Origin of the sequence: Bailinhaonella thermotolerans, from assembly GCF_003594875.1 — a bacterium.
Classification (GTDB): Bacteria; Actinomycetota; Actinomycetes; order Streptosporangiales; family Streptosporangiaceae; genus Bailinhaonella; species Bailinhaonella thermotolerans.
The window spans coordinates 227407-285077 of record NZ_QZEY01000009.1 but is presented as its reverse complement, the minus strand read 5'-3'; the positions used below and the strand labels follow the sequence as shown (position 1 = coordinate 285077).

Genomic DNA, 57671 nt, shown 5'->3' with positions numbered 1-57671 from the left:
GGCGTATCGATTAACGATAAGGAGGACGGCCATGGCCGAGCGCTCGTGGTGGTCGCGACTGGGCAACGGGCTCGTCGAGAACCTCGTCTACCTGTTCTTCTGCCTCTTCGCGATCGGTGTCCTGCTCCACCTCGCGGCGATGGTCCTGAGCAACGGGAGCTCGGGGACCAGCGAGGGCATCGCCCTGGCCGGCGGCCACGACCCCATGCCGTGGCTGGACCGGGGCGACTCCGCGGAGTGGGGTCTCCAGCGGATCGGCCCGCTGGTCGTCGAGCTCGGCCCGCAGGCGCGCCTGTCGATCCCGGACCCCGGCTTCGGGCAGCGGGTGCTGCTCTTCGGCCCGCCCCTGCTCGGGCACCTGATCATGGTCGTCGTGATGTTCCTGCTGTGGCGGATCGCCGCGACCCAGCGCCGGGGCGACCCGTTCATCCCCGCCAACGGGCGCAGGCTCGGGCTCATGGCCGCGCTGATCGGCGTGTACGGCCTGGCCGCCGACCCGGTCAAGGACCTCGCCGACCGCGCGCTGGTGGCGGGCACCGCGGCCGCCCGGCTGGTCCGTTTCGACTACCTGCCCGACCTGCGGATCATCGGCTTCGCCCTGCTCCTGGGCGCCCTCTCGGCGATCTTCCGGCGCGGCGCGGTGCTCCGGCGGGACGTCGAGGGACTGGTCTAGATGCCCGCTGACGAGGAACATCACATCGTCGTCCACCTCGACAGGCTCCTGGACGAACGCGGCATGACCCTGACGGAGCTGGCCGAGAAGGTGGGCGTCACCCTGGCCAACCTCTCCATCCTCAAGAACGGCCGGGCCAGGGCCATCCGCTTCTCCACCCTCAGCGCCATCTGCACCGCCCTCGACTGCCAGCCCGGCGACATCCTGTCGAACGCCCCCTGACCGTACGGCGGGCCGCCCGGCCGCGCGCGGTGACCGGCCCCGCGCGGGCGAGACGCGGGCGGCCCGCCGTACCGGAACGGGGCCGGGGGCGCGGGGCTCACGCGCGGCCGCGGGCCTTCTGGATCGCGAGGGCGACGAGGCCGGTGACGCCGCCCCAGAGGGCGTTCGTCGCGAGGACGCTGACGATCGCGAAGGGGTTCAGGAGGGCGAGGCCGCCGCCCTCGCCGCTGATCGTCCCGGCGGTAAGGCCGAGCACCAGGGCGAGGGCGCCGTACACGAGACCGGCCGCGACCAGGGTGAGCAGGGGCCGCGCCACGTCGAACGCGACCACGGCGGCCAGCCAGGCCAGCGAGATGAGCGCGGTGACCACGAGGACCGACCAGGGTTTGCCGAGGGCCTCCAGGACGCCGAGGGCGCTGAGGAGCGGGCGTATGAGCGCGAGCGCGCCGAGGCCGATGACGAGCGGCCAGCGGAGATTCTTGACGTCGACCATGCAACGACGCTAGGCGCCGGTCTCCGGGCCGTTATACGCGTCCGGGCGCGTCCGTATACGTCGTTTGTCGACGACCGCCTCCTCCCCGGGGACGAGCCCGGGGCCTTCTAGACTTGGCGGCGTGATTGCGCGGCCCGAGGGGCAGGACCCCGCCGTGACCGTCGGCGGCGGTACGGCGGCGCCCGCGCGCCGTGGCCGCGGCCCCGCAGCCCGAGCCGTCCCCCCGGGGACGCGATGATCAGGGTGGTCCTCGCCGACGACCAGGAGCTCGTCCGCTCCGGCCTGCGCGCCCTCCTCGAACGCGACCCCGCCATCGAGGTCGTCGCCGAGGCCGCCGACGGCCGCGAGGCCCTGCGCCGCGTCGCCGACCACCTGCCAGACGTGGTCCTGATGGACATCCGCATGCCCGGGCTGGACGGCCTGGAGGCCACCCGGCGCGTGGCGGCGGACCCGTCCCTGCGCGGCGTCCACGTGGTCGTCCTGACCACCTTCGACGAGGACGAGAACGTCATCGAGGCCATCCGCCGCGGTGCCGCGGGCTTCCTCCTCAAGGACATCACCCCCGACGAGCTCCGCCGCGCCGTCCACGCGGCCGCCACCGGCGAGGCCCTCCTCTCCCCGTCGATCACCCGCCGCGTCATGACCTGGGCCACGTCCCGCCCCGCGACCCGCCCCGAGCTCCTGTCCCCCCTCACCGACCGCGAACGCGAGGTCCTCCACCACATCGGCCTCGGCGAGTCCAACGACGAACTGGCCCGCGCCCTCCACATCAGCCCCGCCACCGCCCGGACCTACGTGAGCCGCCTCCTGACCAAACTCCGCGCCCGGGACCGCTCCCAACTGGTGGTCCTCGCCTACGAAAGCGGCCTCATAACCCCCGGCGCCTGACCCCCGACCCGCAAGGGCACCCCCAAAACCTCCCCCAGCCGGTGCGCCAGGCGAGCCCGCAGGTCCGCCCCGAAGACGCAGAGAGTGCGCTCCCAGGGATGGCCGAACGTGCCCAGCCGCAGGTCCCCCGTGACGTGGATGTAGTAGTCCCCGTCGGGATAGACCTCACCCGGCCACGGCGGACGGCCGGTGCCGCCCACCCGGTGAGGGTCGAAGCGGACCGCCACATGCCGCCAGTCGAGCCAGTACACCTCCTCGCCGGGTCGCAGGCACTCCCGGAGGGCGTGCTCGACGGCGGCCTGGAGCGCGTCGTGGCGTGAGGGGTCGAGCCTGCTCAGGTCCCAGGTGGCCGAGTCGGCGGGCTCGTCGATCCCGGGGAAGACTCGCGTGCTCGGCCGGAAACCGAACCTGGACGTGAAGCGCTCCCAGATGGAGTCGTACTCCTCGTCCGCCAGCAGCAACTTGACCGGCCGGCTCGCCGCCGGCGTCCCGGGCGGCGTCCAGCGCCAGGACGTGACCGTGCTGATCGGCCGAACCCGGCGCTCAGAAGCCCGTTTCTGAGGGCGCCGGAGGCCTCGACCACGACGTATCGGGCGTCGGGCCGCCGGAGCCAGCGCCCGGGACCGTCCCGCCGCCAGTCCCAGTGCCGCAGGTACGGCGTGAGCCGGAGCCCGGGGTCCACCAGCCCCCCGACGATCGCGAACCGGTTCCCGCGCTCGATCGTGCCCCAGGCCACCGCCTCGATGGTCCCGCCGGCCTCCGCTACCAGCACCTCGCCGTCCATGCTCAGGCCCGACCCGTCCGCCAGGAAGTCCGCGAAGCCCCGGCGCTGCGGCCGCCCGCCCGCGATCCGCGCCACGTGCTCGTGTTCCTCCCACGACGCGGCGCGCACCCCGGGCGGGAGCACACCGGGGGCGAGGGGCGCCACGAGCACGTCCCGCTCCGACTCCGCCACGAAACCGGCGCGCGCCAGCCGTACCGGAAGATCGGGGAAGGGGTCGTGCGCGTACGTCCGCCACTCGGCGGGTTCGTCGCGGGCGGTGAAGGCGTCGCGTTGACGGGCGATCGCCTCGTCGAGGTCCCCTGGTGGGAGGCGCAGGTGCTCGACGGTCCCGTGGGTTCCGTAAGGCGTTCGCAGGAACGGGCCGTCCCGCTCCACGACGCCGCCCACGGGCGCCTCTTCCCGGAGGCGGTCGCGGGTTTCGGTGTCGTAGAGCGGCAGCAGGGGCTCGGGCGGCATGCTTCGGCTTCTCGGGGGCGGCGGGGGGTCAGGGGGTGGCCGGGGGGCGGGGTCTGGCGGTGGACCTGCGGTAGAGGTGGACGCACAGCGTCAGGGAGGTGAGGCCCAGCAGGATCATGGCGATGACGGTGGGCCATTGCCAGGGGTCCGGGAGGTGGAGGGCCAGGAACCAGACGCGGGCTATCTCGCCGCTGAGCTTCATGACCAGGGGGACGAGGCCCTGGGGGAACAGGGCGATCACGCCGACGAAGAACAGGGTCCACAGGATGGCCTGGCGCGCCGCGGGGATGGGGGCGGCGGCCTGCTCGGTCTCCTCCTCGGGAGGGGTGACGGGCTTGCCCGAGCGCATCAGGTACAGCAGCTCCGGGCCGCGCTCGCGGAGGCGGCGGGCGGCGCGCGCGCCGAAGGCCCAGGCGCAGACCGCGCCGAGCCCGACGCCGGCCGCGACGCCGGTCCAGCGGAGGGCCGGGGAGTCCATCGCCTCGCCCGCGGCCACCACGGCCAGGGCGGGCGACGCCGCCGTGATCGCCAGGAACAGCATGACGAACGACAGGCCGGTCACGTCGCCGTGGTCGAGCGGGGAGTCGCGGTTCCGGTGCGGGTCGGGGCCGGGCACGAGCTGGTCCACCGCCAGCAGCGGCACCAGGCCCGCGCCCGCGCCCAGCGCCGCGGTCACCGAGGCGAGCGCCCACGGCCACGCGTCCGGGTCCCCGTGCCACAGCCCGCCGACCACGGTCAGCCCCAGCGACAGCGGCCCGAAGACCGTGAGCCAGCCGAGCTGCCGCCCGCGCACGTCCGCCCGCTCGGTGCCCGGCCGCAGCAGGGTCAGCCACAGCGCCGTGCCGTCCTGGCCGTACAGGTTCGCGCTGCCCACCGCGCCCAGCAGCGCCGCCAGCACCCCGGCGTACGGCAGGAAGGCGGTCGAGCCGAACGCCAGCGGCACGAGCCCGGTGAGCACGGCGAACACCGGCGCGACCACGAGCCCCTGCACGCGCAGCGGGTCACGCCGCCAGGTCCGCAGCTCCTTGAGGTAGACGGCCGTCACCGGGCGCGAGGGGATCCGGCGCGACCGGTCCGACCCGCGCACGACGGACCGCGCGAGCCGCCCCGGCCCGAGCAGGCGCCCCCACAGCAGGGTCAGCAGCACCAGCCCCACGGCGAGGCCCAGCAGCGCCGCCGCGACCACGGCCCAGTCGGAGCGGGCGGCGGCCTCGACGGCGACCAGGCCCCAGCTCGACGGGAGCGCCCGCAGGACGGCCGAGACGCCGGGGGAGAAGCCGGTGGCCAGCACCGCCTCCACCGCGATGAACACGATCCACCCGGCCTGCGAGGCCACCAGCAGGACGGCGGTCAGCACGCCGGTGATCGCCGCCCCGGTGCGCGAGCGGGACAGCGCCCCGAACAGCCGGGCGGCCAGCCGCGACAGCAGCACGACCAGCGCGAGCTGGAGCACCAGCGCGGGCACCGCCACCAGTGCCGGGACGATCCCGAGCCGCGCCCCGAACACGATCAGCGCGCCGAAGCCCACGACCGTGACCCCCGCGCCGATCCCGACGAGCGAGGCGGCCAGCAGCCCGGCGGCCAGCCGTACCCGGGGAACGGGGTGGTGCGCGAAGTGCTCGGCCCGCAGCGGCGCCTGCCCGCCCCAGACGGGCGCCGCGATCCAGCCGAACGCCCACATGGCGAACACCGCCGCGAGCAGGTCCATCAGCGCGGCGGGCCGGCTGATGTCGTAGGTCGCGAACCAGATGGTCAGCCCCGCCGCGACGAGCCCGGCCGTCGCGCCGCTGGTCATCCAGATCTGGCGTTCGTCGGTCGAGGAGTGCCGCATGACGGCGAGCTTCATCCGGATCAGGACCCCAACCACGACAGCCCCTCCCCGCCGCTGACGTCGGCCCCGACCAGCTCGACGAACGCCTCTTCCAGCGTGCGCCCGCCGCGCACCTCGTCGAGCGGCCCCTCGGCGGCCACGACGCCCCCGGCCATCACCGCCACCGTGTCGCAGAGCTGCTCGACCAGCGCCATCACGTGGCTGGACAGGAGTACGGCGCCGCCGCCCGCCACGAAGCGCCGCAGGATGTTCTTCAGCGTCGCGGCCGAGACCGGGTCCACCGCCTCGAACGGCTCGTCGAGCACCAGCAGCCTCGGCCCGTGCAGCAGCGCGCTCGCGAGCCCGATCTTCTTCCGCATGCCGGTCGAGTAGTCGATCACGAGCGTGCGCTCGGCGGAGCCGCTCAGCTCCATCACGTCCAGCAGCTCCGAGGCGCGCCGCTCCACCGTCGCGGGGTCGAGGCCGCTGAGGGTGCCCAGGTAGGTGAGCAGTTCGCGGCCGGTCAGCCGCTCGGGGAGGGCGAGCCCGTCCGGCAGCACGCCCATCAGGCGCTTGGCGGCCAGCGGGTCCCGCCAGACGTCCACGCCGAAGACGAGCGACCGCCCGGCGTCCGGACGCTGCAGCCCCACCGCCATCGAGAGCGTGGTGGTCTTCCCCGCGCCGTTGGGCCCGACGAGACCGTAGAACGAGCCCGGCTGGACGGTGAGGCTGACGCGGTTCGCGGCGACGTGCTCGCCGAACGCCTTGTGCAGCCCGTCCACCCGGAGCGCGGGGGCGGCCCCGGCATCACTCATCGTCGTTTCTCCAGAAATGTCGGGGGTACGGCGAGACGCCACGCTATCCGGCGACATAGGCGATCATGCCAGCTCAGACCGCACGATGCCCACATCGGCCACCCCCGGCCACCCTCCGACCGCCCTCCGGCCACCCTCCGGCCGCCCCCGGCCGCCCTCGACCACCTTCCGGACGCCCCCGGGCGTCCCGGTCCCGGGGCGCCGGGGTCAGCGGCAGATGTTCTGGGTGGCCGTGCGCGGGGTCTCGCCGGCGCCGCTCTCGACCGGGCCCGCGGCGACCTTGACCGCCTTCGTGCCCTTGTAGTCGCGCCCGACGACCACCTCGATCCGGTTCCCCAGGTCCGGGATCTCGACGAGCTGGGCCCCGGGGATCGCCGCGGCGACCGTGCGGGCCGAGTCGGCGCGCGGCGTGCCGTACCGCACGAGGGTCCGCTCGTGGTTCCGCTCGGGCGTGTCCCCGGCGCGCTCGGGCACCAGGAAGCCGACGCGCTGCAGGTCGCCGCGGGCCTTGGCGCCCCGGCCGGTCAAGCCGGTGCCGTTGAGGACGCGTACGGCGATGCGCCCGGGCGCGACGGTGAGCGGGTTCTTCCCGGCGGTCGGGGTGGCGGACGGCTTGAGCAGGGGAGTGTCGTTCTTGAGGCGGCCGAACAGGTCGCGCGCCGCCGCCTGGTCCCAGAGCACCGCCGACTCGCCCTGGGGGGTGCGGAAGTTGGCGTCGGAGACGGGGACGGTCGCGAACGTGACGTCGTCGGTGCTCAGGTCCTGCATCTGCCCGGCGAGGCCGCGGATCGTGCCCGCGTCGAGGTTCTCGTCCACGGTCACGGCCGCCAGGGCGGCGTCGAGGAAGCCCGTGAGCTTGGCGGGGTTGGTCAGCGTGCCGGCGCTCAGCGCCTTGTGCAGCAGCGCCGCCATGAACTGCTGCTGCCGATCGATCCGGTCGAAGTCGGACCGCGCGGTGGCCCGGGTGCGGGCGAAGGCGAGCGCGGTGACGCCGTCCACCGTGTGCTTGCCGGCCTTCATGCGCAGGCCGCTCTTGACGTCGTTGATGTCCTGGTTGAGGCAGACCTGCACCCCGCCCAGGGTGTCCACGACCTTGATGAAGCCGAGCACGTTGACCTCGACGTAGTGGTTGATCACCAGGCCGGTGGCCTCCTGCACGGTCTTGACCGTCAGGTTGGGCCCGCCGAGCTGGTACGCCGAGTTGATCTTGTGCTGGCCGCGCCCGGGCACGGTCACCCACGAGTCGCGCGGGATGCTGACGACGGTGAGGCGGCGGTGGTCGGCGGACAGCCGGATCAGCATCATCGTGTCCGTGCGGGAGCCGGGGTCGCGCCCGAGCGCGAGCCGCTTCTGCTGCTCACGGGTGAGCCCCTGCCGCTTGTCCACGCCCACCAGCAGGATGTTGAGCGGCCCGCTCGGCACCGAACCGACCACGCCCACGGGCACCCGCCCGACGCCGGCCTCGATGACCTGCGGCAGGGCCCAGAGGAACCCCGAGATCAGCAGCACGACGCCGGACAGCGCGGCACTGGTCAGCAGCCCCCGGCGGCGTGAGCGCGCCGCGGGGTCGGGGACGCGCGGCCTCGGCCCGCCCGGCTTCGTCCCGCCGGGCCCGATGCTGACCGAGCCGTACCCGTCGCTCCCGACGCTGACCCCGGCCGCCTGCCGCGCCCCGGACGGCGTACGGCGTGAGCCCCCCTCGGGCCGGGCGCCCCCCTCGGGCCGGGCGCCCCCCTCGGGGCGTGCCCCCGGCTCCGGCCGAGACGAGGCGCGGCGCGAGCCCGCCGCGGGACGGCGCGGGGGCCGCCCCCCGGAGCCACGCCTGGCGTCCCCGTCTTCCCCGCTCATCGCGTCGCCCCCCTCCGAAAGGCCCCCTCTTTCGACGCCAGACTATGCCTTTCGGTTGTCGTGGCGGCCCACCCGTGCAGTAGCGTGTGCGCAGCCATGAAGCCCTTCCCCGAATCGCCGTTCGCCGCGCGGGCCGACTCCGATGCCGCGTGGCCGCCGGTCTCCGTCGTCATCCCCGTCCTGAACGAGGAGCGTCACCTGCGTGAGGCAGTTCACCAGGTGCTCTCCCAGGAGTACCCGGGGGAGGTGGAGGTCGTGCTCGCGCTGGGCCCGTCCACGGACCGCACGGACGAGGTCGCGCGGGAGATCGCCGAGGCCGATCCGCGGGTCACGCTGGTCGCCAATCCCACGGGCCGCACGCCGAGCGCGCTCAACGCCGCCATCGGCGCGGCCCGCCACAAGATCATCGCCCGGGTGGACGGGCACGCCATGCTGCCCCGCGACTACCTGCGCGTCGCCGTGGAGACCCTGCACGAGTCCGGCGCGGACAACGTGGGCGGGATCATGGCCGCGGAGGGCGTCACGCCGTTCGAGAAGGCCGTGGCGGTGGCGATGACGTCCCCGGTGGGGGTGGGCGGCGCCCGCTTCCACACGGGCGGCGAGGCGGGCCCGGCCGACACCGTCTACCTCGGCGTGTTCCGCCGCGAGGCGCTGGACCGCGTCGGCGGGTACGACGAGAAGTTCCTGCGCGCCCAGGACTGGGAGATGAACCACCGCATCCGGCAGACCGGCGGCCTGGTGTGGTTCCAGCCCCGCATGCGCGTGACCTACCGCCCCCGGCCGAACCTGCGCGCCCTGGCCAAGCAGTACTACCACTACGGCCGCTGGCGGCGCGTCGTCTCCCGCACCCACGCGGGCACGATCAACCTGCGCTACCTCGCCCCGCCGACGGCCCTGCTCGCGATCGTGGCGGGCCTGGCGCTGTCGCCGTTCTGGTGGCCGGCCCTGATCGTCCCCGGCGGATACGTCGCGGCGATCCTGGCCGCCTCGGTGGCCACCGGCCGCGGCCTGCCGCCGTCGTCCCTGGCGCGCCTGCCCCTCGTCTACGCCACGATGCACATGAGCTGGGGCTACGGCTTCCTCACCAGTCCCCGGGACCTGGGCCGCGGCGGCGCCGTCCGCCTCTGACCCGGCGTCCTCCCGCCCTGTCCGCCGCAGCGCCCCGCGAGCCGTACGGCCCCGATCCACGCCGTACGGCTCGCGCGGGCGCTTCCGTGTGTCGCGGCCCGGGCGCCCGCACGCGTCGCGGCGGCGGGCCGTACGACGGGAAAGCCCCGGTCGCCGGGACCGGGGCGGGGCCTTCGCGGGGCGTCAGACGATCGGGGGGCGGCCCAGCTTGAGCATGCGCCAGGCGGTGCGCCAGGCCATGGGGCGGCGTTCGCCGGCGGACTCGCGGACGCCCTCGCGGAAGCCGCGGAACCAGGCCGACAGGGCCGCGCCCGAGCGCTCGCGCAGGATCGTGAGGACGATCCAGTTGCCCAGGTAGAGGGCGGCCAGGGGCCAGGGGAGGTTGCGGCGGGCCAGCCAGACGCGGTTGCGCGCGTTGAGGCGGTAGAAGTCGGCGTGGCGGGTCGGGGGGACCTGCGGGTGGTACATGACCGCGCGGGCGTCGTACTCGATGCGGTAGCCCGCCCCGAGGAGACGCCAGGCCAGGTCGGTCTCCTCGTGCGCGTAGAAGAAGCGCTCGGGCTGCCCGCCCACCTGGAGGTACGCCGACCGGCGGATCGCGCACGCGCCGCCGAGGAACGTGGTGACGGGGGAGGAGCGCTCGGGGTCGCCGGCCCGCAGGCGGGGCACGTGACGCCGCTGGCCGGGGCCGCCGTCGGGGTCCACGACGCGGAAGGAGATCACCGCGAGGTCGGGCTCGGCGGCGAAGCGCTCGCGCACGTGGGCGGCGACCTCGGGCGAGGCGTACCAGCCGTCGTCGTCGAGGAACATCACGATGTCGCCGGAGCAGGCGTCCACGCCGCGGTTGCGGCCGCCGGGGATGCCCTCGTTGGTCTCCAGCCGGATCGTCTGGACCGTCGAGGCGGAGCCCTCGGGCGGGCTCGCCGTCAGCTCGGGGACGTCGGCCCCGTTGCCCACGATCACGACCTCGACGTCGGCGTCGGCCTGGTCGAGCGCGGACATGACCGCCCGATCGAGCTCGGCGACCCGGTTTCCCATCGTCAGGATGACGCACGAGATCTTCACTGTGTCATCGCCTCGGCGCGAAGGGCACACGTGTGCGTCATAGTTGCATGATCACCGGGTATCGGGCGGCGGGCAAGGGCGGACGCCCGCCCACGAGCGGATTGACGGGCACTTAAGGTTATCGGAACAGCCAGCAAATCCCCGCCTCGCGGTAAGACGTCTTGGGTATAGGACGTCCGGGACCGCTCCACGGTTCCTTGCTGCGGGACAGGAGTTGAAGTCAACGCCCCGGCAGCGTTCACCGGAGCCTCCGCGAGGCCAGGATGCTGACCAGGTGCAGGACGAGCTGGACCCCGGCGACCAGCGCGCACGCCACCACGAGGATCCGGGTCGCGGCCAGCCCGCCGCTCAGGGCGTCGATCACGGCGGTGACCAGCGCGATCAGCGACAGCTCCACGGCCTGGATGAGCCGGTGGAACCGCAGCGCGGCGGCCGCCCGGCGCGCCATGCCGAGCCCGCGCGAGCGCAGCTCCGCCGCGGCCTCCGGGGCCGCGACCAGCCCGGAGCGGGCGCGCGCCACGTCCACCAGGTCCGTCTCGGCCTTGATCAGGATCGCGCCCAGCGCCGCCGCGAACCCCAGCACGGTGTACCACCCGGGGGTCCAGTCGCCGGAGGCGCGGAAGCCCAGCCCGATCAGCAGGGCGGCCTCGGAGAAGTAGTGACCCACCCGGTCCAGGTAGACCCCGGCGATGGAGGTGCGCTTGGTCCAGCGCGCCACCTCGCCGTCGGAGCAGTCGAGCAGCAGGTAGAGCTGGATCAGCAGGGCCGCCCCGATCGCCGCCCAGAGCCCGGGCAGGGCCAGCACGGCCCCGGCCGCGATCCCGGCCACGATCATCAGGCCGGTGATCTGGTTCGGCGAGAGCGGGGTGCGCACGAGCAGCCAGGTGCCGTAGATGGACAGCCTGCGCATGTAGAGCAGGCCGGCCCAGTGCTCGCCGCTGCGCCGGTCCATGGTGGAGGCCGGCTGCGCGACCTCCCGAAGCTCAGCGACCGACGGCCCCGACATACGCTTCCACCCGCTCCCGAACCTCGGACTCATCCAGCGACAGGTGCTCCAGGATCGTGTAGCGCCCCGGCCGGGTCTCCGGCGCCGCCAGGACGGCCGCCGTGAACTGCTCCGCGGTCAGCCCCAGGTCGTCCGGGGTCACCGGCAGCCCGTGGCGGCGCAGGCACGCCACGACCGGGTCGAGCCGCGGGTCCGACCGGAGGTGGAAGCAGAACGCCGCCCCGACCCCGGCGAGCTCGCCATGGCCCGCCGTACCGGGGAACAACTGGTTCACCGCGTGCATGATCTCATGATCGCCGCCACTCGCGGGACGCGAGGAGCCCGCGACGACCATGGACATCCCCGACATGATCAGCGCTTCGGCCAGCACCGCGAGGAACTCGTCGGACTCCACCGAGTCGGTCCGGTGCAGCAGGGCCTCGGCGGCGGTGCGCGCGAGGGCCACCGCGAGCCCGTCCACCTGCTCGCCGACCTCGCGCGAGGCCAGCCACCAGTCCTCGACGGCCGACAGGTTGCTGATCGCGTCGCCCACGCCCGCCCGCACGAGGTGCTGCGGGGCCGTACGGACCAGGTCCAGGTCCACGACCATGGCCAGCGGCATGGGCACGCCCAGCGAGGCGAACCCGCCCTCGTGCTCCAGGGTCGAGACGGGGGAGCAGATGCCGTCGTGGGACAGCGCGGTCGCCACGGCCACCATGGGGATGCCGGCCAGCGAGGCGGCGTACTTGGTGGCGTCGATGGTCTTGCCCCCGCCGACCGCCACGACGGCCTCGTAGGCCCCCTTGCGCAGGTCGGCCCCGAGGGCGACCGCGTCGTCCATGCGCCCGCCGGGCAGCCGGAACACCTCGGCGTCGCCCAGCGTCGGCTTGATCAGGGCGACGATGTGGTCGCCCTGGCCCGGGCCGACCACCACCGCGACCCGGCCCGAGGTGGCGACCCGCCCGTCGGCGAGCAGTTCGCCCAGGCGCGCGACGGCGCCCCGCCGTACCTCGACCATCAGCGGGGCGGTCAGCATGCGGGCTAGTAGCGGCATGCGATCTCCCGGGCCCGGGTGAGGTCGTCGTGGTTGTCGACCTCGACCCATTCGACCTCGCCGATCGGCGCGACGGCGATCTTCTCGCCCCGGGCGACCAGCTCGGCGTAGCCGTCCTCGTAGTACAGGTTCGGGTCGCGCCGCCAGGTGGCCTCCAGCGCGTCGGCGAGGCGCGCGGCGGCGGCGGGCTCGATCAGGGTGGCCCCGATGTACTCGCCCGCGGCCTCGGCGGGTTCCATCAGCTTGGTGATGGTGGCCAGGTGCCCCGCGGGATCGAGGGTGATCTTCATCTCCTCGTCGCCCAGCGTCTTCACGGTGTCCACCGCAAGGAGGATGTCAGATCCCCGGTTCGAGAGCAGCGTTTCCTCGACACTCACCGGGTGCACGGTGTCGCCGTTCACCAGCAGCGCGCCCTCGCCGAAGTGGTCCCTGGCGCACCACAGGGAGTAGGCGTTGTTCCACTCCTCGGCCTTGTCGTTGTGCACGAGCGTCAGCCGCACGCCGTGCCGCTTCTCCAGCTCGTCCCTGCGGGCGTGCACGGCGTCCGCCGCGTAGCCGACGATGACGACGACGTCGCGGAGGTCCACGGCGGCGAAGTTGCGCAGGGCGATGTCCAGGATCGTCGTGTCGCCGTCCACCGGCACGAGCGCCTTGGGCAGGGTGTCGGTGTAGGGACGCAGGCGACGCCCGGCCCCCGCGGCCAGGACCATTCCGAGCACGAGTGTCTCGCCTTCCTTCGGGGTCGTTCTTTCGGTGTACCTAGTCGTCGCGCGGCGTACGGCGGGCGCGGCGCGGCCCGCCGGCCGTCCGCTAGTCGTCCGCGCCGAGGTCCTCGGACTCGGCCGAACGCGGGGCCGCGAGCCAGCTCGTCACGCTCTCCCAGGCGAACAGGCCCCACAGCCACACGGCCAGCAGGACGTATCCGGCCTGCACGAGCCCGGCGTACGCGGCCAGCGCGGCGAACAGCATCCGCCCGTCCCAGCCGAGCCCGGCCAGGCCCAGCCACGACGGCGGGTAGATGCGCTGCCGTACCCGATAGACGACGTCGTAGTGGTGGAACGCGAGCGCCCCGAGCAGCGCGTAGATCACCACCGGCGAGGCGCCGGCCGCGAACCCCACAGCCGCGAGGAACCCGTACTCCGTGACTCGAAGGATAGGCGGCACGAGCCAGTCCAGGCGTCCGGAGTGCGGGCTTGAGCTGCCCGGACCCGCCAGCAGCAGCACCACGGCGGGCGCGAACACGGCCGGGTCGCCCTCCCTGGCCACGCCCAGGAACAGCAGCACGCCGGTCATGACCAGGCCCACGATCGCGGGCAGCAGCGGCGGGATCTGGCCCTTGGCCAGGTGGCCGAGGCCGCGCGCGACGGGGCCGTCGTCGCGGTAGGCGACCACGGCGTTGCGCGGCACGGGGGTCATGTGGACGGAGATGGTCACTTGGCCACCGACCTCAGCACTCGTCCGGCAAGGGTGTAGCAGGCGGCGAGACCGCCCCAGACGAGCAGGGCGAGGAACGTCCAGCGCGCGTCGCCCAGCGCGGCGGTGAGCGAGATCAAGGCCATGCGCTCGCCGATCGGCAGCACGATGATCTTCTTGAACCAGCGCAGCGCGCTCGTGCGGTCGAACCGCCGGGACAGCGCCGCCGCCCCGGACTCCGCCCCCGCCGCGCCCGAGCCGCGCTCCTTCTGGGCGGGGTCGTCGGGCGTCTCGAACCCGCGCGGCGGCAGCGCCTGCACGGCGTCTGCCTGCGCGCCCGCGTAGGAGAAGTCGATCATGTGGCGGGTGGTCTGGAGCATCAGGGCGCCGACGGCCATGGGCCAGATCCAGTCCGCGCCCGGGTGGGCGACGGTGAAGCCGACGGCGAGCCCGACGTAGGCGACGTACTCCTTGACCCGGTCGAACGTCGCGTCCAGCCAGGCGCCCATCGGCGAGAACCGCCGGGTGTAGCGGGCGAGCTGGCCGTCCACGCAGTCGAGCACGAACGACAGGTAGACCAGCACCGCCCCGGCGATCAGCCCCGCCCGGGTCCCCGCGCCGAACCACACGGCCGCGAGCACCGCCAGGCCGACCGAGATCCCGGTCACGGCGTTCGGCGTCAGGCCCAGCCGGGCCGCCAGCAGGACGACGTACTTGGACCAGGAGCTGACGAAGTAGGTGGTGAACCAGCCGTCGTCGCCCTTGACCGCGGAGTCGAGCCGGACCGCCTTCTCGTCCACCTCGGAGAGCCGGGCGATCGCGTCGTCGGCGTCGCGCTGGTCCGTGACCCGGTCGCAGTGCAGGGCGCGCACGTCGGCGGCGCGCACCCGGACGCCGGAGCGCACCAGCCCGAGCAGGAGCAGCGCCGGCACGTCGGAGGCCGCGGGCTCCCCGAACGCGCCCGCCTCGACCAGCTCGGCCAGCCGGAGCGCGGCGTCGGACAGCGTCTCCAGGTCACCCTGGCCCACGAGCAGCACCCCGCGGAACGAGGCGTTCGGCTCGGCGACCCGGTGGAACCCGGTGCCCGCGGCGGCCACCAGCCCGCGTTCCACGCGCACGGGCGGGTGCACGGCTCCGGGCTCGGCCGCCGCCGCCACGAGCGCGCCGGTGCTGCGGGCGGGGTGGCCCAGCAGCAGCGCGAGCGACTCGTCGTGCGCCACCACGTCGCCGGGGACCACGGCCAGCGGCCCCCCGGCCTCGCGGGCCAGGTCGGCGACGGCGCGCAGGTCGTCGGCGACGCTCCCGCTGGGGGTGACCTCGGCGCGCCCGGGCGCGATGGCCGGCGCGTAGACGGACCGGGCCACCGCCCGCGTCCGCCCCACCCCGGCCCTGCCGAGCTGCTCGATCAGCCGGTCGAACAGGCTGCCCGCCCCGGCGCTGAGCCCGGCGGCGGGCGAGGTCGCGAGGACCACGGCCACCGCCGTGCGCGCGGCGGGCGGAGACGCTCGATCGATCAAGTCCCGCAGGCTCCTAGCTAGGAGGGGTCCGACCGCCCTCCGGGCACGGGGAATCCGGGCCGCGGATCGGGTCAGGCTGAAAGCCCCCAGCCTACCGGCCTTACCACCCCATCCAGCGACACGCGACCCGCCCCCGGCGACCCGCCGATCCCACCCCGCGCACCTCCGGGCCGAACGGCACCCGGCCCCCGCCGCCGATGCCGTCCGAAGCCCGCGAGGGCCTGTCCCACCAGCAGGGGTTCGCCTCGGCGCGCCGGTGATCAGGGAAGATCGTTTTCGGAGGGTGGGGAACGAGCCCTCCGCGAACGATCTGGCATGATCACCGGACTCGCGGCGCCGAGGTCGCCGAGCGAAACGAGCGAACAAACACGGTAAAGTCACGGAGCGTACGACGCCTGGCCTCAGGACGGCGCGGCACGCCCGCCGCGGCCCCTTGCCGCCCGCTCGCCTAGTCGATGACGCCTGGACACAGAGCCCGACAAGGGCCGACAAGAGCCGCAACAGTGCCGAGTGACAGAATGGATCTCCGTATGGCCGAGACCACCCAGCAGCGCCGCACGGTCGGGGTCGTCCTCGCGGGAGGGGTCGGGCAGCGGGTCGGGCTGGAGATCCCCAAGCAGCTCCTCAAGATCGCCGGCAAGCCGATCATCGAGCACACCCTCGCGGTGTTCGACGCCGCGCCGGAGATCGACGAGATCCTCGTGCTGATGACCCCCGGCTACACCGGCGAGATCGAGAAGATCGTGGCCAAGGGCGGCTACCGCAAGGTCACGCGGGTGCTGGAGGGCGGCGCCAGCCGCACCGAGACCACCTGGCGGGCGATCCAGGCGCTCAGCGAGGCCGGCGACGACTGCGACGTGCTGCTGCATGACGCGGTGCGGCCGCTGCTGGAGCCGCGCATCATCGCCGACTGCGTCGCGGCCCTGGGCAGGCACCGCGCGGTGGACGTCGCGATCCCGTCCTCCGACACGATCATCGTGACGGCTCGGGGCCGGAACGGCGAGTTCATCCGCGACATCCCGGAACGCTCCAGGCTGCGGCGGGGCCAGACCCCCCAGTGCTTCCGGCTGTCCACGATCCGCGAGGCGTACGAGCTGGCGCTGGCCGACCCCGAGTTCGAGAACTCGCCGCCGACCGACGACTGCGGCGTGGTGCTGCGCTACCTGCCCGAGGTGCCGATCTTCGTGGTGGACGGCAGCGAGCACAACATGAAGGTCACCCACCCGGTGGACGTCTTCATCGCCGACAAGCTGTTCCAGCTCGGCAGCCGCGCGCCGGTCCAGCCGTCGGCCGAGGCGTACACCCGGGCGCTGAGCGGCAAGACCATGGTCGTCTTCGGCGGGTCGTACGGCATCGGCGGCGACATCGTGGAGCTGGCGCGGGGCTTCGGCGCCAACGTCTACTCCTTCTCCCGCTCCCAGAACGACGTGCGGGTGGAGGACGCGGCGGCGGTCGCGGCGGCGCTGGAGAAGGCGCACAGCGAGACCGGCCGCGTGGACTACGTGGTGAACACGGCGGGCGTGCTGCACACCGGCAAGCTCGGCGAGACCTCCGACGAGACCCTGAACGAGACCGTCGCGGTCAACTACCTCGGGCCCGTCTACGTGGCGCGCGCCGCGATCCGCTACCTCCGCGAGACGGGCGGCCACCTGCTGCTCTACACCTCCAGCTCGTACACCCGGGGCCGCGCCGACTACAGCCTCTACTCCTCGACCAAGGCCGCGGTGGTCAACCTGACCCAGGCGCTGGCCGACGAGTGGGCCGAGTACGGCGTCCGCGTCAACTGCATCAACCCCGAGCGGACCCAGACCCCGATGCGGGTCCGCGCGTTCGGCGAAGAGCCCCCCGACACCCTGCTGTCGTCCAAGGTCGTGGCGCTGACCTCCGTCGACGTGCTCGTCTCCGACACGACGGGCCAGGTCTTCGACGTACGCCGCCTCGACCCGGAGGGACTGACCCCGGGTGACCCGGACGCGATCGCCGGCGTCCTGCCCACATCGGAGAACCCCCCCTCATCCCACCAGGGCTAATCAACGTGAAACGACTGATCAAGCGGCTGACCCGTGACGCACCCGCGGCGGCCGCCGTCGCCGCGCTGCTGGCGTCCTACCCGCTGCTGCTGCTCGCCGGGCTCCTCCCCAGCCCGTGGCTGTTCGCCGTCCTCGCCGTCGCGAGCTACGCCGGCGAGCTGTACGCCGACCGGGTGGCCCGCCCGCTGCTCGGCCTGCTGAGCCAGCTCCACCTGGGCGTCACCGTCCGGTTCCTGATGCGCGAGTTCGCCGCGCTGCTGCTGGCCGGGCGCACCCTCGGCGTCGAGTCGCCGGAGTTCGCCGCGCTCGCCGCCGGGCTGTTCCTGCTGCACGGCGCGCGGGCGGCGTACACGGGCCTGGCGGTGTTCACCAACAAGCGCCGCTCGCTGCCGGTGGTCACCCGCAACATCGACCTGTCCGCGCTGAAGATCCCCGACGCGCCGCCGGCCAGGCTGGCCACCGGGCACGTCACGACCTTCCTGTACCTGGACGCGCTGCCGGTCGCCGGCGCGGTGCTGAGCGCCCTCGTCCTGACCCCGGTCTACGGGATCCTCGGGGCGGTCGCGGGGCTCGCGCTGGCCGCCGCGGGAGTGCTCTACCTGCTCCCGCACGCGAGGCGCAACGCCCGCCTCGGCGACAAGCAGCGGGTGCTGAAGGCCGTGGAGAAGCAGGTCCAGGCGTACCGGCCCGAGGTCATCATGTACTTCTCGGGCTCCTCCGACTCGGCCTACCAGGTCAACATGTGGCTCTCGACCCTGGAGCGGCTGGACAAGCGCGTCGTCGTCGTCATGCGCGAGCGCGGCCTGGTCAACCAGCTCGCCCGGACGAAGCTGCCGGTGCTGTGCTTCCCCGGCGCGGTGGACCTGATGAACTTCGACCTGTCGCACGTCAAGGTCGCCCTGTTCGCCGCCAACGTCGGCAAGAACATCCACATGCTGCGCACCCCCGGCATCAAGCACGTGTTCATCGGCCACGGCGACAGCGACAAGGAGGCCTCGTTCAACCCCTTCACCAAGGTGTACGACGAGGTCTGGGTCGCCGGCCGGGCCGGTCGCGACCGGTACGCCCGGGCCCAGGTGGGCGTGCGCGACGAGGACATCGTCGAGGTGGGCCGCCCGCAGCTCGCCGAGATCGCCACGGGCTCGCCCGACGGGCAGGTCCGCACGATCCTGTACGCCCCGACCTGGGAGGGGTGGACCGACGACCTGTTCCACAGCTCCCTGGCCGACATGGGGCCGGCGCTGATCAAGCGGCTGCTCGAGCACGACCCGGGCGTGCGGATCCTCTACAAGCCGCACCCGCTGACCGGCACCCGCGACCCCCGCGCGCGGCAGGCGCACGAGAAGATCGCGGCCCTGCTCGCCGCCGCCAACCGCGACCTGGCCGCCTCCGGCGCGCTCGGCGGGGACGCCTCGGCCGCCGCCAGGCTGCCCGCGCTCGACGCCCGCATCGCCGAGCTGGGCCGCGGCCCGGCCGGGGGCGACGACGCGCAGCGCGCCCGCGACTCGGGCCGGCCGCACGCGGCGCTCGACGCGGAGTACGAGGCCGCGCTGGAGCAGTGGCGGCAGGCGTACTGGGCCGCCGAGGGGCCGCGCGCCCACCGGGTCATCACCGGCCCGCGCCCGCACCTGTACGACTGCTTCAACCAGGCCGACCTGCTGATCAGCGACATCTCCTCGGTCGTCGCCGACTTCATCGCCAGCGGCAAGCCGTACGTCGTCACGAACGCCGCCGGGCTGCCGGACGACCGCTTCCGCGACAAATACCCCACCTCCTCGGCCGCCTACCTGCTGGGCAAGGACCTGGCGGAGCTGGACGACATCCTGCGGGAGATGGAGAAGGACGGCGGCGACAGCATGGCCGCCGAGCGGCGCACGCTGAAGACGTACCTGCTCGGCCCGGACGAGCCGGACGCGATGACGCGCTTCAACGCGGCGGTCAACGCGCTCGCCGCCGCCACGCCCGCCGTACGGCGTGAGCCCTCGCCCGAGGACGCCGAGAGCCTGGCCGCCGAGGCGATCGCCGAGGGCACGCCCGCCGAGGCGCCGGACGACGACGTCTGATGGTCTTCTCCGAGCGGCCCGTGATCATCGGCCACCGCGGCCTCGGCCGCGGGGTCGTCGCGGGCCGCGAGGAGAACACCGTCGCCTCCTTCCAGGCCGCCGCCGAGACCGGCGCCTGGGTCGAGATCGACGTGCGGCGGACCGCCGACGACCGCCTGGTGGTCCGCCACGACGCCACCCTGCCCGACGGACGGGCCGTCGTACGCCTGCCGGCGGCCGAGACCGGGCTGCCGGGGCTGGAGGAGGCGCTGGCCGCGCTTCCTCCGGGGACCGGCGTGAACCTCGACGTCAAGACCGAGTACGAGGACGCGGTCGCCCCGCGCACGGTCGAGCTGCTGGCCCCGGTCCTGCGGGCCCAGACCCGGCCGCTGTTCGTGTCCTCCTTCGACGCGGGCGCGCTGGCGCTGCTCCGCGAGGCCGCCCCCGGCGTGCCGCTGGGCCTGATCGGCTGGCTTCGGTTCCCGCCCGCGATGGCCATCTCCGCCGCCGCCCACCTGGGCTTCCAGGCCGTCTGCCTGCACACCGAGTCCTTCGCCCGCCGCGACGAGCGCACCCCGGAGGACGTCATCGCCGCCGCCCACGCCGCCGGCGTCGAGGTGCTCGTCTGGTGCCCCGGGGCCGAGGAGGCCGTACGGCTGGCGCGCGCCGGCGCCGACGCGTTCTGCGTGAACGACCTCCCGGACTTCCTCGCCTCCTTCACCCGCTGAGTTCCCTCCCGGGCGGCCGGGCGGGATATTCGGGGCGTCCCGGATTCAACGCTCGGGGGCTCTCGCCCGTCCCGGGTGTGACGGACCTTCCGGAGAGGCGCCTTCCTTGCATGACGACCCCCGCTTCGACGCCTTCGTGGCCGAGCGCGCCGACGCCCTGCTGCGGTACGGCTACGTCCTCACGGGCAACCCGCACGACGCGGCCGACCTGACGCAGGAGGCGCTGGTCCGGTTGCACCGGGCGTGGCCCCGGGTGGAGCGCAAGCAGGATCCGGAGAGCTACACCCGGATGATCATGTCGCGGCTGCACATCAGCATCTGGCGCAAGCGCCGCAGGGAGTCGCTGGCCTGGGACCCGCCGGACCTGGCGTACGAGGACGCGCTCCCCACCGGCGTCGAGCGGGACCTGTGGGAGGCCCTGCGGGGCCTGCCGCGCAAGCAGCGGGCCGTGCTCGTGCTGCGTTACTACGAGGACCTGAGCGACGCGGAGATCGCCGCGCTCCTCGGCGTCTCCCAGGGGACCGTCCGCAGCCACGCCTTCCACGGGCTCTCCAAGCTCCGCGCCGCCGTCCAGACCGACTCCGCGTCCTCCTGGAGCACCCGATGAACGACATGGAAGAAGACCTCCGCCGCGTCCTCGGCCGGGCCGCCGAGCGGGCGCCCCGCGCCCCCGGGAAGCTGGTGTCGCACGTCACCGCCACGTCGGTCCGGCGGCGCGCCCGCAGGCGGATCGCGGTCACCGGGCTCGCGGTCGCCGTGATCGCCGGGGGAGTGGCGATCGCGGTGAGCGACCTCCGGCCCGGCGGCGAGGGCCACGCCGCCGCGGTCGCCGCAAGCGCGACGGCCGGCCCGGAAGCGGCGCAGGACGAGGCGGGCGTGCGGGCCCGGCTGCGGGAGCAGGCCGGCGAGGGCGCGTTCCGCGGGGAGGAGCCGATGCGGGACGACCCGCCCCCGTCTCCCCCGCTCAAGCCGGTCGAGCAGGTGTGGCCCGAGGCGGTCAGGAAGGTGCCCGCCGCGCCTGGCGGCAAGGACGTGCACCCGCGCGCGTTCATCGACGACCGCACGCTGCTCGTGGACACGTGGGTGAGCCTGGAGAAGCCCGACGCGATCTACGCGTACGACCTGGAAACGGCCTCGCTGCGCGAGATCGCCAAGGTGCCCGCGCCCGAGGGCACGGTGCTGTTCGCCTCGGACTACGCGGTCGGCTCGGGACGGGTCGCGTGGTGGTCGGCCCGGCGGGCCGGCGGCGGGAAGACGATCGACCTGTGGACCGCCCCCCTCTCCGGCGGGGCGGCCGAGCCGCTGCTCTCCTTCCCCGGCCGGGACCTGGACCACCTGGCCGTGGCCGGGGACCGCCTGGTGTTCTCGCGCGAGGACGGCGGCGTCTACACGGTCCCCCTCGCCGGGGGCGGCCTCCAGCCGGTGCGGGGGGCGGCGGGACGCCATCTCCTGCGGTGGCCGTGGGCCGGCGCGGGCGGCCGGGCGCCGGAGGGCGAGGAGCCCACGTTCACCGAGCTGTGGAACGCCGAGACCGGGGAGAAGCGCACGGCGCTGGTCAAGGCGGGGGAGAGGGCCGTCCGCTGCGGGCTGGCCACCTGCTACGGCGAGAAGCCCGGAGGCGGCTACTTCTACCGCATGCGTGACGGCTCCGGGGAGAAGGCGCTGCCGCACGGGACGTTCCCCATCACCGGGGAGTTCGCCCGCGACCGCTACTACACCGCCCCGTTCCCCGCCGAACGCGGGCTTGGGGGCGCGGCGCTGTACGACGCGGCCACCGGGAGGGCCGCGGACCTCGGCGTCGCGCCCGAGGACGGCGGCGAGAGCGTCGAGACGCCCGGGTTCAGCCCCGACGGCCGCCTCCTCGCGTACCCGAAGGGCGGGGAACTCCACGTCATCGACGCCGACAAACTCGGCTGACGCGACATCGCGCGACGCCGCCGGCCCACGGGGGACCGGCGGCGTCGCACGTCGTCTTGAGGAGTCCCGAGGAGTCCCGAGGAGTCCCGAAAAGCCCTGCGCAGTCCTGCGCAGTCCTGCGCAGGGCTGGGGAGTGCGTCGGATTCCTGGGCGTCAGGGGGTGGAGGCGGGGCGGGGCGGGGTGACCGGCTCGGCGTCGGAGAAGGTCATGCGCAGGTGCTCGACCGTCGTGCTCATCAGGGGCCGCTTCGGCAGGCCCAGTTCGCTGAGCTCCTTGGCGATCGGGTGGTTGCCGAGACGGAGGAGGGCCCCGCCGGGCCGGCCGCGCACGCCGTACGGCCGCATCAGCCAGGGGGTGCGGCGGGTGACGCCGTCGCGGTGCGAGAACGCGTCGAACGAGGTGCGCGCGGCGCCCGCGGGCATCGGCACGCCGGGGCGGAACAGCATGTCCACAACCACCCGGCCGTCCTTGCGGAGCGTGCAGCGTTTGTACGGCGAGGCCCAGCGCAGCTCGATGTCGGACATCTCCTTGGGGAAGCCCCAGATGGAGCGGCCCGCGTCCAGGGTGAAGCCCTGGTTCACCGGCAGCCAGTGGATGAACGCCCCGACGCCGCTGCGGGCGAGGTCGGCCAGCCCGCCCAGCCCCCGGTCGGGGGGCGGCCCGGCGTCGGGGGGCCGTACGAGGAACGCCACCGCGAACTCGTGGTAGGGCCCGAGGTCCCCGTCCACGTAGCGCACGAACGCCAGCGAGCACACCGCCCGGCCCGGCAACGGCTCGGCCACGTCAAGGCCGGAGTAGGCCACGATGGCGCGCGCCGCGTCCGCCCTGACCAGGTACATGGCGGAACAGGCCGCCGCCTCCCGGATCTCCACCGGCATGGTGACGCGCTGCCCCTGCACGAGATGGCTGCTCATCCTCCCAGTGAACCAAGCCCTTGCTCCAGAGTCACGCCTGATAGGTTTCCGATCACTTTCGCCTAGGAGACCCATGAGACATCCCGCCCACGTCATCGTGTCCCCGACCCGCGAGGCGCGGATCGTCGTCGGCTGCTGGTTCGCCGGAGCGCCCCTGGTGCCGGGCGGAGACCCCGTCAAGCTGGCCGTCGGCCTGGCCGCCCTGGCGCTCGCCGTGTGGGGGTGCGAGAGCCGTACGGCCGCCTGGGCCTGGGGGATCGCCGTCCTGACGCCCGTGCGCCGGACGTCGGTGCGCTGGGCCGACGTGGCCGGGATCGAGGTCGCGGGGGAGTCGCGGCGGCACCACCTGAGGCTGCGCCTGACGGACGGCCGGACGGTGGACCTGGCGGGGAGCCGCAGGTTCGGCGCCGCGGAGCCGGGATGGCACCGCGCGCGGCTGCTGGCCCTCCGGGAGGAGGCCGTGGCCGCGGGCACGCCCGCGCCGGGCGGTTCCCCGTGGCCGAGGACGGTCTGCGCGCTGCTCCTGCTGCCGGTGGCCGGGTTCGGCGGGGACCACCTCCTCGGCGAGCTGAAGCGTGCCGCCGCGCCGCTCGCGCTCGGGGGCGTCCTGGAGTTCGCGGTGCTCGCCGTGCCGGTCGTCGTCGCGGTGCTGGTGGCCAGGCGACGGTCGGACGGCGGCCTGCTGTGGGGGTTCTCGGTGTTCGTCGGCGGTCTCACCGCGCTCGGGCTGTGTCTCCTGTACGCCGGACGGGTGCCGTACCCGCGACGGCGGCGGGCTCCGGAGCCCGCGCCCAGGATTCCAGGCGCTTGACGAACTCCGGTGCGTGGTCCGGCCAGTGGTAGCGGGCCCGGGCCCGCTCGTGGCCGCGCCCGCCCATCGCCGCCCGCAGCCCGGGGTCGTCCCGCAGGTCCAGCACCGCCCGTGCGACGGCCTGGGCGTCGCCGTACCCGACGACCACCCCGCAGCCGGCGTCGCGGACGATGCCGGCGGGCAGCGGGAGCGGCGTGGTGACGACCGGGAGGCCGCGCGCCATGTACTCGATCACCTTCGTGGGCAGCGAGTGCCGGTGGTTGGGCACGTCGTGCAGGAGGGACAGGCCGGCGATCGCGCCCTCGGCCATGCGCAGCGCCCGCTCGTTCGGCACGTAGCCGTACCAGTCCAGCAGTCCCTCGCGCTGGGCCTGCCGGAGCATCTCCCGCACCTCGGCGTCGGCCGCCCCGATCAGCTCCAGCCGCACGCCCCGGGGGGCGAGCAGCCGGGCGACCTCGACCAGGTCCGCCGCGCCGCGCGCGAGGGAGAGCTGCCCGACGTACACCACCCGGTCGCGGCCGGTCGCGGCGGAGGGCCGGTCGGGCACGTAGGCGGTGTTGAGCACCACCGGGTGCTCCCGCGTGAACCGCTCGGCGTAGGCGTCCTCGGCCAGCAGCAGGTGGACGCGCTCCTCGGCGCGCCGTTCGAGCCGCCGGACCAGCCCCGCCAGCGGCCGCCTGAGCCGGTCGGGCACCCACTCCTTCGTGGCGAGCGCGCCGGCCGTGTCCTCGTGCACGTCCCACACGGTTGGCGGCCTCCTGCGCGGCAGCGCGAACAGCAGCTCCGGGTCGTGCACCACCAGCAGGTCCGCGTCCCTGGCCGCCTTCCGCAGCGCCTTGCGCGCGGCCCGCAGCGCGTGCAGCCGCCGCCAGCCCACGGCCCGCGGCACGTCCACCGCCGTGACCTGCCGCCGGGGCGTCACGTTGCAATGGCTGAACGGCGCGATGTAGACGACCTCGTGCCCGGCCTCCAGCAACGCCGAGATCTGCCGCCGCATGATCCGGGCGTCCTCGGGGTGATGCACCACAGTGCAAACGCAAACGCGCATGCCCTCACGCTCTCCGCCCCCCGAAACCCCAGCGAATGCCGCGAATGAACAGCCGGCCAACCGCCCCTGAACTTCTCCCGCCCGGACCTTCCGGAACGTTCCAGGAATGGCGGGCAAGGAAATCCCCCGGCGCCACGCTCTGAGTGATCACGCGGTTTCGGGCGCGGTGCGGCGATGACCGCATGATCACGGCGAGGAGCGGGCGCCGGGGGAAGGGGAGCGGGTTCAGAGGAGCTCGGCGGAGGCTCTCGGCAGGACGCCGCGGGTGTCGAAGAGGAGGCGGGCGCCGGTGGCGAGGGCCGCCGCGTCGTAGGCGCGGTGGGCCGTGACCAGGATGGTCAGGTCGGCCTCCGCGGTGGCCTCGGCCAGGTCCGCCGCGCGCGGGATCGGGACGCCGTCCACCGTCCAGGAGTCCACGTACGGGTCGTGGTAGGACACCTGCGCGCCCCGGCGGAGGAGGCGCGTGGCGACCGCGTGGGCGGGGGACTCCCGCTGGTCGGCGATGTCGGGCTTGTACGTCACGCCCAGGAGGAGGACTCGGGCGCCCCGCATCGCGCGGGCGTGCCGGTTGAGCAGCTCGGTCGCCCGTTCCACGACGTACGCGGGCATACGGGCGTTGATCTCCTGGGCCAGTTCCACGAAGCGGAAGGGGTATCCCAGCGTCCGCACCTTGTACGACAGGTAGTTGGGGTCGATGGGGACGCAGTGGCCGCCGACGCCGGGCCCCGGGTGGAACGCCGCGAAGCCGAAGGGCTTGGTGGACGCGCACCGGATCGCGTCCCACAGGTCCACGCCGAGCTCGTGGCAGAAGACCGCCATCTCGTTGACCAGGGCGATGTTGACGTGCCGGTAGGTGTTCTCCAGGAGCTTGGCCATCTCGGCCTCGCGTGTGCCCCGGGCCGGGACCACCGTGTCCACGAACTTGCCGTAGAACGCCGCCGCCCGCTCGCCGCACTCCGGCGTGTGCCCGCCCACGATCTTGGGCGTGTTGCGCACGCCGTACACCTCGTTGCCGGGGTCGATGCGCTCGGGCGAGAACGCCAGCGCGAAGTCCCGTCCCGCGCGCAGGCCGCCCGCCTCCAGCAGCGGGCGCAGCACCTCGTCGGTCGTGCCGGGGTACGTCGTGGACTCCAGCACGACCAGGGCGCCGGGCCGCAGCCGCGCGCCGATCGCCGCGCCGGCCGCCCGCACCGCCGTCAGGTCCGGCCCGCCGTCGCCGGTCAGCGGGGTCGGCACGCAGATCACGATCGTGGCGGCGGAACCCAGGACGTCCTCGCTCGCCGTCGGCTCGAAGCCCGCCGCCAGCATCGCCGCCACGTCCTCGTCCGGCACGTCGTCCACGTGCGACCGGCCGCCGGCCAGGCCGCGCACCACCGCGCCGTCCCGGTCCAGGCCCGCCACGGCCAGCCCGGCCCGGCACGCCTCCCGCGCCAGCGGCAGCCCGACGTATCCCAGCCCGACGACGACAAGATCGAAATCGCGCACCGAATTACCTCCAGGAATGACCACGACCGGCAACATAACGGCGAATTCCGGACGGGCCGCCGCCGTACCGGGGATTTCCCGGGTTGTTAACTCGGCGGCCATTCGAGGTTCCGGGAATTCGCCGGGGGACTGCATTTCACTGGCCCGGTGAGCGTGAAACCCGATCCCGAGCTGGTACGGCTGCGCCGGGCGCTGCGGGAGCGCGACGGCCGCATCCAGGAACTCGCGGCGCGGCTGGCGGCGGTCGAGGGCTCGGTGACGCTGCGCGTCGGCCAGACCCTCGTCGGCGCGGCCCGCCGTCCCGGCCGCCGGATGGTGCGGCTGCCGCGCGACCTGTACCGGCTGTGGCGGACGAGCGCCCGGACGGACGTGCGCGAGACGAGCGAGCGGCCCGCCCCCGCGCCGTCCCAGACCGAGGCCCCGGGGACCGTGCCCAGCCCCTTCCTCGGCCTCACCGAAGAGGAACGCCTGCTGGTCGCGCCCCGGGACCGGCTCGTGATCGCCGGCGTGCTCACGCCGGAGGCCGTCGCCGCGCTGGAGCCGTACGCGCACGTCGTGCCGCTCACCCCGCACGCCGCCGAGCTGGTGGGCGACCTGCGCGACCCCGACCTCGTGCTCATCCAGGCCGCCGCCTGCACCGGGCACGGCCCCTGGGCGCACCTGGGCGACCCCGCCGCCACCGACCGCGAGCGCCGCATCCGCGAGGTCATCGCCTCCAGCCAGATCCGGGGCCGGCCGGTCGTGCTCTGGCGGGACGCCCCCGCCGCGCCCGGCCTGCGCCGCCTGCCGGTGGACGAGGTGGTCGAGGGCGACCTCGGCGTGCCGCTCCACCTGTACAACCCGATCGCGCTGGACCCCGCCCGGTCGCGCGTCCCCCTCGTCCACACCGCCGGACCCCGCCCGCCCGAGGTCCCCGGGCCGGTGGCTCACGCCGTACGGCACGAGCCGGCGCGCTTCCGGGAGCACGCGGTCGCGGTGGTGGACACGGAGGCGGCGGCGCTGCGGGCGCTGGCGTGCGGGGCGCGCGTGGTGAGCACGGTCCCGGTCCCCGGCGCGGCCCACGCGCCGGACGCGGCATCCCTCGCGGCGGAGACGGCCGCGGCGGTCGGGGCCGGGCCGCGCACGGAGGAGGAGCAGCGCGAGGTCACGCGCCGCCTGTTCGCCGAGCACGCCCTGCCCGTGCGGCTCGCCGCGCTGCTGTCGCGCCTCGGCCTGGACGCCGGCCCGCTCGCGAGCCGCCGCGTGTCCGTGCTGGTCACCCCGGCCGCCGGGGACCCGCGCACGCTCGCGGCCGAACTGCGCGCCCAGACGCTCGCCCCGGCCGAGATCGTGCTCCCCGCCGAGCTCGGCGCGACCGCCTCCGAGCTGCCCGGGGTCCCGGTACGGCTCGCGCCCGGCGGCGGCTGGGAGGGACTGGTGGCCGCCGCGCGGGAGCCGTACGTCGTGCGGTGGACCCCGGGCCGGGGCCCGCACGCCCTCGCCGACCTGCTGTGCGCCCTGGAGTGCTCGGGCGCCGACGCGATCGGGATCCGGCCGCCGGAAGCGGCCGGGAACGGCGGGACCGCGAACGGCGCGCTCGCCGGGGAAGGGCTCGCGGCCGCGGGGATCAGGGCCGCGGGGCTCGGGGACGCGGGGGCCCGGGGCGGGACCCGGGGGCCCGCGGCGGGCTGGGCGTTCGGCGCGGAGGCCGGGCTGGAGCCGGTGCTGATGCGGCGCGACCTGGCCGCCGTGCTGGATCCGGCCGCGTGGGCGCGGGGCGGGGCCCGGCTGCTCGCGATTCCCGGGGGATGAGCCCGCGCCGCACGCGCGAGCCGTACAGAAGCCGAAACATCGGGGAAGGACAACCCTTGTCGCTCTTGACGCACATGCCGCTCTCGCCGGAGTCGCCCGCGCGGCCGGTCCGCGCGCTCGTCTACGGGGACGTGGACCTCAACCTGATCGACGGGTCCGCGATCTGGGCGGTCTCGGTGGTGCGCGCGCTGCGCGAGGCGGGCTGCGAGGTCACGTTCGTGCTCAAGTCGCCCGTGCGCACCGACAGGCTGACCGCGCCGCTGGCCGCCCTCCCCGGGGTCACGCTGCGCAGGCCCCGGGAGGAGGGGCTGACGCCGAGGACGCGCAGGTCCAGGCGGGGCATGCCGCCGCACGTGGCGGCGGCGGTGCTGGCCGGGATCGACGAGGAGGCTCCGCACGACCTGCTCGTCGTGCGCGGGCGGCGGGTGTCGGCCCAGCTCGCCCTGGCCGGGCGCTTCGCCGGGCGCATGTGGACCTACCTGACCGACGTGCCGCAATCCCTCGGCGACCTGACCGACGGCCTGCGGCGCGAGCTCGACATGATCGCGCGGGCCTCGCGGTACCTGCTGTGCCAGACCGAGGAACTGCGCTGCTTCCTGGAGCAGATCGTGCCCGCGACCTGCGGGAAGAGCGTGCTGTTGCCGCCGATCGTGCCGCCCCCGCCACCGGTGGTGCGCACCGGGCACCCCGTCGTCCGCCTCGTCTACACCGGCAAGTTCGCCCCGGCCTGGAAGACGCTGGAGATGACCGGCCTGCCGGCCCGGCTGGAGGCCGCCGGGGTCGCCGCCGAACTGCACATGATCGGCGACAAGGTCCACGAGCACCCGCCCGGGTACGCCAGGGAGATGCGGGCGGCGCTGAGCGGCACCCCCGGCGTGATCTGGCACGGCGGCCAGTCCCGCGAGGACACGATGCGGCTGGCCGGCGGCTGCGACTTCGGCCTGTCCTGGCGCGACGAGTCCCTGGACGCGAGCCTGGAGCTGTCCACCAAGGTCCTGGAGTACGGCGCGCTCGGCCTGCCCGTGATCCTCAACCGCACCCCCATGCACGAGGCGCTGCTCGGCTCCGACTACCCGCTCTACGCCGCGTCCGAGCAGGACGTCGCCGAGGCCGTACGGCGGGCCACCGCCGACCCGTCCGTACGGCGGCTCGCGGCGGACCGGTGCGAGAGCGCGGCAAGGCGGTTCAGCCTCGACGAGGCGGCCCGGCGGCTCCGGTCGTACCTGGCCAGGGCGTTCCCGGCCCCGGTGCGGGCCACGCCGCGCGCCACGACGGCGCAGGCGGGGCAGACGGCGCGGGCGGGGCAGGTAGGGCAGACGGCGCAGGCGGGGCAGACGGTGCAGGCGGGGCAGACGGCGCGGGCGGCGCAGGTGCGGGCGGTGCCGGAGGTGCCCGCGGCCCCGCTGAAGGTGGCCGTGGCCGGGCACGACCTGAAGTTCCTCACCGGGGTGCTCGAACACCTGCGGGCGGTGCCCGGGCTGGAACTGCGCCTGGACCGCTGGCACGCCCTCAACCGCCACGACGAGGCCGCCAGCCGTGAGGTCCGGGACTGGGCGGACGTCGTGCTCTGCGAGTGGGCCGGGCCCGTCGCCGTCTGGTACTCCCGCCACAAGCGCCCCGGCCAGCGGCTCCTGGTCCGGCTGCACCGCTTCGAGCTGTACCGCCGCTGGCCGTACCAGATCGACATCGGCGCGGTGGACGCGGTGATCTGCGTCAGCCCGCACTACGCCCGCCTCACGCGCGAGCGCACCGGCTGGCCCCGGGAGAAGGTCGTCACCGTGCCCAACTGGGTGGACGTGGACCAGCTCGACCGGCCCAAGCTGCCCGGCTCGCAGTACCGGCTCGGCATGATCGGCATCGCGCCCATGCGCAAGCGGCTCGACCTCGCGCTGGACGTGCTCGCCGCGCTCCGCCGCCGCGACCCCCGTTACACGCTCGCGGTCAAGAGCAAGCTGCCCTGGGAGTACCCGTGGATCTGGCAGCGGCCCGAGGAGCGGGAGGGCTTCACCGCGTGCTTCGAGCGGCTGCGCCGGGACCCGCTGCTGGACCAGGCGGTCGTCTTCGACCCGTTCGGCCCGGACGTCGCGGCCTGGCTGCGCCGCGTCGGCTGGGTGCTGTCCACCAGCGACGACGAGAGCTTCCACCTGGCCCCGGCGGAGGGCATGGCGGCGGGGGCGGTGCCCGCGCTGCTGCCCTGGCCCGGCGTGGACACGATCTACGACCCGCGCTGGGTCCACGAGGACCCCGAGGCCATGGCGGCGGCGATCGCCGGGATCGTCGAGGGCGGCGCGTGGGAGCGGGAGTCCGCGGAGGCCCGCCGCCAGGTCCGCGACGCCTACGCCCTGGACACGGTGAACGCGCTGGTCCTGGACCTGCTCACCGGAAGAGCGCCCGCGCCGGAGGCTCCACGATCCAGCGCGCGGCCGACCGTACCGGCGGCGAGCTGAGCGTCACGGCCACGGCCAGGCTCGACACGGCGATCACCGCGACCCCCTCGGGCCCGCGCATCCAGGGCAGGTCCAGCCAGCCCAGCTCGCGCGCGGCCAGCACCACGAACCCGTGGAGCAGGTAGACGTACAGCGTCCGCGAGCCCAGGGAGCTGAACCAGGTCCGCCGCCGGGGGATGAGCGCCAGCACGGCCAGCGCCAGCACGGCCCCGATCACGAGCGTCGCCAGCCGCATGCCGGTTCCGGTGAGGACGTCCAGCCCGAGCGTGTCGTACTCGTACCGGAAGTACACCCACCGCCGCTTCACCAGCGGCGCCAGCAGCACGGCCGCCGCCGCGGCCGCCGCGAGCACGCACGCGGCCGCGGCGCGGACCGCCCGCCGGTGCAGGAAGGCCAGGTGGCGGGGCCGTACGAACAGCCCGGCCACGAAGAACGGGAGGAGCCCGAAGAAGCGGTCCACGCTGAACTCGGCGGGCAGGCTCACGGCCCCGGCGGCCAGGCAGATCAGCACGGACGCGGTCACCGGGGCGCGCAGCCGCTGGAACACCGGCGTGGACAGCCGCCACAGCAGCAGCGCCAGCAGGTACCAGTTCAGCCAGGCCGGTTCGGTGACGCTCAGCGTGAACGGCTGCCCGAGCAGCTTGCGGAAGACCGCGTAGGCCACCTCGAAGACGAGGTACGGCACGAGCAGCGTCTCGAACAGCCGCAGCCCCCGCTGCGTGCCCCGCCGCCAGAAGTTCCGCGACAGGTATCCGCTGAGCAGCACGAACAGCGGCATGTGGAACGCGTAGACGAACACGTACGCGGCCCGCCCCGGCCGGTCGCCGGACAGCGACCACACCGCGTGCCCGAACACGACGAGCGTGATCGCCACGAACTTCACGTTGTCCAGGTACGGCTCGCGCCCCGCCCGCCGTCGCACGCCCCCCTCGGCGTACGCCTCCGGCCCCGGGCCCTGAGCCTGAGCGGGGACCGCCACGTCCGCGCGGTGCCGTCCGCCGTGGTGTGTGAACACAAGCGCCCTCTCGCATGCGGCAACCCCGTTGAGACAGGGAGTGACACGACGCTACCGAGCGTGTTCACGAGGGCGAGGAAGACCCGCCGACCTGGTACGACTTTTGCTCATACACCCCCAGGGCGTCACCCCGGGGCCTCCGCGTTCCGGCGGTTCCCGCTCCGCCGGCGCCTGTTCCGGGCGGCGCCTGTGTCGCGCGGAATCTGCTCCAGGGGGCACCTGTTCCGGGCGGCGACTGTGCCGGGCGGCACCTCCTGGCGGCACCTGCTCCGGCGGTGCCCGGCGGGGGCGGCAGGCGGTGCGGGCGGTTCCTACTCCAGGCGGCAGGGGTTGGTGTTGCCGTTGAAGGCGCCCACGTTGGCGGGGAGCTTCACGTTGGCCTTGACGCCGCGCCAGTCGTCGCCGATGACGAGCTGGATGATCGGCCCCCCGGCGTCGGCCTGGGCGCCGGCCGCGGGCGCGCCGGAGTTCGGGTCGAGGCGCTGCGGCTTGACCTTGGCCTTCTCCGGGGTGACCGGGCTGAGGAGGCGCCCGGCGACGGGCTTGGCGTAGTCCTCGCCGCCGGCCTTGGAGAACAGCACCATGGTCTTGGGCCGGGCGGTGCCGTCGGCGCGCGGCGCGTTGCCGGTGCCGGCGATCTTGAAGCCGTGGCCCTTGAGCAGTTCGGCGGCCTCCTTGGCCAGGCCCGGCTTGAGCGTGCCGTTGAGCACCTGGACCCGCACCTGGCCCGGCTTGACCACCACGGCGGGCTTCGCGCCGGCCGAGGCCGACGGGGCGGCCTCGGGCACCTCGACGTCGCTGGCGATCGCGCGGAACAGCTCCGAGGCGGCCGGCTCCCGCCAGGCCACCCGGTTCGGGTCCTGCGGCCAGGCGCCGCTGGGCACCGTCACGAACTGCATCTTGCCCGCCGACATGCCCCGGGCGCTCTGCGCGATCTCGGTGAGCGTCTGGACGTCGAGGTCCTGGTCCGTGGTGATCGAGCCCATCGTCGCGGACAGGAACTTGGTGAGCCGCCCGGGGTTCGTCAGCAGGTCGCCGCTGGTGGCCTTCTTGACGACCTGGGCCAGGAAGATCTGCTGCCGCTTGATCCGGCTGAGGTCGTCCTTGGCCACGCCGATGTCGCGGACCCGCACGTAGCCCAGGGCCTGCTCGCCGGTGAGGTTGTGACGGCCCGCGGCCAGCTTGATCTTGGCCTTCTTGCTGTCGATGGGCTTGGGGAGGCAGACCTCGACGCCGCCCAGGGCGTCCACGATGCGCTTGAAGCCGGTGAAGTCGACCTTCACGAAGTGGTCGATGCGGATCTTGGTGAGCTGCTCCAGCGTCTTGGTCAGGCACTTGATGCCGCCGACGTTGAAGGCCTCGTTGAGCATGGCCAGCCGGGGCGGGATCTTGCCGCCGTTCGGCGCGTCGCACTCGGGCATCTGCACCATCGAGTCGCGCGGGAAGCTCACCAGCAGCGCCTTGTCCCGCTTGGGGGAGATGTGCATCAGCATCATCGTGTCGGTGCGCTCGCCCTCGAAGCGGCCGTACTTCGCGTTGGCGCCGTTGCGCTGGTCGGAGCCGACCATGAGCACGTTGAGCGCGCCGGTGACCAGCTTGGGCGGGCGGTTGCCGAGCCCCTGGGTGAAGTCCTCGGTCTTGCGCGCGCTCGCGATCTGCCGGTAGGTCAGGTAGAGACCGAGGGAGGCGATGACCATCACGCAGGCCATCGCGATCGAGATCCACGCGAGCACGTGCGTCTTGCCCTTGCGGCGCGGCCTCCGCGGCGCGTCGAAGGGTTCGGCTTCGTGGTCGCCGCGGCGTTCTCTCAGGGCGACGTTGCGGTGCTCGCTCACTGGACCCAGATGCTAGATCACGCCTGGCCCGGAAGGGGGCACGATCGACTGATTCGTCCCTTGATCACGCATTACCCCCTCGAACGGCCGACTGGCGGCTCAGCATACCCAGAGCATTCCTCGGGCGGGAATCCGCCAGGTGAAACCTTGACGAGAAGGCCCGCCGTCATCGCCGAGGACAGAAGCGCCAGAGGCACCGCGGGCAGGACGTAGCGATAGTCGAACTCGGCGACCGCGACGGGCATCGCGAGAAGCGCGGCCGAGAACAGCCAGGGGAGCGCCACGCCGGCCCCCGGCGCCCGCCGGGCCCGCGCGGACAGCCGCGCGGCGAGGGGGAGGAGCAGCGCGAGGAGCAGGGCCAGGCCGGGGAACCACACCTTCTCCTGGTAACCGCGGACGAGGTCGGCCCAGGGGCGTTCGACGCGCGTCTCGACGGGGCCGCGTTCGTAGCGCCGCGCGAACATCGCGCCCTTGGTGGTCGTCGGGTCCGTCGCGAGGGGCGACGCCGAGGCGGGGAACTCGTAGGCGTCGTAGACGGCCCGGCTCGGGAAGACCTCCCGGGTCCAGGTGAACGACCTGGCCAGGTCCCGCAGCACCACCGCCGCGTAGTCCAGCGGCTGCGCCCGGATCGCGCTCATCGCGAACTCCATGGCCAGCGCGTTGTTCTCCGGCCTGAACTGCACTCCGGGCAGCCGCCGCAGCGGCGAGGAGTGGTCCCAGATGTAGTACTGCGTCCCGGGCCGCCGCCCCGGCGGCCGGTCGTCGCACAGCACGCGCAGCCGTTCCGGCGGGTCCATCCGCGCGCAGTCCGCGAACACCATCGTCCGCCCGTACAGGATCACCCCGTCCGCGGTCGAGGTCGCGAGCACCCCGTGCGCCGCCTGGAACCACAGCGCGTACGCCGCCACCGGCGCCACCCCCGCGACCAGCGCGACCACGGCCGGGACCGCCCGGCGCCACCCCCGCCACGCCCGCGCCCGCACCGCCAGCCACCCGGCCAGCAGCACCAGCAGCGGCAGCCCGACGGTCCGCGTCACCGCCGCGACCCCGAGCAGGGCGCCGCAGGCCAGCCCCGCCCGCCACCCGAAACCGTCCCCGCCGGCCACCCGGGCCGTGTGGCCTCCGCCGGCCACCTGGGTCGTGTCGCCTCCGCCGGCCACCCGGGCCGTGTGGCCTCCGCCGGTCGCCTGGGCCGTGTGGCCTCCGCCGGCCACCTGGGCCGTGTCGCCTCCGCCGGTCGCCTGGGCCGTGTGGCCTCCGCCGGCCACCTGGGTCGTGTCGCCTCCGCCGGTCGCCTGGGCCGCCTCGGCCGTACCGGCCGTCTGGGTCGCCTGGGCCGCGTCGGCCGTACGGCGGGCGGGGCGCGGCCAGAGGGCGACGGCGACGGCCGCGACCACGCAGAACGTGAACAGCGTGTCCGACAGGAGAAGGTGTTCGAGCTGGACCTGGTAGGGGTCGAGCAGCACGGGGAGCGCCGCGAGCACGCCCGCCCAGCGCGGCGCGCCCCGCCGTACGGCCACCGCGTAGACCAGGGTCGCGATCCCCAGCCCGAGCAGGTGCTGGACGGCGGCCACCAGCCCCAGCGAGTGGAACGGCTCCAGCGCGCGGAGGAAGAACGCGTACCCCGGCGGGCGGATCAGGTCGGGGCGCGGCCGCATCGCCGTGACCATGTAGGAGAAGGAGTCGGGGAACCACAGCGCCGGGCGGTAGCCGAGCATCGCCACCAGCCGCAACGCCGCGCCAGCGGCCAGCGCCGCGCCGAACCAGGCGTGCCGCCTCACCGGCCGTTCCCCTCCGATACGCTCACAAGATTAATGAGGATGTCGGCGTACGCTACCTGGTCACACGCGCTCGCGCGCGGAACCGCTGCCCCGGCCCTGGCGTTCGCCGGCTGGCTGGTGGCCGTGCTCCCGCTGCTGCTCGCGGGGATCTTCCGCCCGCTGCCCGCGCTGCTCATCGGCGTGCCCGTCGCGGCCCTGGTGACCTGGTGGGGCGTGCGCCGGGTGCCGGCGATCCCCGGGCTGGGCTGGGGCGTGCTCGCCGTCGCCGGGGGCTTCCTGCTGTTCAACGGCGTCATGCACGGCGAGCAGCTCATCCTGCGGCGCGACCCGGCCTCCTACGCGCAGTACGCCATCTGGCTGGCCGGGCACGGCTCGCTGCCGATCCCCGCGGATCCGGCGGCGTTCGGCGGGCCGGACCCGTCGCTGGTGTTCGAGAGCATGGCCTTCTACCGGGCGGACGGGGGGGTGTCCCCGCAGTTCATGCCCGGGTACCCGCTGGTGCTGGCGGTGGGCTCCTGGCTGGGCGGAGTGCGCGGCCTGCTGCTGATGCCGCCGCTGATCGGGGCGCTGGCCGTGCTGGTGTTCGGCGGCGTCGTGGCCCGGCTCGTCGGCCCGCGCTGGGCGGTGCTCGGCGCGGGGGCGCTCGCGGTCTCCCTGCCCCTCATCTACACCGGGCGGACCACGCTCAGTGAGCCGCTGGTTCTCGTGCTGCTGTTCGGCGGCATCGCGCTCGTGCTCGACGCCGTCGCGACCGGCTCCCGCGTGCTCGGCCTGCTCGGCGGGCTCACGCTGGGCCTGTCGCTGCTGGTCCGCATCGACGGGCTGCGCGACGTCCTGCCCGCCGTGGCGTACGCCGGCCTGCTGATCGCGCTGCCCCGGCGCCGCCGCGTCGGCGTCCCGCTGGCGGCCGGCCTGTTCCTCGGGGCCGGGGTCGGCTTCCTCGGCGGGTACCTGCTGGCCGGGACCTACCTGAAGCACCTGCGGGACTCCCTCAACCCGCTCCTGCTGCTCAGCGCCGCCGTGGTGGCCCTCACCTCCGCCGCCGTGCTGCTCTGCTGGGACGGCCGGTTCCTCGGCGACTCCCGCGCCCGCCGCGTGGCCGGGGCCGTGGCCGCCGCGCTGGCGCCGCTGCTGGTGCTGGCGCTCACCGTGCGGCCGTGGGTCCAGCAGGTGCGGCGGGTGTCCACGCATCCGGAGGACAAGCTCACCGAGAGCTTCATCGGCCACGCCCAGCGCGCCAACGGTCTCGCGCACGACCCCACCCGCCTCTACACGGAGTACTCCATGTGGTGGGTGATCTGGTACGTCGGCCTGCCGCTGGTCGTGCTGGGCGCGGCCGGGGCCGCCGTGCTCCTGCGGCGGCTGTCGCGGGGCCGGGAAGCGCGCTGGCTGCTGCCGCTCGCGGTGGTCGCCTGGACCACGGTCGCCACGCTGCTGCGGCCCGCGATCACGCCCGACCACCCGTGGGCCACCCGGCGCCTGGTGCCCGTGGTGATCCCCGGGATGATCCTGCTCGGCGTCTGGGGCCTGAGATGGCTGCTCGACCGGTACGGCATGCCGCGGCGGCTCGTCGTGATCGGCGTGGTCACCGCGCTCCTCCCGATCGTGTTCGTGTCCGCCAGGACCGCGTTCGTGCGGGTCAACGCCGGGGAGGTCGCCGCGATGGACCGGCTGTGCCGGCTGATCCCGCCGAACGCCTCCGTGCTGATCGTCGAGCGCGTCACCGCCGACCGGTTCACCCAGGTCGTGCGGGGCATGTGCGGCGTCCCCACCGCGCGCCTGGGCAAGGGGATCCCCGAGAGCCGGGTGACGGCGGGCACGCGCGTCGTGGAGGCCATCCGCCGCGCGGGCCGCGTCCCGGTGGTGCTCGGGGCCGAGGAGACCAACGTCACGCCGTACGGCCGCCCGGTCCACGCGATCAGCCTCCGAACCAGGCAAGATGAACGTTCCCTGGTCACGCCGCCGGACGGCACCTACAACCTCAGGTTGGACGTATGGCTCACACGGCCGTGACAGGGGAGTATTCTCGCCGCACGTGAGCATGTCCCCGGTTCCGCCCCTCGAAGACGACGCCCCCGCGCCCTACGTCACGATCGTGCTGCCCTGCTACAACGAGCAGGACCACGTGATCGACGAGGTCGCACGCATCTCGCGCGCCATGGACGAGAGCGGGTACAGCTATGAGCTGCTCGCGATCGACGACTTCTCCACCGACGAGACCCTCGCCAGGCTGGAGAAGGCCGCGCCGGAGTACCCCAACATGCGGGTCGTCGCCTTCCATCGCAACGGCGGCTCCGGGACCGTCCGCCGGATCGGCACCCAGCAGGCGCGCGGCGAGATCGTCGTGTGGACCGACGCGGACATGACCTACCCCAACGAGCGGATCCCCGACCTGGTGCGGCTGCTGGAGACCGACAAGAGCATCGACCAGGTGGTCGGCGCGCGCACGTCGGAGCAGGGCTCGCACAAGTTCCTGCGCGTCCCGGCCAAGTGGTTCATCCGCAAGGTCGCCGAGCGCCTGGCGGGCACCCAGATCCCCGACCTGAACTCCGGGCTGCGGGCGTTCCGCAAGTCGGTCTCGCTGCCGTACCTGCGGCTGCTGCCCCCCGGGTTCTCCTGCGTCACCACGATCACGCTGGCGTTCCTGTCGAACCAGCACGACATCAAGTACGTCCCGATCGAGTACAACAAGCGGGCCGGGCGGTCGAAGTTCCACTTCGTCTCCGACGCCTACCGGTACATCCTCCAGGTGCTCCGCATGGTGATGTACTTCAACCCGCTCAAGGTCCTCATGCCGCCCGCGCTGTGGCTGATCGTGATCGCGCTGGTCAAGGGCGTGATCGACGTGATCCGCCGGCAGGACTTCTACCTGCCGAGCAACACGGTGATGCTGTTCCTGTCCGGCCTCATCATCGGCTCGATGGCGCTGCTGGCCGACCTCATCGTCCGCTCCCGCGACGGCTAGGAGCCGCATGAAGATCGCCCTGGTCGGGCCCGCCCACCCCTACAAGGGCGGCGGCGCGCAGCACACGACCGAGCTGGCCTGCCGGCTGGCCGAGGCCGGGCACGAGGTCGTCATCGAGTCGTGGAAGGCGCAGTACCCGGGCTTCCTTTACCCGGGGCAGCAGACGATCGACTCGCCGGAGGGCCGCCCGTTCTCCCCGGTCCGCCGCCGCCTGTCCTGGCGCTCCCCGGCGGGCTGGGCGCTGGCCGGGCGCCGCCTGCGGGCGTACGACCTGGTGGTGCTGGCCGTGCTGAGCCCCGTCCAGGTCCCGCCGTACCTGGGCATCCTCGCCGGGCTGCGCGGGCCCCGCCGGCCGCGCGTGATCGCCCTGTGCCACAACGTCCTGCCGCACGAGGCCCGCCGGTACGACGAGCGCCTGATGCGCGCGCTGCTGGGCCGCGTGGACGGCGTCCTCACGCATTCCCCCGAGCAGGCCGGGCTGGCGCGCGGGCTGACCGGCGCCCCGGTCTCGGTCGCGGCCCTCCCTCCGCACCTGCCCGCCGCGGGGAACGGGGCGGGCGAGGCGCGCGAGCCGTACCGGAACCTGCTGTTCTTCGGCCTCGTCCGCCCGTACAAGGGGCTGGACCTGCTGCTCCGCGCCCTCCCGCCCGGGGTCTCGCTCACGGTCGCCGGGGAGTTCTGGGGCGGGCTCGACGACACGAAGGCCCTGATCGCGGAGCTGGGCATCGGGGACCGGGTGACCCTGCGGCCCGGATACGTCGCCGCCGAGGACGTCCCGGGGCTGTTCGCGTCGGCCGACGCCCTGGTGCTGCCGTACCGCTCGGCCACCGCCAGCCAGAACGTCTGGCTGGCCCACGAGCACGGCCTCCCGGTCATCGCCACTCGCGTGGGCGCGCTGGCCGACCACGTGCGCGACGGCGAGGACGGCCTCCTGGTCCCCCCGGACGACGTGCCCGCCCTCCGCGACGCGATCACCCGCTTCTACGAGCCCGGCGAGCCCGAACGCCTCCGGGCGGGGGTGAAGCCGGTCGATCCCGCGCCCTTCTGGCAGGACTACCTGCACACCCTGCTCGCGCTCTGACCCCTGTACGGCTCGCGCCGCCCCGGCCTTGATCCGGAGCGGGTGAAGCACGCGGGGCGGCGCCTCAGCTCCGGCCGTTCCGGCCTCGGGGCTCCACCTCGGCATCGGAGGTCGCCGCCTCCGCCGCCGAGGTCGCCGGCTCCGCCGTACGGCGGCGGGTCCTGAGCTTCTGGCGGTTGCCGCAGCGGTCCATGGAGCACCAGCGGCGGGTCCCGGGGCGGGACGTGTCGAGGAAGAGCAGCAGGCAGTTGTCCCCGCCGCAGCGGTGGACGCGCCGGACGCGGTCCGGGCTGGAGAAGAGGGCGATGGCGTCCCTGGCGACCTCGGAGAGGTACTGGGAACAGGTGGCCGGCGATGCCCAGACCGACTCGAAGGTCCCGGTCAGGGCGGGTACCAGGGACGGCCGGGCGGCGAACTCGTTGAGCACCGGCTCGTAGGAGAGGGGAAGCCCCCCGGCCGCGCTGTCGGCCAGGCGCTGCACGCCGGCCCGCAGGCGCTTCGCGTCCTCCAGGTCGCCGGGCTCCTCCAGGACCGGCGCGGGCAGGCCCAGGCCCGACCGCTCGATCCAGCGCGCCAGGTCCCCGGGCGCGTGCAGTTGCTCCCACTGGGCGAGCACGCCCTCTTCCCCGCCCGTGAGCAGGAACTCCATGCACAGCGCCCCGGGATCGAACCGGAACCGCTGCCCGTCCCGGCCCTGGAGCACGACCGCCTTTGCCGTACGCATGGGATCAGTGTAGCGTGGGTACACCGGTTAAACCGGTGTAGCCGACGAAGGAGATGAGCGATGGGCGCCGAGGCCGAGTTGATCGAACTGATGGAGAGGGCGTGGGAGGCCAACCGCGACGGAGACGCCGCCTTCTATGACCGCTTCCTGGCGGACGAGGTGCTGAGCGTGTCCCAGTGGGGCGTCGTGGACGACCGCGACGCGATCCTCAAGGGGTTCGCCGAGAACCGGAACCCCTACACCCGCACCGACCAGTCCGACCACCGCGTGGTCTGGCTCGACGAGAACAACGCGGTGCATTCGAGCAGGGTCGAGATCGACGTCCTCATCGGCGGCACGGACGAGCAGACGATGCGCGTCTACGCCACCAGCGCCCTGACCAGGCGCGACGGCGAGTGGAAGTGCGCCGTCTTCCAGATCACCCCGGCCCCCTGACGCCGGCCTCATGACGCCTGCCCCCTGAAATCGCCCCCTGAAATCGCCCCCTGACGCCGGCCCCGGCCGGACGGGCCCGGAGCCGGGGCGCACGTGAACGGCCCCGCCCGGATCCCGGGCGGGGCCGTTCGCTTCGCGGGGCTGCCGCGCTCAGTGGGACGCGGCGGCGACGGGCTCGCCGGCGGCCGGGGCGGCGGAGCCGGGCCCGCGGTCCCGGATGAGGACGAAGGAGAGGACGGCCGCCGCGAGGACCCCGGCGGCCCCGGCGGCGAAGCTCAGGGTCATCGCGCCGGTGAAGGCCTCGTGCGCGGTGGCGATCAGCCCCCGGTCGCCGCTCGCGAGCGCCCCGGCGATGGACCGGCGGGCCGCCTCGGGGGCGTCCGCCGGCATGGCGTCGGTGTATCCGCCGGCCAGGAGACTGCCGAGGATCGCGACGCCGAGCGCGGCGCCGGCCTGCTGCACGGTGTCGTTGAGGGCGGAGCCGACGCCGGCGTGCTCCTGCGGGACCGCGCCCATCAGGGCGGCGGTGGCGGCGGGCTGGGCCATGCCGCCGCCGATGCCGAACAGCACCAGCGCGGCGGCCACCATGCCGAACCCGTCGCCCGGCTCCAGCGTGGCCAGCAGCCCGAAGCCCCCGGCCAGGACGGCCAGCCCGGCGGCGGTCAGCGGCCGGTTGCCGACCTTCTGGCCCAGGCCCGCCGCGACGCCGTTGACCAGGATCACCGCCGCCGCCATCGGGATGAGCGCCAGGCCCGCCTGGGTCGGGGTGTAGCCCAGCACGAACTGCAGGTACTGGGTGATGCCGAGGATCAGGCCGCCGTTGCCGATCTGGACCAGCACGAGCGAGAGGCTGCCGCCGCTGAAGTTGCGGTTCCTGAACAGCCCCAGCGGGACCATCGGGTACGGCGTGCGCAGCTCCCAGACCACGAACGCGGCCAGGCCGAGCACGGCGACGGCGGCCGAGACCAGGGTGCCGGGGTGGGTGAGGCCGTGCTGCGGGAGGGCGATGATCGTCCAGACGAGCGCTGTGAGGCCGGCGGTGGACAGGATCGCGCCGAGCGGGTCGGGCTTGCGCCACGGGCCCCGCGACTCCGGCATCCAGACGAACGCGGCGATCACGGCCACCACCACGACCGGTACGTTGATCAGGAACACCGAGCCCCACCAGAACTCCGCGATCAGCGCGCCGCCGACGACGGGGCCGCCGATGAGGCCCACCATGAGCACCGAACTCCAGATCCCCATCGCCTTGCGGCGCTCCTGCTCGTCGAACACGGTGATGAGGATGGACAGCGTGCTCGGCATGACGAGCGCCCCGCCGATGCCCATGAGCACGCGCCCGGCGATGAGCTGCCCGGGCGTCCCGGCGTAGGCGGCGAGCGCCGACGCGATCCCGAACGCGATCAGACCGATGATCATTATCCGGCGGCGCCCGTAGCGGTCGGACAGGCTTCCGGCGGTGAGCAGCAGCCCGGCGAAGACCAGGATGTAAGCGTCGATGATCCACTGCATGTCCTGGGTGGTGGCCCCCAGGTCCTGGGTCAGCGACGGGATCGCGACGGTGAGCACACCGTTGTCCACCACCAGCACGAGCGTGCTGAGGCAGAGCACGATCAGGATCAGCCACCGGCGTGGATGACGTTCCACGACAACTCCCTTCGAACGGTGTGCGGCGATTCCGAACACTGTGCGGTATGTCGAACACTGTACGGTCGTCCGCACACTGTTCGCAAACTCGCACACCGTTCGAGAGTCCGCACGCCGTACGGCGGTCCGCACGCTGTGCGGCGGGAGGGCTATGCTGGGGCGCCGGATGAGAGGAGAAGCAGGTGGAGGACCAGCCGTTCCCCTCGGTGTGGACCCGGCCGCGCCGGAGCGGGCGCGCCCAGCCCGCGCTGAGCAGGGAGCAGATCGTCGCCGAGGCCCTCCGCCTCCTGGACTCCGAGGGCATCGAGGCGCTGAGCATGCGCCGCCTCGGCGCCGCGCTGAACGCGGGCGCCACCTCGATCTACTCGCACGTCTCCAACAAGGACGAGCTGATCGAGCTGGTGATCGACGAGGTCTACGGGGAGGTCGAGGTCCCCGAGATCACCGATCCGTCCGCCTGGCGCGAGGCGGCCGGCGCGCTGGCCCGCGAGCTCCGCGCGACCATCCTCCGCCACCCGTGGATCATCTCGGTCCTGGACGAGCTCGGCCTGTCCTACATGGGACCCAAGCTCATGAACCTGTCCGAGGGCATGCTGAACCTCTTCGAGGCGGCCGGCTTCGGGCTCGTGGAGGCGGACCAGGCCGGCAAGTTCCTCCTGGGCTACGTCCTCGGCACCGCCTCCACCGAGGCCGCCGTGCTCACCCGGCTGGCCCGCACGGGCTGGGACGAGCGCGCCTGGTCCGAGAGCGTCCGCGCGGCGGCGACGGCCCTCGTGCGGACCCACCCCCGGATGAGCGCCCTCTACGCCGCGCAGGAGCACCGGGAGCCGGACGAGTTCCGCGAGTCCAGCTTCACCTACGGCCTGGAGCGGGCCCTGGACGGCCTGGAAATCAGGCTCCGCGCCCTCCGCTCCTGACCGCGCCGTCTCAGGAGGCGGTGGGCACCGGGCTCTCGGAGTCCGCGGGACTCTCCGGCGCGGCGCGGCGGGCGCGGCCGAGGACGAAGCCGAGCCCGGCCCAGGCGACGTCGGCCAGGGTGAAGGCGACCCGGGAGACGATGGCGATCGCCAGCGCCCGGCCGGGATCCAGGACGGGGGTCAGGGCCAGGACCATGGCCCCCTCGCGGACGCCGATGCCCGCGGGGATCACGACCGTGAGGATGCCGGTGGACCAGGCCAGGCCGTACGCCCCGGCGGCGACGAGGTAGAGCCCCCAGCCGCCGTCGCGGACGTCGGCCAGGAGGAGCCACAGGTGCACGCCGTACAGCAGCCAGCCGAGCATGGTCCAGGCGGCGGCGCGGGCCATCGTCCGGACGGTCGGCAGAGGGAGGGGCTCCCGGCGGAGGATCCGGAACAGCAGGTTGAGGAAGAATCCGACGATCCTCGGGTGCAGGCAGACCAGGACGACCGGGGCCAGCGCCATCATCCAGGCGTAGTCCGCGGCGGCGGCCCCGGAGACGAGCGGGAGGGTCGCGGCGGCCAGCGCCAGGGCGCAGGCCAGGGACGTCGCCAGGCCGAGGACGGTGGCGGCGAAGATCCCCCGGGCGGTGGCCTTGTGATCGCGGCCCAGCTCGGCCATCGCGGCGAAGGACCAGACCGAGCCGGGGATGTACTTCGCGAGCTGCCCGACGAACAGCACGCGGGAGGCGACGCGGAGGGGGAGCGGGGAGCCGAGCCCGGCCAGGATGTCGCGCCAGGCGACCAGCATGCAGCCGAGGCCGGCCATCAGCGCCGCGAACGTCCCGGCCACCGACCACCAGGAGAGCTGGGCCAGCGCGGCGCGCGTCGAGTCCCACTGGGTGGCCAGGCCGTACCCGCAGAAGGCCAGGGCGATGACGGCGAGGAGAACCCGGAGTAGGCGACTTGCCCGGAGTCGGCTTAGCACCGCCCCAGGCTAGCCGCAAGCGGCCACCGCCAGGTCAGGTCCCCGATAAGGTGGCGCCATGGCACGGCAACGCGGCTCACAGCTCGCATACTCGGAGTTGCAGGCCGCGATGCTCGACGAGGGCAAGCGGCGCACCAAGGCGGCCAAGCTCATCGCGGTCCTCACCCACTTCCTCGGCCGCGCGGACCTGTCCGGCCTCACCGTCGCCGACGTGGGCTGCTCGGCCGGGTTCATCGCCGACGAGCTGGCCGGGGCCGGGGCGGCCCGCACCCTCGGGATCGACATCGACGTGCCGGGCCTGCGCAGGGCGCACGACAGGTTCGGCGAGCGGGTCGGGTTCGTGTGCGCCGACGGAGAGCGGCTGCCGTTCCCCGACGGGTCGATCGACGTGATCGTGTTCAACCACATCTACGAGCACGTCGTGGACCCCGACGCGGTGCTGGCCGACATCCGCCGCGTGCTGTCCGACGACGGCGTGCTCTACCTGGGCCTGGGCAACCGGCTCGGGGTGATGGAGCCGCACTACAAGCTGCCGTTCCTGTCCTACCTCCCGCCGTCGCTGGCCGACCGCTACGTCCGCGCGTCCGGCCGCGCCGACCACTACCACGAGCGGTTCCGCACCCGGCCGGGCCTGCGGCGCATGCTGCGCGACTTCCACGTGTGGGACTACTCCCTGCCCGTGCTGGTCGAGCCTGAGCGGTTCGCCGGCGGCGACGTCGTGCCGGGCGCGGTGTCCAAGCTGCCGCCCGCCGTCCTGCGCGGGCTGCTGCCGATCGTGCCGACCTACCTGTGGGTCGCGACCAAGACGCCCCGCCGCCCGGCCGGGCCCGCGCTGCGCCACGCCCCGCAATACGTCCGCACCCGATGATCGGGAAGCGCGGGCTGAAGCGCCTGCTGCGGGCCGCGTTCCTGCTGGCCGCGGTGGCGCTCGGCGCGTACGCGCTGGCCGACCAGTGGCCCTCGGTGCGCGGCGGGCTGGCCAGGCTCACGCCGGGCGTGATCGCCGGGTCCCTCGCCGCCGTGCTCGCCGCGCTGGCCGCGAGCATGATGACCTGGCGGGCGCTGCTGGCCGACCTCGGCTCGCCGCTCCCGGTGCGGCCCGCCGCCCGCGTCTTCTTCGTCAGCCAGCTCGGGAAGTACATCCCCGGCTCGCTGTGGCCGGTCCTGGCGCAGATGGAGATGGGCCGCGACCTCGGCGTCCCGCGCGCCCGCAGCGCCACCGCGTTCTTCCTCAGCCTGCCGGTCTACGTCGCCACCGGGCTCGTGCTCGCCCTGGTCACGGTCCCCGGCGAGCAGGTGTACGGCTACGCGTGGCTGCTGCTGCCGCTGCTCGTGCTCCTCCACCCGCGCATCGTCAACGGGGTCCTGGGCCTCGGCCTGCGGCTGCTCCGCCGCGAGCCCCTCGAACGCCCCCTCACCTTCGGCGGGATCGGCCGCGCCTTCCTGTGGGCCTTCGCCGCCTGGCTGCTGTACGGCGCGCACCTGGGGATCCTGGTCGCCGGGCTCGGCGGGGCGGGGCCGCGGGCGTACGTCCTGTCGGCGGGGGCGTTCGCGCTGGCGTTCTGCCTCGGCATCGTCGTGATCGTGGCCCCGGCGGGCGCCGGTGTCCGCGAGGCGGCGATGGTGGCGGCGCTCGCGCCGGTGCTCGGGGCCGGGGCGGCGCTCACCGCCGCGCTGTGCTCCCGCCTGATCGTCACCGCCGGAGACCTGGCCTCCGCCGGGATCGCCGCCCTCGTGGCCCGCCGCCGCGTGCGCGCGGCGGCCCTGCCGGAGCCCGGATCCGGCGACGCGCCCGGCGGACGCCCGGACTCCGCTCCCGGCGATCAGGCCGTTCACCCGCACTGATACGCGGCGGGCGCGGACGCCCCCTGAACACACCAGAAATAGGCCGGTATTGCGCGGGGTCCCGCAATAGAGTGGGCTGGTAGTGGCAGAACCAACTGGGTACTCGAAGAGCTGGTTGCCGAAGAGACCGGTCCGGCCGGTGAGCGGCCGGCCGGGAGAGCCATGGAGGGGAGCGATCCGCAAGTGGGGCCTCGCGTGCTCGTCGACGCCGCCGCCGTGCCGGCCGACCGCGGCGCGCTGATCAGATATGTCGACGGCCTCGTCGCCGCGCTCGGACAGGCCGACGCCGACCTCGCCGTCGTCTGCCAGCGCTCGGACGCCGAGCGCTACGGCCGGCTCGCCCCGAACGCGCGCATCCTGCCGGGCCCGCCCTCGATCACGCACCGGACCGCCCGGCTGGCGTGGGAGCAGACGGGCGTGCCGGTGCTCGCCCAGCAGGTCGGCGCGCAGGTCATCCACGCGCCCTACTACTCGATCCCGCTGCGCTCGGGCCTGCCCACCGTGGTGACCGTGCACGACGTCACCTGGTTCACCGAGCCGGAGCAGCACAGCGCGGTCAAGGCCAGCTTCTTCCGCTCGGCCACGCGCACCGCCGTACGCCGCGCCGCGCGCGTCATCGTGCCGTCCAAGGCCACCCGTGACGAACTGGTCCGGGTGCTGGCGGCCGACCCGACCCGGATCGACGTCGCCTACCACGGCGTGGACCACACGCTCTTCCAGCGGCCCGGCGAGGCCGAGGTCAAGCGGGTCGCGCACCGGCTCGGGCTGCACGGCGAGCCGTACGTCGCGTTCCTCGGGGCCATGGAGCCGCGCAAGAACCTGCCCAACCTGATCCGCGGGTTCGCCTCGGCGGTCGAGGGCATGTCCGACCCGCCCGCGCTGGTGCTGGCCGGCGGCGGCTGGGACGACCAGGTGGACGCGGCCGTGGGCTCGCTGTCGGGGTCGGTGCGGGTGATCCGGCCGGGCTACCTGCCCTACGCCGACCTTCCCGGGTTCCTCGGCGGGGCGCTCGTGGTGGCGTTCCCCTCGCGGGGCGAGGGTTTCGGGCTGCCGGTGCTGGAGGCCATGGCCTGCGGCGCCCCGGTGCTCACCACCCAGCGCGCCTCCCTGCCCGAGGTGGGCGGCGACGCGGTGGCCTACACCGAGCCGGACGTCCAGAGCATCGCCGTCGCGCTGCGCTCGCTGCTCGACGACCCCGCGCGCCGCGCCGCGCTGGGGGAGGCCGGGTTCCACCGGGCCAGGGAGTTCTCCTGGGCGGCCTCCGCGCAGGCGCACATGGACTCTTACCTACGTGCCGTCGAGACGCGATAACCTCGCCGTCTATGGACAAACCCGTTCCGGGGGCCGCGCCGGCTTCGGACTCGGCCTCGGCTTCGGCTCCTCCCTCGGCTGAGGCGATCCTGCTGGTCGGCGGTCAGGGCACGAGATTGCGCCCGCTGACCGTGACCACCCCCAAGCCGCTGCTCCCGACCGCGGGCGTGCCCTTCCTGGCCCACCAGCTCACCCGGGCCCGCCGGTTCGGCGTGCGCCACGTGGTGTTCGCCACGTGCTACCAGGCGTCCATGTTCGAGGAGGCGTTCGGCGACGGCTCCGCGTTCGGGCTGACCCTGTCGTACGTCACGGAGGACGAGCCGCTGGGCACCGGCGGCGCGATCCGCAACGCGGCCGGGCGTCTGACCTGCGGCCCGGCCGACCCGGTGCTGGTGCTGAACGGCGACATCCTGTCCGGGCACGACATCGCCGCGCAGCTCGCCCTGCACCGCGAGCGCGACGCGGCCGTGACGCTGCACCTGACCGAGGTGGAGGACCCCTCGCGGTTCGGCTGCGTGCCGATCGACGGCGACGGGAAGGTCACCGCGTTCCTGGAGAAGACCCCCAACCCGGTCACCAACCGGATCAACGCCGGCTGCTACGTCTTCCGCCGCTCGGTGATCGACGAGATCCCGTACGGCCAGGTCGTGTCGGTCGAGCGCGAGACGTTCCCCGGGCTGATCGAGGGCGGCGCGACCGTGCTGGGCTACGCCGACTCGACGTACTGGCTCGACGTGGGCACCCCCGAGGCGTACGTCAAGGGCAGCCGCGACGTGGTGCTCGGCCACCTGGGCGACCCGGGGAAGGAGTCCCTGGCCCTGGAGGGGGCCTCGGTGGCCGCCGACGCGAAGGTGTCCGGCGGCACGGTCGTGGGCCGCCGCGCGGTGATCGGCCCCGGCGCGGTCGTCGAGGGCAGCGTGATCTTCGACGACGCCGTGATCGAGGAGGGCGTCGTGGTCGTCGACTCCGTCGTCGGCGCGGGCGTGCGCGTCGGCGCGGGCACGGTGCTGCGCGGCGCGGTCCTCGGGGACGGCGCGGACGTCGGGCCGCGCAACGAGCTCCTCGCGGGGGCGCGGGTCTGGCCCGAGGTGAAACTCCCCCCGGGCTCCGTCCGTTTCTCCAGCGACGTCTGATCCCCCACTGGTACCGGTGTCCGATGCCTGACCTACCCGGGGCCGCCCGCCCGGCGGCCCTCGCCCAGATGGCGCATATGTCGCGCCGCCACCGTCCCTCGCGCGCGGCGCTGGCGCTGCTCGCCGCGATCGCGTGGACGGTCTTCGTCACCGTCCTCATCGCCCTCGACCTGTGACGCCCCAGGCCGCCACGGCGGGCCGCGCGCGCGACTGGCGGCCCGGCGGGCCGCTGGACGTGGCGCTGACCCTCGACCCGCACCGGCACGGCGGCGGCGACCCCACCTGGGGTTCCACGCCCGACGGGGCGCTCTGGCGCGCCTCGCTCACGCCGTGCGGCCCGGGCACGCTGCGCCTCTCCGTCCACCCGTCCGAGGGCCGCGTGCACGGGCGGGCGTGGGGGCCGGGGGCCGAGTGGCTGCTGGAGACGATGCCCGCGCTGCTGGGGGCCGAGGACGACCTGGCGGGGTTCGAGCCCGTGGACGGGCCGGTCCGGGAGGCGCACCGGCGGCGGCCGGGGCTGCGGCTGAGCCGGAGCGGGCGGGTGTTCGAGGCACTGGCCCCCGCGATCCTGGAGCAGAAGGTGGTGGGCCGGGAGGCGTGGCGGGCCTGGCGCTACCTCGTCCGCCGGTACGGCACGCCCGCGCCGGGGCCGGGGCCCGAGGGGCTGTACGTGGTGCCGCCGCCGCGGGCGTGGATCGCGATCCCGTCCTGGGAGTGGCACCGCGCCGGGGCCGAGGCCGTGCGCGCCCGCACGATCATCACCGCGGCGCGGGTGGCGGACCGGCTGGAGGCGGCCCCGGACTCGGCGACGCTCGACCGGATGCTGCGGTCCCTGCCCGGGATCGGGGTGTGGACCTCGGCCGAGACGCGGCAGCGGGCGCTGGGGGACCCCGACGCGGTGTCGGTGGGCGACTACCACCTGCCGTCGATCGTGGGCTGGGCCCTGACCGGGCGGAAGGCGGACGACGCGGAGATGCTGCGGCTGCTCGCGCCGTACGCCGGGCACCGCCACCGGGCGGCGCGGCTGATCGCGCTGACCGGCGCGCGTCCTCCGGCGCGCGGCCCCCGCATGGCCGCCCGCGACTACCGCCGCATCTGATCGCCGCCCGCGCCGCCCGCCGGGGGACGCTCGCACAGCGGGCGGGCGCGCACCACCTCGGCCGTGGCCTCGCGGAACGCCGCGAGCACCGCCGCCACCGTCGGGCGCTGCGCCGCGCCCTGCCGGGTCCAGACGCACATGCGGCGGCGCTGGTCGAAGTCGGTGACCTTGAGCAGCGCCATGCCGGGCAGGGCCCGCGCCGCGACGAGGTCGGCCATGAACGCCACCGCCCGGCCGTTGATGACCAGGTCTATCAGGACGTACAGGTCGTTCGTCTCGTACCGGATGCGCGGGTCGAACCCGCCCAGCTCGGTGCACGCGCGGATGACCAGCTCACGGTGGCGGGTCCCGGGAGAGCCGCAGACCCACGACTCCTCCGCCAGCGCCGACAGCGACACGGGCCCGGTCGTCGCCGCGAGCGGGTGGGCGGCGGGGATGGCCAGCCAGACCGGCTCGTACAGCAGCGTCTCGGCCTCCAGCCCGGGCGGGCGCACCATGGGCAGCATCTCGTACTCGTTGAACACCAGCAGGTCCACCTCGCCCAGCGCGAGCGCGTGGATGCCCGAGTCGGACTCGTCGTCCACGACCTCGATGTCCAGCTCCGGATACCGCTCGGCCAGCGGTCCCAGCGACGGGATGATCACGTGCAGGATCGAGGTCTGGTACCCCATGATCCGCACGTGGCCGTGCACGCGGCCGCTCGCCGCGACGGTCTCCTCGGCGGCCAGCTCGGCCTGGGCGAGCAGCGTGTCCGCGTGCGCCGCGAGGACCTCGCCCGCGGGCGTGAGCCGTATCCGCCGGCCCACGCGCTCGTGCAGCGGCACTCCCACCTCCCGCTGGAGCCGGGCGAGCTGCTGTGAGACGGCGGAGGCGGTGTAGCCGAGCGCGTCGGCGACGGCGCTGACGGTGCCGCGCTCACGTAACTCGCGCAGCACCTGGAGGCGGTGCAGATCCAGCATGTTTCAGATTCTCTAATGGGTTCACCCAAGAATGTCTCGATGGACGTGAACAGTCCGGGTCGCTGACACTGGAAGTGCCGCCGGCGGCCACCCGCACCGCACGCGGCACCCGCGGGATCCCACACGCTCATCACGGTTTCTTGAAGGAGATCCCATGCTCTGGATCGTTCTCGCCGTCCTCGTCGCCCTGGCCGTCCTCGGCCCCCTGTTCGGCAGCGACAGCCGCGACGGCCTCGACTGGCAGCCCAACGCCTTCTGGCGTACGCCCAGGCCGCGCCGCCGTACGCCGGTTCCGCCCCGAATGGGTAATGGATTCGCTCATGTGCGGACTGGTGCGGATCGGGCACCGTTTCACCCCCTCGCGTCCGGGTAGTCGGCCGGACGTGAGGTGATGCCCGCCGGCCGGGGGAGCCGGCGGGGGCTGACGACTTACGGGGGGCCTCGCATGACCACGGAGAGCCAGGTTCAGGAGCTGATCGGCAGTGATGTGATCGGCTCGGACGGGGAGCGGATCGGCGCGATCGGACAGGTCTACCTGGACGACAGCACGGGCCGTCCGGAGTGGGTGACGGTGCGCACCGGCATGTTCGGCAAGCGGGAGAGCTTCGTCCCGCTGGCCCAGGCCCGGCGCGCGGGCAACGAGCTGCACGTGCCGTACACCAAGAACAAGGTCAAGGACGCGCCGAACGTGGAGGCCGACGAACGCCTCTCCGAGCAGGAGGAGGCGAACCTCTACCGCCACTACGGCATCTCCCAGGCGCAGGTCCCGACGCAGCCGGGCATGCCCGGCACGGGCACCACGTCCCGGGAGACCGCGGGCGCGGGCGCGGGAGGCCCGGGCCGGCACGCGGCGCCGGGCGGTCCCGACCAGCGGTCGCGGGGGCAGGCGCCCACCGGCCGCGTCCAGGACGAGGCGGCCATGACGGCGGCGGAGGAGCGCCTGCGCGTCGGCAAGGAACGCCAGGAGGCCGGCCACGTCCGCCTGCGGAAGTGGGTGGAGACCGAGGAAGCGGACCGCAAGGTCCAGCTCACGCACCAGGAAGCGGTCGTGGAACGGCACCGCATCGAGGACGGCCGTCCCGACCAGACGCGCGACCTGGGCGAGGACGAGGCGGAGATCACGCTCTACGAGGAGCGCCCGGTGGTCTCCACCGAGCAGGTCCCGGTGGAGCGGGTCAGCGTACGCCGTAAGGACGTCCCGACCGAGGAGACCGTCCACGGCAAGGTCCGGCGCGAGCACATCGACGTGGACCGCGACCCCGAGCCCGGGCGGACTCAGCGCGGCGCGCCCGACCCCGGCTCCGACCGGCCGGACTACGGCCGTCCCGGGCAATGACGCCCTCGCCGGCGGCCAAGCGCTGCGAGAACCCGCCGCCGACGCCCCGCCCCGCCCGGCGGCGGCCGACGCCGCGGGCCACGGAGTGGCAATCGCGGCTGACGTGCACGACCTCGCGGTCCCGGTGATTGCGCGACGACGAGCCCGGCCCCGCGCCGGGCTCGTCGGCGTCAGTTGACGGTCACCGCGTCGCTCACGGGCCGGCCGCCCGCCGGGGCGGCGGGCCGGTTCACGATCTCGCCGCGCGCGGTGAGGGTGGTGGACCCGCCGCCGTCCAGGTTGATCGCCTCGCGCGCGCCGAGGCCGCGCATGAGGCGGGCCGCCTCGGGGAGCGTCATGCCGGCGCTCCACCGGGGGCTCCGGCCGTCCACCGCCGCCAGCAGGAGGTTGCCCCGGGCGTCCACGCCGGCCAGGGTCCGCGGGTGGCGGCGGACGATCTGCGTGAAGGTGCCCTTGCGGCCCAGGTCGCGCGGGGAGATGCGGACCTCGCCGCGGCGCAGGATCGCCACGTTGCCCGCCGTGGCGTAGTCGGGCCGGATGGCCCGGCCGGTGCGCTGGTCGATGATCAGCGTGGAGACGCGCAGGCGGCGGCCGAGCTGGGCGTGGGCGCGCAGCCAGGCGGCGGCGCGGCCGGTGCCCTGGAGCACGCTGCCCCGCTCCGGCGGGTCGCCCGGCGCGGACCCGGACTCCCGCTCGCGCACGCTCAGCACCGTGCCGTCCTCGGCCAGTTCGGCCTCGACGCCGTCCACGCGGGGGAGCCGCGCGCCGTACTCGGGGGTGAAGAGGATGAGGTCGTCGCCGTCGTTCGCGCGGTTGACGCCGGTGATCGCGCGCCAGGCGCGGCCGGCGCTCACACGCTGGCGGGTGGTCAGGTCGGTGACGCGCGCCCGGCCCCCCGTGATCACGAGTGCGGGGTCCGAGCCGTCCCGGGTCTCGCTCAGCAGGCGGCCCTCCTGGACGTACACCCCCGCCGGGTCGCCGGGGGTGTCGGTGCCGATCCGGAAGAAGCCGCCGTTGATCGCCGCCGTCGCCATCGGGGCCATCTCGCGCACGGTCTCGGCGTCCGCCAGGGTACGGCCCGACGTGGTCCGCACGACCGCGTGGCGCGGGTCCACCCGCAGGTAGCGGACCCGCCAGGGGCCGGGCGTCCACCGCCCCAGGGTCGAGGTCTCGACCACGGAGACCGGGAAGCCGCCGCGCGGCGTGCCGTCCTCGTCGATCCAGCGCAGCCGCTCCAGGCGGGCCGCCTCCCGGCCGGCCTCGGCCCGGCCGGCGAACCGCCCCACCCGCACGGTCTGGCCGAGGACGCGGCGCGGGCCCCCGGGCCGCAGGCGGGGGACCACGACGTCCTCCCTGATCGCGGGAACGCCGTGCCGGGCGAGCTGCCCCACCAGGTGGTCCGCCGCGTCCTCCCGGCCGAACAGCCGCCCGCGCCCGTCGAAGTGCAGCACGACCGTGTAGACGTCGGCGGCCGGCGGGCTGCCGCCGCCGATCCGCCCGAGGAGCACGCCGGGCGCCAGCCGTACGACGCGGTGGGAGCCCGCCGCGCGGCGCCGGGCGCCCTCCGCCGCCCGCTCCGGCCCCCGCTCCGCGAGCCGGGAGCCGCCGAGCGGGAGGCCACCGAGCGGGAGGGCACCGAGCGGGAGGCCACCGAGGCGGGCGTCGCCGAGACGGGCGTCGCCGGGCCGGGGCGCGATCCGCACCGGCCCGAAGCCGAGCGGGTCCTTCTCCGCGCGCGCGGCCCCATCCCCGGGGCGTACGGCCCCGGCCCGGGCCGCGGCGTGGCCGTACGGGATCGCGGCGTGGCCGTACGGGATGGCGGCGTCGCCGGACCGGGTCGCGGCGACGGCCGGAGTGCAGGTGAGGGCCAGGACGGTGCTCGCCGCGGCGGCGAGGAACCCGCGCAGGGGCCTTCCCCCGGTGACCTGTGTGCGCATGCCCCGTCTCCCCCTTCGGCGTGGCCGCCCGCATCGTAACCCCGGGGGTGCGCCCGCCGACGGGGGTTAGGGAAGATCTAGAACTTGGCCGGGGTTAGTTTGTGTTCATGGACCCCACACCCACCGCGGCCGCGACGCGCCGGGCACTCGCCCGCGCCCGGGACGGCAAGACCCTCGACGTGGCCGAGGCGACCGTGCTCCTCCAGACCCGGGGGGAGGACCTGGACACGTTGCTCACGTACGCCTCACGGGTGCGGGACGCCGGGCTGACGGCCGCCGGCCGGCCCGGTGTGATCACCTACAGCCGCAAGGTCTTCATCCCGCTGACCCGCCTGTGCCGCGACCGGTGCGGGTACTGCACGTTCGCGACCGCCCCGCACAAGCTGCCCGCGCCGTTCCTGTCGCCGGACGAGGTGCTGGAGATCGCGCGCCAGGGCGCCGCGCTCGGGTGCAAGGAGGCGCTGTTCACGCTGGGCGACCGGCCCGAGGACCGCTGGCACCAGGCGCGGGAGTGGCTGGACGCGCACGGCTACGACGACACCCTGTCCTACGTCCGCGCGATGGCGATCCGCGTGCTGGAGGAGACGGGCCTGCTGCCCCACCTCAATCCGGGCGTGCTGAGCTGGCGTGATCTCCAGCGGCTCAAGCCCGTCGCCCCGTCGATGGGGATGATGCTGGAGACCACCTCGCGCCGCCTGTTCGAGGAGAAGGGCGCGGCCCACTACGGCTCCCCGGACAAGGACCCGGAGGTACGGCTGCGCGTGCTGGAGGACGCCGGCCGCTCCAACGTGCCGTTCACCACGGGAATCCTGATCGGCATCGGCGAGACGGTCGCCGACCGCGCCGAGTCGATCTTCGCGATCCGCCGGGTCTCGCGGGAGTACGGCGGGATCCAGGAGGTCATCGTCCAGAACTTCCGCGCCAAGCCCGACACGGCGATGCGCGGCATGCCCGACGCCGAACTCGAGGAGCTGGCCGCCACGATCGCGGTCACCCGCCTCGTCCTCGGCCCCCGCGCCCGGGTCCAGGCCCCGCCGAACCTGGTGGACTCCGAGTACGCCCTGATGCTCCGCGCCGGCATCGACGACTGGGGCGGGGTCTCCCCGCTCACCCCCGACCACGTCAACCCCGAGCGCCCCTGGCCGCACATCGACGACCTCGCGGCCCGCACCGCGGACTCCGGCTTCACCCTGCGGGAGCGCCTGACGATCTATCCCGAGTACGCCCTGGCGGGCGAGCCCTGGCTCGACCCCAGGCTCCACGCCCACGTGGCCGCCCTCATGGACCCGGAGACCGGGCTGGCCAGGGAGGACGCGATCCCGGCCGGTCGCCCCTGGCAGGAGCCCGACGGCGGCTGGGCCGAGGCGGGCCGCGTGGACCTGCACGTCACCATCGACAGCTGGGGCCGCACCGCGGACCGCCGGGACGACTTCGAGAACGTCTACGGCGACTGGGACGCCCTGCGCGACCGCGCGAGCGCCGCCCTCGACGCCGCCTCCGGTCCCGCCCCGGCCATGAGCCCCGGCCCGGCCGGCGGCGCGCTGCCCGCGGCGCCCGCCGGGGTCGCGGACGGTACGGCCGGGGGCGGCGCGGGCGCGAGCCGTACGGGGAACGGCGCGAGCCGGACCGGATCGGGGCTGGAGCAGGCCGGGGGGTACTCCGCGGCCGAGGTGCGGGCGGCGCTGGCGGCGGCGGAGCGGGACCCGGCGGGGATCTCCGAGGCCGAGGCGCTGGCGCTGCTGCACGCGTCGGGGGAGGAGTTGGAGGCGCTCGCGCGGCTGGCGGACGGCCTGCGCCGGGAGGCCGTGGGGGACGACGTCACCTACGTCGTGAACCGGAACATCAACTTCACGAACGTCTGCTACACCGGCTGCCGGTTCTGCGCGTTCGCCCAGCGGCGCACCGACGCCGACGCGTACACCCTCTCCCTGGAGCAGGTGGCGGACCGGGCCGAGGAGGGCTGGCTCGCGGGGGCCACCGAGGTGTGCATGCAGGGCGGCATCCACCCCGACCTGCCCGGGACGGCGTACTTCGACATCGCGCGGGCGGTGAAGGAGCGCACGCCGGAGATGCACGTCCACGCGTTCTCGCCGATGGAGGTCATCAACGGCGCGACCCGCACGAACATGTCGATCGAGGACTGGCTGACGGCGGCGCGGGAGGCGGGCGTGGACTCGCTGCCCGGGACGGCGGCCGAGATCCTCGACGACGACGTGCGCTGGGTGCTGACCAAGGGCAAGCTGCCGACGCGCGAGTGGATCGAGGTGATCACGACCGCGCACCGCGTGGGCATCCCGACCACCTCGACCATGATGTACGGGCACGTGGACACGCCGCTGCACTGGGTGCGGCACATCCGGCTGATCCGGTCGATCCAGGAGGAGACGGGCGGGTTCAGCGAGTTCGTGCTGCTGCCGTTCGTGCACCACAGCGCGCCGATCTACCTGGCGGGCGTGGCGCGGCCCGGGCCGACCGCGCGCGAGAACCGCGCGGTGCACGCGCTCGCGCGGATCCTGCTGCACGGCGCGATCCCCAACATCCAGTGCTCGTGGGTGAAGCTGCGCGACGAGTTGTGCCGCGAGGTGCTGAACGGGGGCGTCAACGACCTCGGCGGCACGCTGATGGAGGAGACGATCAGCCGGATGGCCGGATCGGAGAACGGCTCCTACAAGACCATCAGCGAGATCGCCGAGATGGTCGCGCCGACGGGCCGCCCGCTGCGGCAGCGCACGACGGAGTACGGCCAGGTCGGCGAGGAGCGCGCCCGGGCGGCGGCGGCCAGCGACGGCGTCTGCCAGAGCGTGCGGCGGCCGACCCTTCCTCTTCTGACATAGGCGGATATCTCGGGGATTGCGGTTTATGGAGAGTGGCGAATAGGAAACTGATCATTTGAAATACTTGCGCGGTAAGTAGGGGGGACTGCGAGAATCGTCCCCCTGCCCTGACCCGTGAGTGTTTCAAGGAGCGCCGTGGCCGTCGGACGTCACCGCGCCGCGACCGGCCGACGTCGAGCGGGCCTGTCCCCGGCCAGGAAGATCTCCCTGCTCGCGGCGCTCGCCGTGCTCGTGGGCGTGGCCGGGGTCTCGACCGTCGTGCTCGGCAAGACCGGCGGCGGCTGCTCCGGACGTCCCGTCCTCGTGAGCGTGGCCGCCGCGCTGGACGTGGCGGCCCCCGTGATGGCCGCGGCGGAACGTTTCAACGCCGCCGCGCCCGCGATGCCCGGCCCCTGCGTGCTCGTGGAGGTCACCGAGCAGGCCCCGGCGACCGTGATGCGCACGCTCGCCGGCGGCCGCCTCGGCGTCCTGCGCGAGAAGCCGGACGCATGGGTGGCGGACTCCTCGGCCTGGGTGCGGATGGCCCGCCGCTCGGGCGCGGTGGGCCTGCCCGAGCCCGAGACGTCGGTGGCGACCTCGCCGCTGGTGTTCGCGACGAAGCGGTCGCTGGCCGACACGTTCGCCGCGGGGAAGACCGAGATGTCGTGGAACATGGTCTTCCCGAGCACCACCCGGGGCGAGCCCGCGCCGGACAAGGACGAACCGGACGTCGTGCGCATCCCGGACCCCTCGGTCTCCGGGGCGGGGGTCGTGACCGTCGCCGCCGCCCGCGACATCGCCGGGGAGGGGGAGAAGGGGCGCAGGTGGCTGACCGCGTTCGTGCGCATGGCCCAGGCCACCTCCGCCCCCGACTACCGGTCGATGCTGGCCACGCTCTCGGAGGCGTCCTTCTGGCAGCGGCCCGTCGTGATCGTGCCCGAGCAGTCGGTGTGGGAGCACAACCGCCGCGCCGGGGCCGAGCCGCTCGTCGCCCTGCACCCCAAGGAGGGCACGGTCAGCCTGGACTATCCGTACGTCGTGACGGCGGAGGGCAAGGAGGAGGCCGAGGCCGCGCGCCGGTTCGCCGGCTGGCTGGCCTCCCCCGAGACGCGTACGGCGGTGCAGCGGATGGGCTTCCGCGGCCACGACGGCTCGACGGGGCCGGAGTTCGCGGGGCCGGGGGCCGAGCCGGGCGTCCCGACCGAGAACCCCAGGCCGCGCCCGTCGCTGACCCCCGAGTTCGTGGACGAGGCGCTGGACGCGTGGAGCAAGCTCGCCCCGATGACCCGCATGCTGGTCGTCACCGAGGTCTCCGACGCCATGTCCGACGAGGTCCGCAAGGGCGTGACCAGGCTCGACGTGGCCCTGGAGGCGGTCACGATCGGCCTGCCGCTGTTCCCCAACGACACCCAGATCGGCGTGTGGGAGTTCGCCGACGGGATCGCCGGGAGCCGGCCGTACCGCGAGAAGGTCTCCCTCGGGCCCCTCACCGAGCCCGCGGGCGGC

At 74.3% G+C, this 57671-nt stretch carries 48 protein-coding genes (1 of these 48 running past the window's edge); 26 read left to right on the top strand and 22 right to left on the bottom strand.

Translation table 11 applies throughout. The features are described from left to right. The first annotated feature begins 31 nt into the window (after window positions 1-31). Together D5H75_RS23520 and D5H75_RS23515 are read left to right on the top strand one after the other, a co-directional pair. Window positions 32-673, top strand: a complete 642-nt coding sequence (locus D5H75_RS23520) for a DUF2975 domain-containing protein (protein WP_119928671.1) — start codon at window positions 32-34, stop codon at window positions 671-673. Further along, window positions 674-895: a helix-turn-helix domain-containing protein gene (locus tag D5H75_RS23515; protein ID WP_119928670.1), complete on the top strand. Its 222-nt coding sequence runs from the start codon at window positions 674-676 to the stop codon at window positions 893-895. Between the two features lie 97 nt (window positions 896-992). On the opposite strand, the gene D5H75_RS23510 is transcribed toward D5H75_RS23515, so the two are convergent. Beyond that, a complete protein-coding gene (locus D5H75_RS23510; RefSeq protein ID WP_119928669.1) occupies window positions 993-1388 on the bottom strand; it encodes a hypothetical protein in 396 nt (131 codons plus the stop codon). A 234-nt stretch (window positions 1389-1622) separates the two neighbouring features. Between D5H75_RS23510 and D5H75_RS23505 the strand changes: the two genes are divergently transcribed. Beyond that, window positions 1623-2276 (top strand): response regulator transcription factor, encoded by a 654-nt coding sequence (locus tag D5H75_RS23505; RefSeq protein WP_119928668.1) that lies wholly within the window; start codon window positions 1623-1625, stop codon window positions 2274-2276. Here the strand turns inward: D5H75_RS23505 and D5H75_RS23500 are convergent. The 4 genes from D5H75_RS23500 to D5H75_RS23485 form a co-directional block, all read right to left on the bottom strand. Continuing rightward, entirely contained in the window at window positions 2243-2737 is a 495-nt protein-coding gene (locus D5H75_RS23500) for a DUF2716 domain-containing protein (protein ID WP_119928667.1), read from the bottom strand. The two genes, D5H75_RS23505 and D5H75_RS23500, sit on opposite strands and share 34 nt — an antisense overlap. Window positions 2738-3544: 807 nt before the next feature. Next, the gene (locus tag D5H75_RS23495) at window positions 3545-5383 is read right to left on the bottom strand and encodes a hypothetical protein (RefSeq protein ID WP_147425258.1); all 1839 of its coding nucleotides are present in this window, start codon (window positions 5381-5383) and stop codon (window positions 3545-3547) included. Continuing rightward, a complete protein-coding gene (locus D5H75_RS23490) occupies window positions 5368-6141 on the bottom strand; it encodes an ABC transporter ATP-binding protein (protein WP_119928665.1) in 774 nt (257 codons plus the stop codon). Before D5H75_RS23490 ends, D5H75_RS23495 begins: the two co-directional genes overlap by 16 nt. Before the next feature lie 207 nt (window positions 6142-6348). Next, entirely contained in the window at window positions 6349-7989 is a 1641-nt protein-coding gene (locus D5H75_RS23485) for an LCP family protein (RefSeq protein WP_202638421.1), read from the bottom strand. Between the two features lie 96 nt (window positions 7990-8085). Between D5H75_RS23485 and D5H75_RS23480 the strand changes: the two genes are divergently transcribed. Next, window positions 8086-9117 carry a glycosyltransferase family 2 protein gene (locus D5H75_RS23480; RefSeq protein WP_119928664.1) on the top strand — a complete coding sequence of 344 codons (1032 nt, stop codon included), beginning with the start codon at window positions 8086-8088 and terminating at the stop codon, window positions 9115-9117. A 183-nt stretch (window positions 9118-9300) separates the two neighbouring features. Here the strand turns inward: D5H75_RS23480 and D5H75_RS23475 are convergent, their stop codons facing one another. The 6 genes from D5H75_RS23475 to D5H75_RS44240 form a co-directional block, all read right to left on the bottom strand. Further along, window positions 9301-10182 (bottom strand): glycosyltransferase family 2 protein, encoded by an 882-nt coding sequence (locus D5H75_RS23475; protein ID WP_242454459.1) that lies wholly within the window; start codon window positions 10180-10182, stop codon window positions 9301-9303. Between the two features lie 238 nt (window positions 10183-10420). Beyond that, window positions 10421-11188, bottom strand: a complete 768-nt coding sequence (locus D5H75_RS23470; protein WP_119928663.1) for a CDP-alcohol phosphatidyltransferase family protein — start codon at window positions 11186-11188, stop codon at window positions 10421-10423. Then, window positions 11166-12203 carry an iron-containing alcohol dehydrogenase family protein gene (locus tag D5H75_RS23465; protein ID WP_202638434.1) on the bottom strand — a complete coding sequence of 346 codons (1038 nt, stop codon included), beginning with the start codon at window positions 12201-12203 and terminating at the stop codon, window positions 11166-11168. Before D5H75_RS23465 ends, D5H75_RS23470 begins: the two co-directional genes overlap by 23 nt. 5 nt (window positions 12204-12208) lie before the next feature. Next, entirely contained in the window at window positions 12209-12940 is a 732-nt protein-coding gene (locus D5H75_RS23460; RefSeq protein WP_119928661.1) for a phosphocholine cytidylyltransferase family protein, read from the bottom strand. Between the two features lie 91 nt (window positions 12941-13031). Beyond that, entirely contained in the window at window positions 13032-13655 is a 624-nt protein-coding gene (locus D5H75_RS44245) for a DUF5941 domain-containing protein (RefSeq protein WP_277949968.1), read from the bottom strand. Then, window positions 13652-15151, bottom strand: coding sequence for a CDP-alcohol phosphatidyltransferase family protein (locus tag D5H75_RS44240; protein ID WP_119928660.1), 1500 nt, complete (start codon window positions 15149-15151; stop codon window positions 13652-13654). Before D5H75_RS44240 ends, D5H75_RS44245 begins: the two co-directional genes overlap by 4 nt. Before the next feature lie 530 nt (window positions 15152-15681). Here D5H75_RS44240 and D5H75_RS23445 point away from each other — a divergent pair. The 5 genes from D5H75_RS23445 to D5H75_RS23425 all read left to right on the top strand — a co-directional run bounded on the left by D5H75_RS23445 (window position 15682) and on the right by D5H75_RS23425 (window position 21868). Further along, complete coding sequence (locus D5H75_RS23445; RefSeq protein ID WP_119928659.1) at window positions 15682-17181, top strand: bifunctional cytidylyltransferase/SDR family oxidoreductase; 1500 nt, start codon at window positions 15682-15684, stop codon at window positions 17179-17181. 5 nt (window positions 17182-17186) lie between these two features. Further along, a complete protein-coding gene (locus D5H75_RS23440) occupies window positions 17187-19244 on the top strand; it encodes a hypothetical protein (RefSeq protein ID WP_119928658.1) in 2058 nt (685 codons plus the stop codon). Further along, complete coding sequence (locus D5H75_RS23435) at window positions 19244-19951, top strand: glycerophosphodiester phosphodiesterase (protein ID WP_119928657.1); 708 nt, start codon at window positions 19244-19246, stop codon at window positions 19949-19951. The genes D5H75_RS23440 and D5H75_RS23435 overlap by 1 nt, the downstream gene beginning before the upstream one ends. A 106-nt stretch (window positions 19952-20057) precedes the next feature. After that, window positions 20058-20558 (top strand): SigE family RNA polymerase sigma factor, encoded by a 501-nt coding sequence (locus tag D5H75_RS23430; protein WP_119928656.1) that lies wholly within the window; start codon window positions 20058-20060, stop codon window positions 20556-20558. Then, window positions 20555-21868 carry a TolB family protein gene (locus D5H75_RS23425; protein WP_119928655.1) on the top strand — a complete coding sequence of 438 codons (1314 nt, stop codon included), beginning with the start codon at window positions 20555-20557 and terminating at the stop codon, window positions 21866-21868. The genes D5H75_RS23430 and D5H75_RS23425 overlap by 4 nt, the downstream gene beginning before the upstream one ends. Window positions 21869-22021: 153 nt before the next feature. Here the strand turns inward: D5H75_RS23425 and D5H75_RS23420 are convergent, their stop codons facing one another. Beyond that, window positions 22022-22783, bottom strand: coding sequence for an acetoacetate decarboxylase family protein (locus D5H75_RS23420; protein ID WP_119928654.1), 762 nt, complete (start codon window positions 22781-22783; stop codon window positions 22022-22024). 73 nt (window positions 22784-22856) lie between these two features. Between D5H75_RS23420 and D5H75_RS23415 the strand changes: the two genes are divergently transcribed. After that, a complete protein-coding gene (locus tag D5H75_RS23415; RefSeq protein ID WP_119928653.1) occupies window positions 22857-23594 on the top strand; it encodes a PH domain-containing protein in 738 nt (245 codons plus the stop codon). Here D5H75_RS23415 and D5H75_RS23410 read toward each other — a convergent pair. Then, on the bottom strand, window positions 23497-24642 hold the full coding sequence (locus D5H75_RS23410; protein ID WP_119928652.1) for a glycosyltransferase: 1146 nt from the start codon (window positions 24640-24642) through the stop codon (window positions 23497-23499). The genes D5H75_RS23415 and D5H75_RS23410 overlap by 98 nt on opposite strands. 225 nt (window positions 24643-24867) lie before the next feature. Then, a complete protein-coding gene (locus D5H75_RS23405; RefSeq protein ID WP_119928651.1) occupies window positions 24868-26163 on the bottom strand; it encodes a nucleotide sugar dehydrogenase in 1296 nt (431 codons plus the stop codon). Between the two features lie 111 nt (window positions 26164-26274). Between D5H75_RS23405 and D5H75_RS23400 the strand changes: the two genes are divergently transcribed. Continuing rightward, window positions 26275-27918, top strand: coding sequence for a hypothetical protein (locus tag D5H75_RS23400; RefSeq protein ID WP_119928650.1), 1644 nt, complete (start codon window positions 26275-26277; stop codon window positions 27916-27918). Window positions 27919-27992: 74 nt separating this feature from the next. After that, window positions 27993-30365 carry a glycosyltransferase gene (locus D5H75_RS43395; RefSeq protein WP_242454464.1) on the top strand — a complete coding sequence of 791 codons (2373 nt, stop codon included), beginning with the start codon at window positions 27993-27995 and terminating at the stop codon, window positions 30363-30365. Here D5H75_RS43395 and D5H75_RS23390 read toward each other — a convergent pair. The 3 genes from D5H75_RS23390 to D5H75_RS40935 all read right to left on the bottom strand — a co-directional run bounded on the left by D5H75_RS23390 (window position 30295) and on the right by D5H75_RS40935 (window position 34996). After that, window positions 30295-31344 (bottom strand): acyltransferase family protein, encoded by a 1050-nt coding sequence (locus tag D5H75_RS23390; protein WP_242454457.1) that lies wholly within the window; start codon window positions 31342-31344, stop codon window positions 30295-30297. The two genes, D5H75_RS43395 and D5H75_RS23390, sit on opposite strands and share 71 nt — an antisense overlap. Before the next feature lie 347 nt (window positions 31345-31691). Then, window positions 31692-33215 carry an LCP family protein gene (locus tag D5H75_RS23385; protein ID WP_242454456.1) on the bottom strand — a complete coding sequence of 508 codons (1524 nt, stop codon included), beginning with the start codon at window positions 33213-33215 and terminating at the stop codon, window positions 31692-31694. 71 nt (window positions 33216-33286) lie between these two features. Then, window positions 33287-34996: a phospholipid carrier-dependent glycosyltransferase gene (locus D5H75_RS40935; RefSeq protein ID WP_202638420.1), complete on the bottom strand. Its 1710-nt coding sequence runs from the start codon at window positions 34994-34996 to the stop codon at window positions 33287-33289. Window positions 34997-35035: 39 nt separating this feature from the next. Here D5H75_RS40935 and D5H75_RS23375 point away from each other — a divergent pair, with 39 nt between their 5' ends. Genes D5H75_RS23375 through D5H75_RS23365 form a run of 3 tightly spaced genes read left to right on the top strand, consistent with a single transcriptional unit; the run spans window position 35036 to window position 39042 of the window. Continuing rightward, on the top strand, window positions 35036-37009 hold the full coding sequence (locus tag D5H75_RS23375; protein ID WP_119928649.1) for a hypothetical protein: 1974 nt from the start codon (window positions 35036-35038) through the stop codon (window positions 37007-37009). Window positions 37010-37037: 28 nt separating this feature from the next. Next, window positions 37038-37961 (top strand): glycosyltransferase family 2 protein, encoded by a 924-nt coding sequence (locus D5H75_RS23370; RefSeq protein ID WP_119928648.1) that lies wholly within the window; start codon window positions 37038-37040, stop codon window positions 37959-37961. Window positions 37962-37968: 7 nt separating this feature from the next. Then, window positions 37969-39042 carry a glycosyltransferase family 4 protein gene (locus D5H75_RS23365; RefSeq protein WP_119928647.1) on the top strand — a complete coding sequence of 358 codons (1074 nt, stop codon included), beginning with the start codon at window positions 37969-37971 and terminating at the stop codon, window positions 39040-39042. Between the two features lie 64 nt (window positions 39043-39106). Here D5H75_RS23365 and D5H75_RS23360 read toward each other — a convergent pair whose 3' ends face one another. After that, entirely contained in the window at window positions 39107-39766 is a 660-nt protein-coding gene (locus D5H75_RS23360; RefSeq protein ID WP_119928646.1) for a CGNR zinc finger domain-containing protein, read from the bottom strand. Window positions 39767-39826: 60 nt separating this feature from the next. On the opposite strand from D5H75_RS23360, the gene D5H75_RS23355 reads away from it, so the two are divergent. Continuing rightward, complete coding sequence (locus D5H75_RS23355; RefSeq protein ID WP_119928645.1) at window positions 39827-40201, top strand: YybH family protein; 375 nt, start codon at window positions 39827-39829, stop codon at window positions 40199-40201. 150 nt (window positions 40202-40351) lie between these two features. Here the strand turns inward: D5H75_RS23355 and D5H75_RS23350 are convergent, their stop codons facing one another. After that, window positions 40352-41848, bottom strand: a complete 1497-nt coding sequence (locus D5H75_RS23350; protein WP_119928644.1) for an MFS transporter — start codon at window positions 41846-41848, stop codon at window positions 40352-40354. Between the two features lie 182 nt (window positions 41849-42030). Between D5H75_RS23350 and D5H75_RS23345 the strand changes: the two genes are divergently transcribed. Continuing rightward, on the top strand, window positions 42031-42765 hold the full coding sequence (locus tag D5H75_RS23345; RefSeq protein ID WP_119928643.1) for a TetR/AcrR family transcriptional regulator: 735 nt from the start codon (window positions 42031-42033) through the stop codon (window positions 42763-42765). Between the two features lie 10 nt (window positions 42766-42775). On the opposite strand, the gene D5H75_RS23340 is transcribed toward D5H75_RS23345, so the two are convergent. Beyond that, window positions 42776-43732 carry a lysylphosphatidylglycerol synthase domain-containing protein gene (locus tag D5H75_RS23340; protein ID WP_119928642.1) on the bottom strand — a complete coding sequence of 319 codons (957 nt, stop codon included), beginning with the start codon at window positions 43730-43732 and terminating at the stop codon, window positions 42776-42778. Window positions 43733-43790: 58 nt separating this feature from the next. Between D5H75_RS23340 and D5H75_RS23335 the strand changes: the two genes are divergently transcribed. The 6 genes from D5H75_RS23335 to D5H75_RS23315 all read left to right on the top strand — a co-directional run bounded on the left by D5H75_RS23335 (window position 43791) and on the right by D5H75_RS23315 (window position 49120). Next, window positions 43791-44600 (top strand): class I SAM-dependent methyltransferase, encoded by an 810-nt coding sequence (locus D5H75_RS23335; protein WP_119928641.1) that lies wholly within the window; start codon window positions 43791-43793, stop codon window positions 44598-44600. Next, window positions 44597-45577, top strand: a complete 981-nt coding sequence (locus D5H75_RS23330; protein WP_119928640.1) for a lysylphosphatidylglycerol synthase domain-containing protein — start codon at window positions 44597-44599, stop codon at window positions 45575-45577. Before D5H75_RS23335 ends, D5H75_RS23330 begins: the two co-directional genes overlap by 4 nt. A 195-nt stretch (window positions 45578-45772) precedes the next feature. Beyond that, window positions 45773-46888, top strand: coding sequence for a glycosyltransferase family 4 protein (locus D5H75_RS23325; RefSeq protein WP_202638419.1), 1116 nt, complete (start codon window positions 45773-45775; stop codon window positions 46886-46888). 11 nt (window positions 46889-46899) lie between these two features. Next, entirely contained in the window at window positions 46900-48021 is a 1122-nt protein-coding gene (gene manB / locus D5H75_RS23320) for a mannose-1-phosphate guanylyltransferase (protein ID WP_119928638.1), read from the top strand. A gap of 23 nt (window positions 48022-48044) precedes the next feature. Continuing rightward, window positions 48045-48197, top strand: a complete 153-nt coding sequence (locus tag D5H75_RS41855) for a hypothetical protein (protein ID WP_202638418.1) — start codon at window positions 48045-48047, stop codon at window positions 48195-48197. Then, entirely contained in the window at window positions 48194-49120 is a 927-nt protein-coding gene (locus tag D5H75_RS23315; protein WP_119928637.1) for a DNA-3-methyladenine glycosylase family protein, read from the top strand. Before D5H75_RS41855 ends, D5H75_RS23315 begins: the two co-directional genes overlap by 4 nt. Here the strand turns inward: D5H75_RS23315 and D5H75_RS23310 are convergent. Beyond that, window positions 49105-50079: a LysR family transcriptional regulator gene (locus tag D5H75_RS23310; RefSeq protein WP_119928636.1), complete on the bottom strand. Its 975-nt coding sequence runs from the start codon at window positions 50077-50079 to the stop codon at window positions 49105-49107. The two genes, D5H75_RS23315 and D5H75_RS23310, sit on opposite strands and share 16 nt — an antisense overlap. Before the next feature lie 445 nt (window positions 50080-50524). Here D5H75_RS23310 and D5H75_RS23305 point away from each other — a divergent pair, with 445 nt between their 5' ends. After that, a complete protein-coding gene (locus D5H75_RS23305) occupies window positions 50525-51415 on the top strand; it encodes a DUF2382 domain-containing protein (protein WP_202638417.1) in 891 nt (296 codons plus the stop codon). Window positions 51416-51585: 170 nt separating this feature from the next. Here the strand turns inward: D5H75_RS23305 and D5H75_RS23300 are convergent, their stop codons facing one another. Beyond that, a complete protein-coding gene (locus D5H75_RS23300; RefSeq protein ID WP_119928634.1) occupies window positions 51586-53352 on the bottom strand; it encodes a phosphodiester glycosidase family protein in 1767 nt (588 codons plus the stop codon). 107 nt (window positions 53353-53459) lie between these two features. On the opposite strand from D5H75_RS23300, the gene D5H75_RS23295 reads away from it, so the two are divergent. After that, on the top strand, window positions 53460-56186 hold the full coding sequence (locus tag D5H75_RS23295) for a bifunctional FO biosynthesis protein CofGH (RefSeq protein ID WP_119928705.1): 2727 nt from the start codon (window positions 53460-53462) through the stop codon (window positions 56184-56186). A 135-nt stretch (window positions 56187-56321) separates the two neighbouring features. Further along, window positions 56322-57671, top strand: partial view of a substrate-binding and VWA domain-containing protein gene (locus D5H75_RS23290; RefSeq protein ID WP_242454455.1) — the 5' portion only. The gene runs 408 nt beyond the window's last position; only the first 1350 of its 1758 coding nucleotides appear in the window; the start codon lies at window positions 56322-56324; its stop codon lies beyond the right edge, outside the window.

Coding starts and splice junctions, on each gene's coding strand:
- D5H75_RS23520 (WP_119928671.1), top strand. CDS start 32: ATGGCCGAGCGCTCGTGGTGGTCGCGACTGGGCAACGGGCTCGTCGAG.
- D5H75_RS23515 (WP_119928670.1), top strand. CDS start 674: ATGCCCGCTGACGAGGAACATCACATCGTCGTCCACCTCGACAGGCTC.
- D5H75_RS23510 (WP_119928669.1), bottom strand. CDS start 1,388: ATGGTCGACGTCAAGAATCTCCGCTGGCCGCTCGTCATCGGCCTCGGC.
- D5H75_RS23505 (WP_119928668.1), top strand. CDS start 1,623: ATGATCAGGGTGGTCCTCGCCGACGACCAGGAGCTCGTCCGCTCCGGC.
- D5H75_RS23490 (WP_119928665.1), bottom strand. CDS start 6,141: ATGAGTGATGCCGGGGCCGCCCCCGCGCTCCGGGTGGACGGGCTGCAC.
- D5H75_RS23485 (WP_202638421.1), bottom strand. CDS start 7,989: ATGAGCGGGGAAGACGGGGACGCCAGGCGTGGCTCCGGGGGGCGGCCC.
- D5H75_RS23480 (WP_119928664.1), top strand. CDS start 8,086: ATGAAGCCCTTCCCCGAATCGCCGTTCGCCGCGCGGGCCGACTCCGAT.
- D5H75_RS23470 (WP_119928663.1), bottom strand. CDS start 11,188: ATGTCGGGGCCGTCGGTCGCTGAGCTTCGGGAGGTCGCGCAGCCGGCC.
- D5H75_RS23465 (WP_202638434.1), bottom strand. CDS start 12,203: ATGCTGACCGCCCCGCTGATGGTCGAGGTACGGCGGGGCGCCGTCGCG.
- D5H75_RS23445 (WP_119928659.1), top strand. CDS start 15,682: ATGGCCGAGACCACCCAGCAGCGCCGCACGGTCGGGGTCGTCCTCGCG.
- D5H75_RS23435 (WP_119928657.1), top strand. CDS start 19,244: ATGGTCTTCTCCGAGCGGCCCGTGATCATCGGCCACCGCGGCCTCGGC.
- D5H75_RS23425 (WP_119928655.1), top strand. CDS start 20,555: ATGAACGACATGGAAGAAGACCTCCGCCGCGTCCTCGGCCGGGCCGCC.
- D5H75_RS23420 (WP_119928654.1), bottom strand. CDS start 22,783: ATGAGCAGCCATCTCGTGCAGGGGCAGCGCGTCACCATGCCGGTGGAG.
- D5H75_RS23415 (WP_119928653.1), top strand. CDS start 22,857: ATGAGACATCCCGCCCACGTCATCGTGTCCCCGACCCGCGAGGCGCGG.
- D5H75_RS23410 (WP_119928652.1), bottom strand. CDS start 24,642: ATGCGCGTTTGCGTTTGCACTGTGGTGCATCACCCCGAGGACGCCCGG.
- D5H75_RS23405 (WP_119928651.1), bottom strand. CDS start 26,163: ATGTTGCCGGTCGTGGTCATTCCTGGAGGTAATTCGGTGCGCGATTTC.
- D5H75_RS43395 (WP_242454464.1), top strand. CDS start 27,993: ATGCCGCTCTCGCCGGAGTCGCCCGCGCGGCCGGTCCGCGCGCTCGTC.
- D5H75_RS23375 (WP_119928649.1), top strand. CDS start 35,036: ATGTCGGCGTACGCTACCTGGTCACACGCGCTCGCGCGCGGAACCGCT.
- D5H75_RS23370 (WP_119928648.1), top strand. CDS start 37,038: ATGTCCCCGGTTCCGCCCCTCGAAGACGACGCCCCCGCGCCCTACGTC.
- D5H75_RS23365 (WP_119928647.1), top strand. CDS start 37,969: ATGAAGATCGCCCTGGTCGGGCCCGCCCACCCCTACAAGGGCGGCGGC.
- D5H75_RS23360 (WP_119928646.1), bottom strand. CDS start 39,766: ATGCGTACGGCAAAGGCGGTCGTGCTCCAGGGCCGGGACGGGCAGCGG.
- D5H75_RS23355 (WP_119928645.1), top strand. CDS start 39,827: ATGGGCGCCGAGGCCGAGTTGATCGAACTGATGGAGAGGGCGTGGGAG.
- D5H75_RS23335 (WP_119928641.1), top strand. CDS start 43,791: ATGGCACGGCAACGCGGCTCACAGCTCGCATACTCGGAGTTGCAGGCC.
- D5H75_RS23330 (WP_119928640.1), top strand. CDS start 44,597: ATGATCGGGAAGCGCGGGCTGAAGCGCCTGCTGCGGGCCGCGTTCCTG.
- manB (WP_119928638.1), top strand. CDS start 46,900: ATGGACAAACCCGTTCCGGGGGCCGCGCCGGCTTCGGACTCGGCCTCG.
- D5H75_RS41855 (WP_202638418.1), top strand. CDS start 48,045: ATGCCTGACCTACCCGGGGCCGCCCGCCCGGCGGCCCTCGCCCAGATG.
- D5H75_RS23310 (WP_119928636.1), bottom strand. CDS start 50,079: ATGCTGGATCTGCACCGCCTCCAGGTGCTGCGCGAGTTACGTGAGCGC.
- D5H75_RS23305 (WP_202638417.1), top strand. CDS start 50,525: ATGACCACGGAGAGCCAGGTTCAGGAGCTGATCGGCAGTGATGTGATC.
- D5H75_RS23300 (WP_119928634.1), bottom strand. CDS start 53,352: ATGCGCACACAGGTCACCGGGGGAAGGCCCCTGCGCGGGTTCCTCGCC.
- D5H75_RS23295 (WP_119928705.1), top strand. CDS start 53,460: ATGGACCCCACACCCACCGCGGCCGCGACGCGCCGGGCACTCGCCCGC.